Source organism: Croceicoccus mobilis (assembly GCF_001661965.1).
Classification (GTDB): Bacteria; Pseudomonadota; Alphaproteobacteria; order Sphingomonadales; family Sphingomonadaceae; genus Croceicoccus; species Croceicoccus mobilis.
The window spans coordinates 1-57,671 of the sequence record NZ_LYWZ01000004.1; the positions used below are offsets into that span (position 1 = coordinate 1).

At 61.8% G+C, this 57,671-nt stretch carries 44 protein-coding genes, 2 tRNA genes and 1 other annotated feature (1 of these 47 running past the window's edge); of the genes, 22 read left to right on the forward strand and 24 right to left on the reverse strand.

The window, feature by feature from the left end:
• Positions 1-39: 39 nt before the first annotated feature.
• Positions 40-1,268, reverse strand: a protein-coding gene (locus A9D13_RS01595) for an IS3 family transposase (protein ID WP_373288794.1) whose coding sequence is annotated in 2 segments (ribosomal slippage) — positions 40-977 and positions 977-1,268 — 1,230 coding nt in all. Because the reading frame shifts where the segments join, the coding sequence is not laid out codon by codon here.
• Positions 873-987 (reverse strand) — a sequence feature (AL1L pseudoknot). It overlaps the preceding gene by 115 nt.
• 269 nt (positions 1,269-1,537) lie before the next feature.
• Positions 1,538-1,774 carry a hypothetical protein gene (locus A9D13_RS20345; RefSeq protein WP_156521860.1) on the reverse strand — a complete coding sequence of 79 codons (237 nt, stop codon included), beginning with the start codon at positions 1,772-1,774 and terminating at the stop codon, positions 1,538-1,540.
• A 1,830-nt stretch (positions 1,775-3,604) separates the two neighbouring features.
• On the opposite strand from A9D13_RS20345, the gene A9D13_RS01615 reads away from it, so the two are divergent.
• Complete coding sequence (locus A9D13_RS01615) at positions 3,605-4,204, forward strand: hypothetical protein (RefSeq protein ID WP_066769263.1); 600 nt, start codon at positions 3,605-3,607, stop codon at positions 4,202-4,204.
• A gap of 17 nt (positions 4,205-4,221) precedes the next feature.
• Here the strand turns inward: A9D13_RS01615 and A9D13_RS01620 are convergent, their stop codons facing one another.
• The 7 genes from A9D13_RS01620 to thyA all read right to left on the reverse strand — a co-directional run bounded on the left by A9D13_RS01620 (position 4,222) and on the right by thyA (position 10,848).
• Entirely contained in the window at positions 4,222-5,343 is a 1,122-nt protein-coding gene (locus tag A9D13_RS01620) for a tyrosine-type recombinase/integrase (protein ID WP_229665586.1), read from the reverse strand.
• A gap of 514 nt (positions 5,344-5,857) precedes the next feature.
• Positions 5,858-5,934: transfer RNA gene (locus A9D13_RS01625), tRNA-Asp, on the reverse strand.
• A 362-nt stretch (positions 5,935-6,296) separates the two neighbouring features.
• Positions 6,297-7,391, reverse strand: coding sequence for an alkene reductase (locus tag A9D13_RS01630; RefSeq protein ID WP_066769270.1), 1,095 nt, complete (start codon positions 7,389-7,391; stop codon positions 6,297-6,299).
• A gap of 50 nt (positions 7,392-7,441) precedes the next feature.
• A complete protein-coding gene (locus A9D13_RS01635) occupies positions 7,442-8,821 on the reverse strand; it encodes an NAD-dependent succinate-semialdehyde dehydrogenase (RefSeq protein ID WP_066769274.1) in 1,380 nt (459 codons plus the stop codon).
• 279 nt (positions 8,822-9,100) lie between these two features.
• The gene (locus tag A9D13_RS01640; protein WP_066769275.1) at positions 9,101-9,655 is read right to left on the reverse strand and encodes a DUF421 domain-containing protein; all 555 of its coding nucleotides are present in this window, start codon (positions 9,653-9,655) and stop codon (positions 9,101-9,103) included.
• 15 nt (positions 9,656-9,670) lie between these two features.
• Entirely contained in the window at positions 9,671-9,871 is a 201-nt protein-coding gene (locus A9D13_RS01645; protein ID WP_066769281.1) for a hypothetical protein, read from the reverse strand.
• 80 nt (positions 9,872-9,951) lie between these two features.
• The gene (gene thyA / locus A9D13_RS01650; RefSeq protein WP_066769283.1) at positions 9,952-10,848 is read right to left on the reverse strand and encodes a thymidylate synthase; all 897 of its coding nucleotides are present in this window, start codon (positions 10,846-10,848) and stop codon (positions 9,952-9,954) included.
• Between the two features lie 461 nt (positions 10,849-11,309).
• Here thyA and A9D13_RS01655 point away from each other — a divergent pair.
• Together A9D13_RS01655 and A9D13_RS01660 are read left to right on the forward strand one after the other, a co-directional pair.
• Positions 11,310-11,386: transfer RNA gene (locus A9D13_RS01655), tRNA-Pro, on the forward strand.
• A gap of 407 nt (positions 11,387-11,793) precedes the next feature.
• Positions 11,794-12,708 carry a sulfotransferase gene (locus tag A9D13_RS01660; RefSeq protein ID WP_172808072.1) on the forward strand — a complete coding sequence of 305 codons (915 nt, stop codon included), beginning with the start codon at positions 11,794-11,796 and terminating at the stop codon, positions 12,706-12,708.
• Between the two features lie 12 nt (positions 12,709-12,720).
• Here A9D13_RS01660 and A9D13_RS01665 read toward each other — a convergent pair whose 3' ends face one another.
• The 5 genes from A9D13_RS01665 to A9D13_RS01685 form a co-directional block, all read right to left on the reverse strand.
• Positions 12,721-15,051 carry a TonB-dependent receptor gene (locus A9D13_RS01665; RefSeq protein WP_066769292.1) on the reverse strand — a complete coding sequence of 777 codons (2,331 nt, stop codon included), beginning with the start codon at positions 15,049-15,051 and terminating at the stop codon, positions 12,721-12,723.
• A 177-nt stretch (positions 15,052-15,228) separates the two neighbouring features.
• A complete protein-coding gene (locus A9D13_RS01670) occupies positions 15,229-16,344 on the reverse strand; it encodes a pyridoxal phosphate-dependent aminotransferase (RefSeq protein ID WP_229665585.1) in 1,116 nt (371 codons plus the stop codon).
• A 70-nt stretch (positions 16,345-16,414) separates the two neighbouring features.
• Complete coding sequence (locus tag A9D13_RS01675; RefSeq protein ID WP_066769296.1) at positions 16,415-17,245, reverse strand: sulfite exporter TauE/SafE family protein; 831 nt, start codon at positions 17,243-17,245, stop codon at positions 16,415-16,417.
• Between the two features lie 54 nt (positions 17,246-17,299).
• Positions 17,300-17,887 carry a GNAT family N-acetyltransferase gene (locus A9D13_RS01680; protein ID WP_229665584.1) on the reverse strand — a complete coding sequence of 196 codons (588 nt, stop codon included), beginning with the start codon at positions 17,885-17,887 and terminating at the stop codon, positions 17,300-17,302.
• Positions 17,887-20,451, reverse strand: a complete 2,565-nt coding sequence (locus A9D13_RS01685; protein ID WP_066769390.1) for a TonB-dependent receptor plug domain-containing protein — start codon at positions 20,449-20,451, stop codon at positions 17,887-17,889. Before A9D13_RS01685 ends, A9D13_RS01680 begins: the two co-directional genes overlap by 1 nt.
• 433 nt (positions 20,452-20,884) lie before the next feature.
• On the opposite strand from A9D13_RS01685, the gene A9D13_RS01690 reads away from it, so the two are divergent.
• Positions 20,885-22,642, forward strand: coding sequence for a cation:proton antiporter domain-containing protein (locus A9D13_RS01690; RefSeq protein ID WP_066769304.1), 1,758 nt, complete (start codon positions 20,885-20,887; stop codon positions 22,640-22,642).
• Between the two features lie 19 nt (positions 22,643-22,661).
• Here A9D13_RS01690 and alaS read toward each other — a convergent pair whose 3' ends face one another.
• The 5 genes from alaS to smpB form a co-directional block, all read right to left on the reverse strand.
• Positions 22,662-25,331 (reverse strand): alanine--tRNA ligase, encoded by a 2,670-nt coding sequence (gene alaS, locus A9D13_RS01695; RefSeq protein ID WP_066769313.1) that lies wholly within the window; start codon positions 25,329-25,331, stop codon positions 22,662-22,664.
• A 145-nt stretch (positions 25,332-25,476) separates the two neighbouring features.
• The gene (gene recA / locus A9D13_RS01700) at positions 25,477-26,544 is read right to left on the reverse strand and encodes a recombinase RecA (protein WP_066769316.1); all 1,068 of its coding nucleotides are present in this window, start codon (positions 26,542-26,544) and stop codon (positions 25,477-25,479) included.
• Between the two features lie 124 nt (positions 26,545-26,668).
• Positions 26,669-29,050, reverse strand: coding sequence for a response regulator (locus A9D13_RS01705; protein ID WP_066769327.1), 2,382 nt, complete (start codon positions 29,048-29,050; stop codon positions 26,669-26,671).
• A gap of 32 nt (positions 29,051-29,082) precedes the next feature.
• Complete coding sequence (locus A9D13_RS01710; protein ID WP_066769330.1) at positions 29,083-29,619, reverse strand: DUF2062 domain-containing protein; 537 nt, start codon at positions 29,617-29,619, stop codon at positions 29,083-29,085.
• A 242-nt stretch (positions 29,620-29,861) separates the two neighbouring features.
• Complete coding sequence (smpB, locus tag A9D13_RS01715; RefSeq protein ID WP_066769333.1) at positions 29,862-30,344, reverse strand: SsrA-binding protein SmpB; 483 nt, start codon at positions 30,342-30,344, stop codon at positions 29,862-29,864.
• Between the two features lie 200 nt (positions 30,345-30,544).
• Here smpB and A9D13_RS01720 point away from each other — a divergent pair, with 200 nt between their 5' ends.
• Together A9D13_RS01720 and A9D13_RS01725 are read left to right on the forward strand one after the other, a co-directional pair.
• Positions 30,545-32,527, forward strand: coding sequence for an alpha/beta hydrolase family protein (locus tag A9D13_RS01720; protein WP_172808073.1), 1,983 nt, complete (start codon positions 30,545-30,547; stop codon positions 32,525-32,527).
• Positions 32,528-32,672: 145 nt separating this feature from the next.
• Positions 32,673-34,661, forward strand: coding sequence for an alpha/beta hydrolase family protein (locus A9D13_RS01725; protein WP_082922028.1), 1,989 nt, complete (start codon positions 32,673-32,675; stop codon positions 34,659-34,661).
• 57 nt (positions 34,662-34,718) lie between these two features.
• Here the strand turns inward: A9D13_RS01725 and dapA are convergent, their stop codons facing one another.
• Positions 34,719-35,609, reverse strand: coding sequence for a 4-hydroxy-tetrahydrodipicolinate synthase (gene dapA, locus A9D13_RS01730; RefSeq protein WP_066769336.1), 891 nt, complete (start codon positions 35,607-35,609; stop codon positions 34,719-34,721).
• Positions 35,610-35,722: 113 nt separating this feature from the next.
• Between dapA and A9D13_RS01735 the strand changes: the two genes are divergently transcribed.
• Genes A9D13_RS01735 through A9D13_RS01745 form a run of 3 tightly spaced genes read left to right on the forward strand, consistent with a single transcriptional unit; the run spans position 35,723 to position 38,830 of the window.
• Positions 35,723-37,822, forward strand: a complete 2,100-nt coding sequence (locus tag A9D13_RS01735) for a lytic transglycosylase domain-containing protein (protein ID WP_172808074.1) — start codon at positions 35,723-35,725, stop codon at positions 37,820-37,822.
• A 50-nt stretch (positions 37,823-37,872) separates the two neighbouring features.
• Positions 37,873-38,352 carry a GreA/GreB family elongation factor gene (locus A9D13_RS01740; protein ID WP_066769339.1) on the forward strand — a complete coding sequence of 160 codons (480 nt, stop codon included), beginning with the start codon at positions 37,873-37,875 and terminating at the stop codon, positions 38,350-38,352.
• Positions 38,339-38,830, forward strand: a complete 492-nt coding sequence (locus A9D13_RS01745; RefSeq protein WP_156521865.1) for a hypothetical protein — start codon at positions 38,339-38,341, stop codon at positions 38,828-38,830. Before A9D13_RS01740 ends, A9D13_RS01745 begins: the two co-directional genes overlap by 14 nt.
• Before the next feature lie 75 nt (positions 38,831-38,905).
• On the opposite strand, the gene A9D13_RS01750 is transcribed toward A9D13_RS01745, so the two are convergent.
• Complete coding sequence (locus tag A9D13_RS01750; RefSeq protein WP_066769342.1) at positions 38,906-39,574, reverse strand: outer membrane protein; 669 nt, start codon at positions 39,572-39,574, stop codon at positions 38,906-38,908.
• A gap of 281 nt (positions 39,575-39,855) precedes the next feature.
• On the opposite strand from A9D13_RS01750, the gene rlmN reads away from it, so the two are divergent.
• Positions 39,856-41,109 (forward strand): dual-specificity RNA methyltransferase RlmN, encoded by a 1,254-nt coding sequence (rlmN, locus tag A9D13_RS01755; protein WP_066769344.1) that lies wholly within the window; start codon positions 39,856-39,858, stop codon positions 41,107-41,109.
• Positions 41,110-41,130: 21 nt separating this feature from the next.
• On the opposite strand, the gene A9D13_RS01760 is transcribed toward rlmN, so the two are convergent.
• On the reverse strand, positions 41,131-41,607 hold the full coding sequence (locus A9D13_RS01760; RefSeq protein ID WP_244884874.1) for a winged helix-turn-helix transcriptional regulator: 477 nt from the start codon (positions 41,605-41,607) through the stop codon (positions 41,131-41,133).
• Positions 41,608-41,643: 36 nt separating this feature from the next.
• On the opposite strand from A9D13_RS01760, the gene A9D13_RS01765 reads away from it, so the two are divergent.
• The 7 genes from A9D13_RS01765 (at position 41,644) to A9D13_RS21035 (ending at position 49,160) form a co-directional block, all read left to right on the forward strand.
• Entirely contained in the window at positions 41,644-42,237 is a 594-nt protein-coding gene (locus tag A9D13_RS01765) for an FMN-dependent NADH-azoreductase (RefSeq protein WP_066769346.1), read from the forward strand.
• Positions 42,238-42,443: 206 nt separating this feature from the next.
• Positions 42,444-42,812, forward strand: a complete 369-nt coding sequence (locus tag A9D13_RS01770; RefSeq protein ID WP_066769350.1) for a glycine zipper 2TM domain-containing protein — start codon at positions 42,444-42,446, stop codon at positions 42,810-42,812.
• 129 nt (positions 42,813-42,941) lie between these two features.
• Positions 42,942-43,700, forward strand: a complete 759-nt coding sequence (locus A9D13_RS01775) for an SDR family oxidoreductase (protein WP_066769351.1) — start codon at positions 42,942-42,944, stop codon at positions 43,698-43,700.
• Positions 43,701-43,823: 123 nt separating this feature from the next.
• A complete protein-coding gene (locus A9D13_RS01780) occupies positions 43,824-45,083 on the forward strand; it encodes an SAM-dependent methyltransferase (protein ID WP_066769354.1) in 1,260 nt (419 codons plus the stop codon).
• Positions 45,084-45,145: 62 nt separating this feature from the next.
• Positions 45,146-46,504 carry an MATE family efflux transporter gene (locus A9D13_RS01785; RefSeq protein ID WP_229665582.1) on the forward strand — a complete coding sequence of 453 codons (1,359 nt, stop codon included), beginning with the start codon at positions 45,146-45,148 and terminating at the stop codon, positions 46,502-46,504.
• 9 nt (positions 46,505-46,513) lie between these two features.
• Entirely contained in the window at positions 46,514-47,731 is a 1,218-nt protein-coding gene (locus A9D13_RS01790; protein ID WP_066769357.1) for an argininosuccinate synthase, read from the forward strand.
• Positions 47,732-48,608: 877 nt separating this feature from the next.
• On the forward strand, positions 48,609-49,160 hold the full coding sequence (locus A9D13_RS21035; RefSeq protein WP_082922032.1) for a septal ring lytic transglycosylase RlpA family protein: 552 nt from the start codon (positions 48,609-48,611) through the stop codon (positions 49,158-49,160).
• A 16-nt stretch (positions 49,161-49,176) separates the two neighbouring features.
• Here the strand turns inward: A9D13_RS21035 and A9D13_RS01800 are convergent, their stop codons facing one another.
• Complete coding sequence (locus A9D13_RS01800; RefSeq protein ID WP_156521867.1) at positions 49,177-49,575, reverse strand: hypothetical protein; 399 nt, start codon at positions 49,573-49,575, stop codon at positions 49,177-49,179.
• 130 nt (positions 49,576-49,705) lie between these two features.
• Positions 49,706-51,772 carry an ATP-dependent DNA helicase RecG gene (recG, locus tag A9D13_RS01805; protein WP_066769362.1) on the reverse strand — a complete coding sequence of 689 codons (2,067 nt, stop codon included), beginning with the start codon at positions 51,770-51,772 and terminating at the stop codon, positions 49,706-49,708.
• 65 nt (positions 51,773-51,837) lie between these two features.
• On the opposite strand from recG, the gene A9D13_RS01810 reads away from it, so the two are divergent.
• The 5 genes from A9D13_RS01810 to A9D13_RS01830 form a co-directional block, all read left to right on the forward strand.
• Entirely contained in the window at positions 51,838-52,113 is a 276-nt protein-coding gene (locus A9D13_RS01810) for an FAD assembly factor SdhE (protein ID WP_066769369.1), read from the forward strand.
• A gap of 50 nt (positions 52,114-52,163) precedes the next feature.
• On the forward strand, positions 52,164-55,718 hold the full coding sequence (mfd, locus tag A9D13_RS01815; RefSeq protein WP_066769372.1) for a transcription-repair coupling factor: 3,555 nt from the start codon (positions 52,164-52,166) through the stop codon (positions 55,716-55,718).
• Positions 55,719-55,785: 67 nt separating this feature from the next.
• A complete protein-coding gene (locus A9D13_RS01820; RefSeq protein WP_066769374.1) occupies positions 55,786-56,568 on the forward strand; it encodes an NAD kinase in 783 nt (260 codons plus the stop codon).
• A 186-nt stretch (positions 56,569-56,754) separates the two neighbouring features.
• Positions 56,755-57,267 (forward strand): hypothetical protein, encoded by a 513-nt coding sequence (locus A9D13_RS01825; RefSeq protein WP_066769377.1) that lies wholly within the window; start codon positions 56,755-56,757, stop codon positions 57,265-57,267.
• Positions 57,268-57,270: 3 nt separating this feature from the next.
• Positions 57,271-57,671, forward strand: the 5' portion of a protein-coding gene (locus A9D13_RS01830) for a c-type cytochrome (RefSeq protein WP_066769385.1). The gene runs 10 nt beyond the window's last position; 401 of the gene's 411 nt are visible here — the first part of the coding sequence; its start codon is at positions 57,271-57,273; its stop codon lies off the right edge, out of view.

The following is a 57,671-nucleotide window of genomic DNA, read 5'->3' on the forward strand; positions in this document are numbered from 1 at the left end:
TGAAGCGTCCCGGATTTTCCGGAGGCAGTTTCAATTGAGTCATGCGACCATATCGAGGTTCCCTCTAGCTGCATAGTAATTGGCTTCGGCCTCAGCGGGTGGGATGTGCCCGATGGGGCCGAACAGACGCTGGTTGTTGAACCAATCGACCCAGCGTAGCGTTGCCATTTCCACGGCCGACACGCTTGGCCATGATCGCTGCCGCCAGATCACTTCCGCCTTGTAGAGGCCGTTGATCGTCTCGGCCAAAGCGTTGTCGTAACTGTCGCCAACGCTGCCAACGGACGGGACGAGGTTGGCCTCTGCCAAGCGCTGGGTGTAGTTCATGGCCAGATATTGGACGCCCCTGTCGCTGTGATGGATCAGGCCGTCATCAGGGCCAGGCCTGCGCGCATGGATCGCCTGTTCCAGAGCATCGAGCACGAAGCCGGCGGTCGCCGACGTGCTGACCTTCCAGCCCACGATCCGGCGGGCATAGGCATCGATCACAAATGCCACGTAGACGAACCCGGCCCAGGTGTGGACATAGGTAAAGTCGACCACCCACAAAGCGTTCGGCCGGCTGACGCGGAACTCGCGGTTGACCTTGTCGAGCGGGCACGGCGCCTTGGGGTTGCTGACGGTCGTGACCGTCGTCTTGCCTCGTCGCACGCCTGCCAGCGACATGGTGCGCATCAACCGTTCCACGGTGCACTTGGCCACAGCGATGCCCTCGCGGCGTAACTGGTGCCAGACCTTGCGGGAACCGTAGAGGCCAAAGTTGTTGTCATGGACACGCCTGATCTCTTCCTTGATCTCATCATCGCGCCGGGCACGGGCCGGACGCCTGGTAGGATCTGCAAGCCGGGCAGCATGCTCGTGGTAGGAGGACGGGGCGATCGCCAGTTCACGGCAGATCGGCTCGATACCCAGTTCCTCACGGTGCGTGTCGATAAACGACATCACCATTTGCCGTGGCGGTCGAGCTCCGCCTGAGCAAAATATGCGGATGCCTTGCGGAGTATCTCGTTGGCCCGGCGCAACTCCTTCACTTCGCGTTCCAGCGCCTTGACCCGGTCCCGGTCGCTGGCGGCCTGCGCCGCTGGTCCCGCTCGTCGGCTCGCCTCCTCACGGCACCAGCGGCGCAGCGTCTCGGTCGTGCAGCCAACCTTCCCGGCAATCGAAGACAACGCTGCCCATTCCGACGGGTAATCCCCCCGGTGCTCATCCACCATTCGCACCGCGCGGTCACGAAACTCTGGCGAAAACTTGTTCCTTGTAGCGCTCATTCTGGCTCCTTCTCACAAATAGGAGCCTCCGGAAAACCCGGGACGCTTCAGGTCCTTTCCGGGGCGATCTTATGCGGGGGCAAATGTCCCGCGAGAAATGAAATCTGCGTGCGCTTTTCAATCGGGTTTTCTGATTAGAGCCGCGCCAGCGAACGCAAGGCTAAATGCGTGCAAACTCATGCAAATGAGCCGCGCAAGGCTTCGCCGCGCATCACTTTGCCGGAATAACGCGAATAAACCGGCGGCACGTGACCGCCGGTTTATATTGGTCAGGCAATACGCCAGATGCGGAAACCGTCAGAAGTCTTGCGCTGGGTGAAGCGCTTGCCTGCGCCAGCTTTGGTTTTCGTAAAACCGCTGAAGGCGGACGATAGCCGGTTTTTATCCGTCAACCCACCGCAAAGGTGAACGCTGTCGCCAACGTCCATATTTTTGAGCGTAGCTGCTAAACCCGTCCTTGCAGTTCCATAAGGGGGGACGGGCACTTGCTTTTCGATTTCGAACATTCTGTAAAACCTAGAGTAGTTAACACCATCTGCATCTCCATTTGTGTGGGTCGATGGGTCTATCTTTAGGTTGTTTGCCGTGTAGTTCCTCCCCCACCGTTTCCGCTTCCGTTTTGAAATGCGCTCACTTCACGACACTGGCGTGACCAGTACCCCAGATAGGGAATAGCGTGGGGAGCAGCGCGCACGGGGTTAATATCTGTATTGGTCGGCCGCTGGGTTACACATGGATGCAACGCATTGATTTACGAAGATAAATTAGGCGCTCAGGCGGAGATTTGTGCAACCTGTGTGCCCGCTTCACATTCTTTTCCCCCGCGTTCCTCTGTTCACAAGCATTTTCATAAAAGTTTCTAAAAGGCGCATACAAAGTTCCACAAGTTCCACAAATGGCAGATTTCTGCGGGTTCCGGCTTGTGTAACTCGCCCGGCAAGTCACACAGGCACGCGGCAAGTTACACATCGACGCCCGCCCACCTAGACCGCCCGGCAGTCTGGAACGATCAGACCCGCCCCGTGCGGGGTTTTTCGTGCCCGTCGTCCGCGCGGCGTTTAAACGTAGCCAGCCGCCGCTCCGCCGCCCGGCGGAAAGCGCCCGGCGCACGCCAGATAGTGGACGGCGCGTGGAGCGGGGCACGCGGGGCCGAAATAGGGGTGCACCCCGCGACCCTGTTAAGTAGCTGAAACCACCAGATATTCTCCAAGGGGGTGCATGTGGTGATGCCGATTTGCATTCTTTTCCCCGCGCTCCCTCTGCTCACAAGCATTTTCATAAAAGTTCCTAAAGGGGGGGCACCCCCATGCACCCCCGCACCCCAAGGGGCAAAGATCGACGGAAATCTGCGCGTTTCGCAGGGGTGCATGGTCGGGGTGCGCCCCGCACCCCATTTGCGATAGGGTGCACCCCCAAGGCGGGCGCGGGCTGGGTATAGTTGAGCGCCCGCGATGTTTTGCCCGGCGGCACTTGCTGCTAAGTTTCTAAAAACATTGATCTGGGGGCAGCAGTGAATTTTCCAGCAAGCGTGCAAGAAATTATTGAGGTGATTGGGGTGAGTGAAACCGCCCACCTCATCAAAAACCTTCCGACCTATCGCGAGAACATGGGCGGTCGTGCGGTCGAGCGCGTTATCCTATACGTCCCTAAGTCTGTCGGTCCGGGGCATCGACTGGCTAATATACTTGGTCTGGAAACAGCCCAAAAACTTTGCGCCGGGTTCGGCGGGGAGACTTTGAAACCCGCAAACGCAAACTGTATCGAACGTTGGGAACGGAACACCAAAATTTTACGGATGGCGAATGAGGGGGTGCCCTCTCGTATCATCGCTAGATCGTTCGACTTAACCGATAGGCAAATCAGGAATATCGTGCGGCGAAGCGGAAACGGTGGGGGGGAACTACGTGGGGCGAACGACCTATAGCGAAAGCATGTAGGCGCAAAACTGCCACCCTGAGCACCATAACGCCAGCCCGCGCCCACGCACGCGGCGCAACGGGCAGCGCGACGAACACGGACAACACTTTCACATTACACAGCGGCTGGGGCAGAGCGCCGACACTCTAACAAATGCTATGATAAGAAAATTAAACGCTCGTGAGCGAAGGATGCGTGGCGGGCTGCTATATGACGGGGCAAACGGCTAATAATGAACGCCCGCAAATATGCGACAGGCAGCGCGTAAGTTCCCGCCTAGTCCCACCTAATCCTTCTTCGGCGGTGGCGGTGGCGGTGGCGGAACTTGTGTCTTCCGACCAAAGTCACCATCGTCGATCTTGCGATATTCGCGTTCGGGTTCTTTTGCCATTCAATCTCGGTAAGCTAACGATGTTCGCATGATCAATAATTTTAAATCTTTTTCCGCACTGCCAGAGCAGTTGCAGGTTGAAGCACTGCGCGAAGGAGAGGCGCGAATGCAAGCGCAGCTAGCTGTGGCGACAGCCGCAGACCAGCGCGCCTTGACGTGGGGCGGTATGCTAGTTGCGGCTGCGACAGGGGCTATCGGTGGCGGGTTGGCCTTAATTGGCAAATCCACGCCCGATTATGTTCTGGGCCTACTTGCGGTCGGGTTTTCGTTCGCAATGATGATTGCTTCTTGGCATTCCCTTCAAACAGTTCAGCCAGGACAATTTTGCCTCCCCGGCAACCGTCCAGCCAACTGGCTGCCGGAAAATTGGGAATGCATCGGAACCGATGGCCGAATGGTTCAGCAAGCGCGCCGGGAACAAGCCGAACACTTAAGCAACCAAATTGCTGAAAATGCGGAGAACGCGAGTAAACGGGCGGCCAAAATGGCCCGTTCGTTCAAATTGGCAAAGGTCACGCTTTTCGTAAGCGGCGCGATCCTACTGGCGATAATTGCCGCAAGATTTTTTGACCACGGCGCTATGCTGTTAATCGAGCAAGCATTTTCTCGCTGCCTTGGCAGAAATTAAGCTTTTCGATCAGTCGTCTAAGCTGGCACAAGCGGGACAACTGCCGCCGCCGCCAGATCGTCCAGACCGTCCGCAATCCAGCGCCCATAGTGGCGTTCAATCATCGCAATCGACGTGTCATGCAGCGCCGCGACCAAGCGCAGCGGCAGCCCGGCGCGAATGCCCCGCACAATGCTGGAATGCCGCAAGGCGTAGGGCACAACGTCGTCCGCCAGATTGGCGGCCTTGCGGATTTCCGCCCACGGCTCCACGAGCCGGGCAGCCATGCCCCATGGGCGCTGCCCCACCGCCACCCATTTCAATTGCCCCGGCTCTCGCATCATTTTGGGGCGGGTCAACAGCAAGTCACCCCCTGCCCGCCCCCTAATAGCTGGAGCAAGCGCGGCTAGCACGTCCGCACCCACTGGCACGGGTGTCGCTTCTGGCTTGCTGCCCTGCCCCTTGCGGCTTGCTGGGACCATCAGGCGCGAACGATCCGCCTGCACATCGCGGACGGTAAGCCGGGCTACTTGCGAAAATCTCGCGCCGGTCGCAGCCAAAACGATTATCATGCGGTATAAATCGCCACCCCAACTGCCCGCCGCGTCCACATCGCGCGCCGCCGTGATGATTTCGCCAATCTTCGAATCTGGCAAAATTTGATTTTCCCGCGCTGTTGCTTCGCCAGCCTCAGCCGACGCCTTGCGCGAAATGTGCAGCCCTTCCGTTACGGTCATGGGAAATGATGCGGGCAACTTCGTGCGGTGCAAGCGATAGGCCATATTTAGTGCTGCGCGTAGGTCGGCAGAAATGTGTCGGCGTGTGGACGCCTTCAAGGTAGGGGGCAGCGCGTCGCGCCATTCCGAAAGCTGCGCCTCTGTCAAATCATGCAGCGGCACGTCAGCAATTGGCGCAGCTTCTCGCGCTTCCATGTTGCCGCCCGCCACGCGCCCGGTAACGTATCGCTCAAGCGCGGATGATGATGCGGTGCGCAATGCCTCGCTGCCGGTGCGCTCGCGCAGTCTGGCGTCGCGCATTTCTGAATAGGCAAGCACCGCCGACCTGACAGAATGCACCACACCGTCTGCCTTTGCGCGTTCTTCCCGGCGGACAGCCTCCACCCGCTCGCGTGCGGCCCGGACAGCAGCATTGAAATCCAAAGTGCCTTCCGTGATCGCATCATCAGCCGCGCCCAATTTGTCGCGGTGATAGTGCCCCTCTGCAACCCGCCATCGGACCAGCCAGACGCCGCCGCGCTTGCCCTTGCGATAGCCAAGGTGCGTGTCCGCATCTATCCCGCGCCAGTGCAACCCCTCGCCCAGCTTCGCCCGCGCGTTGCGCGTCGTTAGCGTGGCTTCCTTCAATGTGCGCGCCATGCGACGGCCCTTTCATCGGTGAAATATACGTGAAATATATAGCCGCGTATACTGGCATACAAGCGCGGACGTCGAATTGCCAAAACCAAGCAATTTCGCGCACTTGGGTGAACAACGGCGGACAATGAAATCCCGTTCCGTCGTCAATCTGGATGGAAACAGGGCGCTGGGGCTGATCAGGCCCGCGCATTTCCCAAACAGCTGATTCACTGGATTTGTTCGGAGAAAGCGCACGCGTGGGCGCGGTGCCGAAAATCGGCACCGCGTTAAACCCATCGCTGTGATAAAATCCCCAGGGTGGCGCGAGTGACGGGGCTCGAACCCGCGACCTCCGGCGTGACAGGCCGGCGCTCTAACCAACTGAGCTACACCCGCATATCCCTGCAATCAGCAGCTTTTGCAAAGCGTGCGCCCCTTGGGGAGCCGCGCAACTAGGCGAGGAAATTTTTGCTGTCAACGACTTTGCTGCAGGAAAAATGACAGAAGCCAAAATCTTTTTCGTGAGCCGCAGTTTTGCGTCTCGCAGCGGCAAAATTTTTCGCTTGAGAGCCCTTTGCCATGTGGCCGGCGGCAGCGATCTCTCCCTCACGGAATGAAAAGGCGGGTGCAATGATCGCGATTCATGCGAAATGATTCGAACGAAAAGCCGAAAATAATTCTCGGCGTGCAGATGGGGCGGAAGGAACCGGGCTGCCCGGCGCCCTGCCCCTGCCCATGCCCCCTGCCCCTGCGCACTATCAATGATCGGAAGCGAGGAAGGGATAGTCGGTGTAACCCGTCTCGTCTCCGCCATAGAACGTGTCCTGATCGGGCTCATTGAGATCGGCACCGATCCGGAAGCGTTCGGGAAGGTCGGGATTGGCAATGAAGGGGCGGCCAAACGTTACCGCATCGGCACCGCCTTGCGCGATAGCCGTGGCGGCCGCGGCACCGTCATAGCCGCCATTACCCAGATAGACGCCGTCATAGAGCGCGCGCAGGCGCTTTAGCAGGGCGCGATCGTCGTCGCTGGTGTTCTGCCCGTAAAACTCCTCGATCGCGTGGAGATAGGCAAGGCCGCGCCCGGCCAGCATGCGATAGGCCGCACTGAAGGTCTCTTCGGGATCGCTGTCAGACATGTCGTTGGCCTGCCCCAGAGGCGACAGGCGAACGCCAACGCGATCTGCCGGAAAAACATCGCAGACCCGGTCCAGCACTTCGCGCAACAGGCGCTGCCGGTTCTCGACCGAGCCTCCGTAACCGTCGTCGCGCTTGTTCACGCCATCCTGCAGGAACTGGTCGAGCAGATAGCCATTGGCGGCATGCACCTCGACCCCGTCGAAGCCCGCCGCCTTGGCGCAGCGTGCAGCATGGCCGTAGTCGTCGAGCAGACCCGCAATGCCATCGGCGGATAGCGCCACCGGCTCGGACGTAGCCTCGAACCCGTTTTCAGTGAATGTCTGGGCCTTGGCGCGAATGGCGCTGGATGACACCGGCTGCGCGCCATCGGGCAGCAGCGAGACGTGACTGATCCGTCCCACGTGCCAGAGTTGGCAGAAAATGCGTCCGCCTGCGGCATGCACGGCCTCGATGATGGGCTTCCACCCCGCGACATGGGCGTCGGTATGGATGCCAGGCGTATCCTTGTACCCCTTGGCCATTAAAGAGATCTGCGTTGCCTCGGATATGATCAGCCCGGCCGAGGCGCGTTGACGGTAATAGGTTGCCGCCATATCGCGCGGCGTGCCATCGGGCATCGCCCGGTTGCGGGTAAGCGGGGCCATCAATACGCGGTTCGGGAGTTCGATCGCACCCACGCGCAGCGGTTTGAAAAGAATGTCGGTATCGGTCATTTGAAAGATCCTTGGGGGATTGGTCGGAAAGGAACTGTGAGCAACAGGCGTCAGCCTGCGATCTTGATCGCCTTAGCGTTCACGAATTCCTTTAGCCCCTCCGGTCCGTGTTCGCGGCCATAGCCAGAGTTCTTGACCCCGCCGAAAGGCAGGCTGGGCGACGCAACGTCAAAGCTGTTGATGAAGACCATGCCAGTATCGAAATGGATCGCGGCCAGCTTCCTGGCCTTCTCGACGTCCTTGCTGAAGATACCGCCACCAAGGCCATAGCGGCTGCCATTGGCGATGCGCATGGCGTCCTCGTCATCCTTCGCCTTGATGATGGATGCGGCAGGGCCGAACAACTCATCTTCATAAGCCGGTTGGCCCGGCGCGACATCGGCCAGTACGGTGGCGGGATAGAACCAGCCTTTACCATCGGGCATCTCGCCGCCGGTGACGAGGCGCGCGCCTTTTGCCACGCTTTCCTCGACCTGCCGGTGCAGCTTCTCGCGCTGCGACTTGCTGACCATGGGGCCAAGCTGCGTATTTTCATCCCTGGGATCGCCCATCTCGATCGCGGCAAACTGCTCTGCATAGGCTTTCACAAAGGCGTCGTAGTTCGCCTCTGTCACGATGAAGCGTTTCGCATTTACGCAGGTCTGGCCGTTATTATAGATTCGCCCCGCCACACAGGTCTTTACCGCGAGGTCGAGATCGGCATCGTCGAGCACCAGATACGCGTCGTTTGATCCCAGCTCGAGCACGGTCTTCTTGACCACCTCGCCAGCCTTTGCCGCGATATGGCGGCCTGCCTTGTCGCTCCCCGTCATGGTGACACCGCGGATGAGATCGTGTTCGATTATCGCGTCGGACTGGTCATGGGTGATGAACAACACGCCGAACAGGCCTTTGGGCAGACCGGCCTCTTCATACAGGTCGCGCAGGAACGCGCCGCTTCCGGTGCAATTCTCGGCATGTTTGAGCAGGACGCCATTGCCCGCCATCAGGCTGGCGATCGAATAACGCACTGCCTGATAGGCGGGGAAGTTCCACGGTTGGATACCATAGACGATGCCGATCGGCGCATGGGTTACGAAGGCGCTGGCGCCATCGACCTCGCGCTCTTCATCGGCGAGCACTTCCGGGCCATGGCTTGCGGTGTAATCGCAGATCGCCGCACACAGATCGACTTCATCACGGCTGTCCTTGAGCAGCTTGCCGACCTCGCGCGTCATGAGCTGGGCGAACTCCTCTTTCTTCTCCCGCAGTTTCGCCCCGATCGCTGCGATCACCTCGGCGCGGTCATCAAGGCTGCGCAGGCGCCAGTCGCGGAATGCCTTCTGGCTCGCTTCGATGACATTGCCGGCTTCCTCGTCAGACATGTAGGGGTAGGTTGCGATCACCTCTTCGGTGAGTGGATCGATGGTTGTCAGATGTTCCTGAGTCATGATTTTCCTAAAATTTTTGGCAAGTTGGCCACGGCTCGGGAGAGGCGCCTTCTAAAGCAGGACGCAGGGACGGCTCCGCCGTGATCGGCAGGCAAGGCCAGGCACACCCATCAGTCCTGTTCGGGAAGTCTCGTTGCCGTTTGTACAACATTTCAAAGCGCTGCGAGGCGGTCCGTTCCCGCTATTACCGCAGGCTCAAGACAGATGGGCGGGCAGGCGCGGCAGGCCGATTGTGGCCGCGTTTTTCAGGGGGCAATCAACCGCCCGGCCCAGTGTCGCTTACCGCGGCATCACCTTCTTTTCCTGCCGGTCGAAATTATCGATGGCGGCCATCGCACTCATGCCCGGTCCGCGCTCGTCCTTTGAAATGACCGAGAAGGACGCATCATTTTCCAGCGTAACCCAGGCCACCTTGTCGAGATCGGTAATTCCCGCCTTCCTGACTGCCGCCAGCACCTCGCGGCGCGAAATGCGTTCGCGCCGCATGGCCTCGTCGATAAAGCGCCCTTCGTCCATCAGCATGGTCGGGGTCGCCTTGACCGCCGAAGAAACGATATCGGACCGGCGGACAAGCGATGTCAGGACATATTGCATGGCCAGCAGCAGTCCGATGGCAAAGCCGCCTTCGACCAGAGTCGTGTCCTTCAGGATGATCGTCGATGCCGCGATGGAGCCGAGTGCCACCGTCACGATCCAGTCGAAATTGTTCATCTGTGAGGTCGAACGCTTGCCCGATATGCGGATGAACACGATGATCAGGAGATAAAGGACGGGCGCCGTGATCCCGATACGGATCAGCGGCTCCCAGCTTTCCGGCAAAAGGATCGGCTTCATCGCAGGATCGCCGCTTTATTCGGGGTCGGCATCGGATACAGCGGCATTGCCCGCCACGCGATCCTTCTCCGGATAATCCTCGGGCGAGACCGCATCCTGATTGCGCATCTCGTTATAAAGCTGGCTGTTACGCGAAGGATTCTCGCTGGCCGGGATATTCGCGGGGTTCTTGTCGGTCCGCACTTCGGATTCGGCGGCCTGCTTGTCTTTCGTCATGCACAATTCCTTTGAATAAGGGGATATGCAAGACCAACGCAGCGACGCAGCACTTGATCCGGAGAGCTTTTCCGCAGCCGTCAGACGGCAACATCGCCCTTGATCACCGGGTGCGGGTCATAACCCGTGACCTCGAAATCATCGATGGTGTAGCCGTCGATGGAATCGGGCTTTCGCGTCAGCGTCATCGTGGGCAGCGGTCGCGGGGTCCGCTCGATCTGTTCGCGCACCTGGTCGATATGGTTGAGATAGATGTGAACGTCGCCGCCCACCCAAACCAGTTCGCCGGGCGTCAGACCGGCCTGTTGCGCCAGCATGTGCAACAGCGCGGCCCCGCCGCTGAAGTTGAAGAACGACCCCAGAAACAGGTCGCAGGAACGCTGGAATATGAGACAATTGAGTTCATTGCGCGAATTTACATGAAACTGGTAGACCATGTGGCACGGCGGCAGCGCCATGCTGTCCAACTCACCCACGTTCCATGCGTGAAACAGCATGCGCCGGCTTGAAGGATTGTGCTTCAGCGTTTCGATCAGCGTGCCGATCTGGTCGTGCTCGCGGCCATCGGCATCCACCCATCGGCGCCACTGCTTGCCATAGACAGGGCCGAGTTCACCCCATTCCCGCGCGAATTCGTCCTCCGCGAGGATCCTGCCCTCGAATTCGTCTTGCGAGATATCGGTGCCGCTCGCCTTGCGATATTTCTCCAGCGGCCAGTCCGACCAGATCTTCACGTTCTGCTCGAGCAGCTGGCGGATATTGGTCCCGCCGGTCAGGAACCAGAGCATCTCCTTGACTGCGGTTTTCCAATAGACCCGCTTCGTCGTCATGATCGGAACCTGGCCATTGCTAAGATCGAAGCGCAGCAATTCGCCAAACAGGGAGCGCGTGCCGACGCCGGTGCGATCGACGCGCTCGTCACCCTTTTCCAGAACGCGCCTGAGGAGATCGAGAAACTGGTATTCGGGATGTTGCACTTAGGCCCCCTGAGTGACGCAGGCCCCTGTCCGCGGAACCTCAATGCAATTCGACTAACCGAGCCGCCCTGCGGCAACAAGCCGTTCGGTCATCCCGGCCGGATTGTCCACAAAGCTGCTGCACCATGCGGCGGGGATATCGGGCAGTGGTGATGGCAACTTTCGATTCGCGCCGCGGCAGCGATCCGGGCGGATATGCGAACCCGGCTCACTCCCCCATTTTCCTCTTCCGCATGAATGAGGCGGACGGGAGTAATCCATGCTGAAAAAACGGGATTTTTCGGGGAATCCAGGCAGGGATCACAAGCGAACGGCCTGCGGGCAAGCCTGTGACCAGCCTGTGAACATTCTGTGCAAACCCGCCGCAGGTCCATCATTCGCAAATGTCCGCTTGCCAGCCGCGATTCAGCCGCCTATAGGCGCGCCTCTGCCTCGCAGCCCGCTTGTCGGGTGGCATCGGTCGGGGAGTAGCTCAGCCTGGTAGAGCACTGTCTTCGGGAGGCAGGGGCCGGAGGTTCGAATCCTCTCTCCCCGACCAATTATTTCTTTTAAAAACCGGATACCGGCGCGCCGTTCGATATCGAGCGGCGCCCTGTTGCGCTGTGCGCTCGGCGGACCTGTTGCGCTGCGCGCTCGGCAGACAGGTGCCGCTAATGCGCGCATCATCCGCACTGATTGCCTTGGCCCGGCACGTGTGCCCGGCTGACCCAAAATCGACCCGTCATCATTTTGCCACGCGCTGCCTGAAAAGCCGTGCAATCCCATGCACATAATGACCATGACGACTGCCCAAAGAGCCGCACCGATACCCTTTGGACGATAGGCGGGCGAATTCGGGCATCCCCCCAATTAGCTCCTGCAGCAAATTCCGATTTGCGCGCGTCTGTTGTATGCCTCTGTCACGGGATCGGTCAGCGGGGCCATATTTTGCGATTAGGAAGAAGATTGCGACGAAACACTTTTCTTGTCACCGGAACGCCCCGCTCCGGGACCACGGTCGTTGGCGACATACTGGGCCTCGCCCCCAGCACGGTGACCCTGTATGAACCGATGAACGGCGACAGCGGTGACCGGTCGGTCGACCGTTATTTCGAGATCCCCGGCGCGCATGGCTATAGCAAGAAAAGCTTTGCCGATCTCGTCAGCCGTGTCAGCCGCCTCGACCTGAAGCTGCGCCCCGGCAATTTCGCGCATGAAACCGGGCTGAGGAAACTGGCCAAGAAAATCATCGGTGGCCGTTCACGCCATTCCCTGCGCATGGCGAAACTGCAGCCCACGGCACAGAACGTGATCTGGAAAGATCCCATCGCTCCGTTTGCCGCGCGTGCCTTTATCGAATGCACCGGGCAGCCGGTCGTCGCGACATTCCGCCCGCCGCACGCCGTGGTGGCCAGCCTCAAACGCCTGAACTGGACCTATAACATCCAGGAAATCGACGACGGGCTTAAGGGCAAGTACCTGTCCCGCAATCCGATGCGCAGCCCCGACGACGTGGTCGAAGGCGGCGCCGCCCTTTGGGCCATGGTCTATGGCGAGTTGATGGAACTGCACGAAGCGTATCCGGACAAGGTGCATTTCGTGTCGACCGAAGATCTAATCGACGATGCCCTCCCCGTGTTCGAACGGCTGTTCGACGATCTGAGCCTTGAGATGACGGACAAGATCCGTGAGAAGATCGTCGCCCGCTTCACGCCCAAGGACGCGCCCGAAACGCCCAATGGCCATCCGCATTCGCGCAATCGCGACATCCGGCAGGCCAATGAATACTGGCGCAAGATCCTGACCGACAATGAGATCGAGGTCGTGAACGACCGCGTCGGCACCATCCGCGAATTTTACGACACGCGCGCTTTTGCCTGATCGCGCGGTCTTTTAAAGTTCGAGACGCAGACCGATGGTCAGCCTGCGCGGCGAACCCGGGCCATAGGCGCGCGGGTTCGCCGCACCGGGCGCTTCTTCCAGTTCGACCTCGTCCACCTCGCTAAAGGTGCCGAAAGTCGCATAATCGCGGTCGAACACGTTTCGCAGCTCGGTAAAGAGCGACAGCCCGCGCATCATCTCCACCTTGCCGCGAAGGTTCAGGAGAGCATAGCCGGGTGTGAGCGCGTTGTCGTTTCCTTCATCGCCCACCAGCACGAGGCCGGACCGCGCCACGATATCGCCGCCAAGTGCAAAGCGGCGCGTGCCGATCATGCCTTCGTAATCGACGGTAAGCGTGGCGCTGTGGCGCGGAATGCCGGGCAGCCGGTCGCCCGCCATAACTGCGATCGTGCCGTCATCCGCCGCCGCCGGATTTTGCGGGCTCGACAGGGTGAGCGGCGTGCGGAAAGTCGCATCGGTAAAGGCATAGCCTGCCCTCACCTGCCAGCCGCCATGCGTTGCCGACAGATTCAATTCCAGCCCCTGCCTGCGCGTCGAGCCGACATTGAGGAAATAGGCCCGCCCCCTGACGCGCGATGCGATGAACTGGATGTCATCGATATTCGTCGTTCTGAAACCCGAAACGTCCCAGTCGATGTCCCAACCTGCGGCCGTGCCCTCACCCGATGCACCCAGCTCCCAGCTTTTCGCCACGACCTGGCGCAGCGGCGGATCGGCAATGAAGAAATTGGCGAGGCTGCACGGCGCATTCTCATCCGCGCATGACAGCTCGGCAGGTGTGGGCGCGCGATTGGTCTCGGCATAGCCGGCGCGCAGGGACAGCTTATCACCTACCTCATATTCCAGTTCCAAACCGGGGTTCAGGCGGCGGAAGCTATGATCGCCATTGAGCGCGGTGCCGATCCGGTCGATCAGTTCGATCCCGGCCCAGTTCCAGCGCAGCCCGATCTCGGCCGTCAGCCGCGACGTGATCGGCAGGCTGTCGGCAAGGAACACGCCTATATATTCGGTCTTCGCCGTCAATGAGACCGGGGCGATGGCCCCATCTGCCTGCACGATGATCGGCCCAAGCCCATCGACGCTGCGATCATCGGTCAGCGCCCCCAGTTCCGCGCTGGTGGCAAAGCGGCTGGTCGATCCGTCATAGCTGACCCCCAGGGCAAGCCGATTGGTGCCGCCCCAAATTTCCCGCTCATCCACCAGCTGCAGCATGCCGCCCATCGAGCGCGTATGCAGCCGCCCGCGATTGAGGACGCCATAATCCTCACCGCCCAGCATTTCGGCAATGGCATTGCCGTCCGCATCGGTCAGCAGGCTCTGCTCCTCTTCGCCGCCGTCATCCTCGTCCACGGTCTCAAGGCACAGGAAAGCCTCGTCATCTTCGCAGGTCTCGATATCGGCGGCATCGCCGTTTACGGTACGCGCCTTGAGCCGCTGACGGTAGAACGTGCCTTCCAGCCGCGTGCTATCCCCCAGGCCGACCCATGGGTGCAGGCTGATCCGGCCATAGCGGCTGGTGGAATTATCGGGCCAGGTGAACACGGATCTGCGCCGCGCCGCGAGCAGTTCCACCGGGGCGACGCCATTGCCGGTCAGATCCGTGTCAGCCCCGACGAATTTCGCGTGCACCCCTGCCGTTTCACCATCGAAGCCAAGGTCAGCATAGGCATTGAACAATTCCGACGGGCTGTGATCGCGCCAGCCATCCTCCTTACGCCATTGCCCGGCGGCAAATGCGCTGAAGTCACCCTTCGCCATGCCGGCGGCTATGCTCGCATCGCGCTCGCCATAGCTTCCGCCTGCCAGCGATGCTTCCAGTCCGGGGTCGCCTGCCCCGGTCTTCGTTTCCATGACCATCGTGCCGCCCAGCGCGTTGAGGCCATAGGCAGGGCTCGCATCGAGCAGTGACACCGAACGGATCGCAGCGTCGGGTATGAGGTCGAAACCGACCGTATCGCCGAATGGCTGATTGAAGCGCGCACCATCCAGATACACCGCCAGCCCCTGCGCCTGCCCCTGCAATGGCGAAGCGGTAAAGCCGCGATAGACGAGATTGGGCTGCCATGGATTGCCCTGCGCATCCTGAAGCGAAACGCCCGCGATATTGCGGGTCAGCGCGGCCAGCACATCGGGCGAGCCGGTGCGGCCAATGTCGGCGCTGTCCAGGCTTTCGGCCTCTTCGATCTCGATCCCTCCGCCGGGTGCGGTGACGATGATCGTGCGCGGTCCGTCAGACAGGTCGTCTTCGGCAAAGGCCGCGCCGGGCTGGCATGCCAGAGCCGTCAATCCCGCCGAAGCGAGCCATGCAAATCGTGCCGACAACGGCGCGCTCTCCCAAAGCGTATTCTCTTTCGCTTAGGAGTAACGAAATGCTCCGGCCATGCATACTTGTGCCAAGGTATAAGGCGAGACCAAAAGAAACGGGGAGGAGCCAGTCCCCCGGCCCTCCCCGCACGCTGGTGTCCCTTCCCCAAGGGGATGCTGGCTCGATCGAACGGATCAGACCAGCTGTGGCAGCAGTTCGGCGTAGCGTTTCACATCTTCGATATAGCCGCACGATACGCGCGACCAGTTCGTCCACTTGCCATAGGCACCGCGGATCGAGACTCCATTTTCGGCCATCGCCTTTTGCAGCGCATCCGCATCGGGAACCTTTACATAGACGAAGTTCGTTTCCGATGGCAGCGCGGTCAGGCCCGCCCCGGTGACCGCGTCCATGATGATCTTGCGCGCGGCAAGGACCTGGTACTTGGAGTAGGTCTTGAAAGTCTCGTCCTCGAAAGAGGCGATGGCGGCGGAAAGACCGGCGGTATTGCCGCCAAAGCTCATGAGATAGCTGCGAAGCTCCATCGCCGTATCCGGGTGCGACAGTGCATAGCCGACGCGCAGGCCCGCCATGCCGAAGATCTTCGAAAAGGTGCGGCACACGATCAGGTTCGGGTGATCGTTTACCATGTCGGAGACCGAGAAGAACGCCGGATCGCTCGTCAGCTCGTTATAGGCCTCGTCCACGAGGATCGGGATATCAGCGGGCACGTTCTGGATAAAGCTGCGCAGAGCGGCACCGCCCGTGGCCATGCCGGTCGGATTGTTCGGGTTGCAGATCTGGATCATGCCGACATCGGGGCCGATCGCCTTCGCCATGGCGTCAAGGTCGACGCTCATGTCCTCGGCCAGCGGCACGCGCTTCAGCGTCGCCCCCTTGCGCTCGGCATATTTGACCGTGGTATCCCAGAACAGTTCGGGGCACAGGATCGCCTTGCCATCGGGCAATGCCAGCGCAGCAGCGCAAAGCACTTCGGTGGAGCCGGAACTGATAGTGATATTGTCGGGCGACAGGCTGTAATGCGAAGCGATGATGCCGGTCAGCTTTTCGACCCCGCCATTGGCGTAATAGCAGCCGTTCTTCGCCTCGTCATAGATTGCCTGAATTGCGGACGGCGCGGGGCCGAATGGATTTTCGTTACGCGACAATTGCGCGACGCCGGGCGGCGGGCCGAATACCGATGGGTCCTTGGCGGGCGCGGTGGCGGTCTGCGCCATGGCGCTGGAGCCGACGAGCGCGGCTCCTCCGATCGTGGTGCCGGTCAGCATCCGGCGGCGGGAAAGTTCCATTTTCATCCTCCCTTGTCGGGTTTCTGGGAACGGGCGCCGTAAGGGCGGACACCCGATCGAAAGGCCGCCTTCAGGCGGTAAGGCCGTTGCGGATCATGATCGCGCCAATGAACAGGAGATAGACCCCGAAAATGCGCTTCATCCACTCTGGATTAAGGTGATGCGCCGCCGCCGCGCCCCACGGGGCGGAAAACGACGACATGGCGACGATCGAAAGCGCCGCGATCACATTGACATAGCCAAGCGAGCCGACAGGCAGCCCGTGCACGCCAAGGCCGATGATCGCATAGCCGATGGCCGACGGGACCGCGATGATGACGCCAATGCCCGACGCCGTGCCGATCGCCCGGTGGATGGATCGGCCATAGAGGGTCATCACGATGATCGCGACCGTGCCCCCGCCAATGCCGAGCAGCGAGGACGAAGCACCGAGGCCCGTGGCGATCGCCATGCGCCCGCCGCCTGCCGGAATATCTTCACCCAATTTCATCGACTTGAGGATCGGGTAGAGGAAGTGGATCGCCATCAATATGACGCCCACCCCGAATATGATCGCCAGCACCGAGCTGGAGACGAGCGAGGCGAAGAGCACACCTGCAATGGAGCCGACGACGATATAGGGCGCCCATTGCTTCAGCAGTACGAAATCCACTGCCCCGCGCCGCGCATGCGCCTGCATCGACCGGAGCGAGGTGACGACAATGGTCGCAAGCGACGTGCCGATGGCGACATGCGCCAGTTCGGCTTCGGAACCGCCCAGAAGCGGGAGCATGACGAAAAGCGCAGGGACGACGACGAAGCCGCCGCCAATACCGAACAGGCCGGCGGCAAAGCCCGCCAGCACGCCCGCGCCAAGCATGAGGCCGATGATCGGCGCCCATTCGATGATCTGGTCTATCATTTTCGGCCCACCTTGAGGGAAAGGGGGCCGGCATCGGGGGAATGCCGTGTCACTTCATAGGTCCTTCATCATGTGCACGATGGGCACGCCTGATGCCGTTTCATGCGCGATTTCCCTGAAGCCGCAGGCGCGATAAAGCGGCATTCCGCCCATCGTCGCGTGCAGCTGGATTGTGTTGAAACCCTCCGCCCTTGCCGCATCTTCGCCGGCCTTCAGGATCATGCGCCCGATGCCGAGCCGCGTGAAATCGGGGTGAGTGTACATGGCGCGAATACGCGCCGGTTCGGTCGCGGGATTCAGCAGGCGGGGATTGCGCCCTTCCGACTGGTCACCGCCGAAATTCGTGGCCCGCCTGCTCCACCCGCCACAGCCGGCAAGCACGCCATCCACCTCGACTGCGAAATAGGTTCCGTCGGCAAGGAGCTGGGTGTCGAGCGCCATGAAGAGATGGCTGGCGGCAACCTGCTCGGGCGGCAGCACCCGGGCAAGCAGCACGTCGGTGGAGAGGCGAATGAGCGCGCGAACGGCTTCGGCATCGCCGGGAACGGCAAGCCTCAGCACCGGTGTCGCGCGCTCATCCTCCCCAACCGGGGTGCCGGAACGGGACATGGAACAATCCTCATCCGCTCCGGCAGTCGTCATCAGAAGCTCGCCCGGATCTTGGCGTAGTAGTAGCCGCCCATCCAGTCGACGGTCGAACCGGAGTTGTAGACGCGGCCGCAGCAATATTCGAAATCGGCCTTGTCCGGGTAGTTGTCGAACAGGTTACGCGCACCGACCGACAGGGTGAACATGTCGCCGAAGTCGTAGCTGCCTTCCAGATCGAACATCCATTCCGAGCCATAGGTCTGATAGACCAGCGGCGCGTTGCTGCCGTCCGAGTTCGTCGACTTGCCGAAATAGTTGGCGCGCGCGACGATTCCCAGCGGACCTGCGTCATGAGCGATGGTGAACACGCCCTTCCACTTCGGATCGAAGTTTTCGAAGTCGTACTGGTCCTCGTCGTTGAACAGGTCGTCGACCGGCCCATCGAAAGAGGTTTCGTTGTAGTTCATCGCCGCCGTGAAGGTGGTGGTGCCAGCGCTCCATGTCGTCTTGTACGAACCGACGATGTCGACACCCTTGGTGATCGTGTCGAACGCATTGGTGAAGTAGAAGACGCCGCCAATCGATTCTGCGCCCACGACGCCCGCATCGATCAGATTGCCGACATAGCCAAGGCAGTCCGTCTGTGTACCGGCAGTCGCGGTATCGCAGTCCGAAACGACATTGATGGTCGAAATGGCGTTCAGGCGATCCTTGAGCGCGATCCGGTAGAAGTCGACCGACATGGTGAAGTTGCCGAAGTCGCCGGTGACGCCCCATGCCCAGTTGGTCGATTTCTCAGGCTTCAACGGCGTTGCGCCCAAGGCCTGCGCAACCGCGCTGGATGCCGGGAACAGGCCGGTCGCAACCGGAAGACCGTTGGGCAGACGGGTCGACACATTGGTCGTGCCCTGCTGGCCCGGCGTCGGTGCGCGGAAGCCCGTGCCATGCGAAGCGCGCAGCGCGACTTCGGGCGTCAGTTCGAACCGGCCCGCGATCTTGTAGATCAGCTGCGAATCGAAGTCCGAATAATTCTCGTACCGGAGCGCGCCCTGCAGGAAGAAGGTGCTGGTCACGTCGGCCGAAAGATCGCCATAGAACGCATAGCTGTGACGGTTGTAGGTGCCCGAAAATTCGGGCGAATAACCGGGGAAGCCGTTCGAGCCGACGCCGACGACGGTATAGACCGGGTCATCCCCGTCCGCACATTCGGCCGCAGTCAGCGGGCTGCCGGTGGTGGGGACGCCTGCATCGCAGAAACCGTACGGATCGGCACCCGAATAGGGCCCTGCGAAATAGGAGTCGGGATCACCCTCGACCAGTTCGTAACCTTCTTCGAAATAGGTCCCGCCGAACGCGAAATCGAGATCGCCGGCAAGGCCGACGTCAAAGCTCTTCACGAAGTCAGCCTGGAACTGCAGTTCGTCGTTGATCAGGTCGCCGGGTTTGAAGCTGGTCGGCGAATCCGGGCCCATCGACGGGTTGATCGTGTTGACCAGCGTATAGGCGATCTTGGAACGGCCATAGCGGGCCGAGAAATCATAGGTGAACGTATCGGTCAGATCGCCGCGCAGGCCGCCGACCATCGACAAGTCCGTCACGTCGCCGGTGAACTGCGGCGTGAAACCGCCGGGGAAAAATTCCAGCGGGCTCCAGATCGAGCCATCGGCAAGGCGGATATCCTCGATCGTGCCGTTGTTCGGATAGCGATAGAAGAAATTGCCGGTGGAGGTCGACCAGCTGTAGTTGCCAAAGGCGTAAAGCTCGGCCTTGTCCGAAAGTTCATAGCCGGCATTCACGAAGGTGCGGACCGCTTCCATCGAGGGGCGACCCCATGGCTGGACCGTCTTGATGCCATCGACGGCGGCCGCATATTCAGCATTGGCCGGATCGGCGGCATAATCATCGACGCAGAACCAGCTTTCGCAATATTGCTCGGCCCGGTTGGTGTTTTCGGCGTTGTAATATTCCGCCGAGACATTGACGAAACCGCGATCACCAAGACCAAGGCCGATATTGCCGGCGAAGCGATATTCGAAACCGTCGCCTTCATAGAACTGGCCGGCTTCCGCTTCGAGGCTGATGCCGGTGGGGCTGTCCTTCAGCAGGAAGTTGATGACGCCGGCGATGGCGTCCGAACCGTATTGCGCGGCAGCGCCGTCGCGCAGCACCTGCACCGACTTCAGCGCGATCGATGGGATCGTCGCGATATCGGGGCCCTGCGTGCCCGATCCGCCAATGGTGACCAGCGCGGCGCGATGGCGACGCTTGGAGTTTACCAGCACGAGGGTCTTGTCGGTCGGCATGCCGCGCAGCGTTGCCGGGCGAATGAAGCTGGAGCCGTCGGAAATCGGATTACGCGACAGCGTATAGGACGGCACGAGCGTCTTCAGGACGTCATTCGTGTCCGTATAGGAAACGGCGTTGAGATCGTCAGTGCTGAAAACGTCGATCGGAACCGGCGAATCGGCCACCGTGCGGTCATTGCCGCGAAGGCCGGTCACGACGATAGTGCCATCTTCTTCCGACGGATCTTCGTCGGCGGTCTGCGCCATGGCGGCCACAGGAAACAGCAGGCTGCCCGCAAGAGCAAGCGATGACACGAATGAGCGTTTATGCATGGAGATCTCCTGATCCATTGGACGATCTCCTCCCCCAAATTCACTTTCTCCCAAGGCTGCGCCCTTCGGCCTTCTGGCCGGTCTTTTATTCGCAGCTATTATCTTACCTGAAAGTCCCTCGATATTTGTCCCGATGCGCGGCGTCCCATGCTCGCGCAACAAAGTTTCCCTGAATCACTCTGTTACGAATTGCTGACAAAACGACGGGTAAGTTTCAATAGAAATCTCGCACTGCAGCAAATTATGTTCGCAGATGCACACACGGGAAAGAACCCTGATCACGGCACATCATTTCAAAACAGTGACTTGCGCGCAGAACGTGAACCGGCCCTCATATTATGCGAACGGCATGTCCTGCTTTTTCCGACACTATCCCCGGTTCGCATATGCCGCCCATCTTCCAATCCGCGGCTGACACGGCATAATTGCAGCAATGGCCAGCGAACTTCACCTCACGCCCGTTCTATCCGATGCTTTGGTGATCCTCGGGGCTGCCGGGATCGTGATCCCGGTGTTCGCCCGCTTTCGCGTCACGCCGATCATCGGGTTCATCCTTGTCGGCATGGCGGTCGGCCCTTTCGGCCTTGGGCGATTGGTTTTCGATTATCCATGGCTCCAGTATTTTACGATAACTGATCCACAAGGGCTTGATCCCTTTGCGGAATTCGGGATCATCCTGCTGCTGTTCACCATCGGGCTGGAGCTTAGCTTCAATCGCCTGTGGGCCATGCGCCGCCTGGTCTTCGGGCTTGGCGCGATGGAATTGACGATCTCGGCCGCGCTGATCGCCTTCGCCCTGATGATGATGGGGCAATACTGGTCGGGCGCGTTGGGCCTGGGCCTTGCCCTCGCCCTGTCCTCGACTGCGCTGGTGCTGCCGATTTCCGGCACGAAATCGCCGGTGGGCAAGGCTGCGCTCTCGATGCTCCTGTTCGAGGATATCGCCATCGTCCCGATCATCTTCCTGCTTGGCGCCATGGCACCCTATGCCGCGACCGAGGGGATGGAAGGGATGTGGACCACCATCTGGATGGGCGCGGTCACCATCGCGGTGCTGATGATTGGCGGCCGTGTCGTCCTGCCCCGTCTTTTCGCCCAGGCCGCGCGCACGAAAAGCCCGGAGCTGTTCCTTGCCGCCAGCCTGCTGGTCGTCATCATCGCCAGCCTTGCCACGGCAGCTGTGGGCCTGTCGCCGATCGTCGGCGCGCTGATTGCCGGACTGCTGATCGCCGAGACTGAATACCACACGGAAGTCGAGGGAATTACCGCGCCGTTCAAAGGGCTTGCGCTGGGTATTTTCCTGATCACCGTAGGCATGGGCGTCGACCTTACGGTCATCATCGACAACGCCGGGCCGATCTTTCTGGCGGTCGCGGGCGTGCTTGCCGCCAAGGCACTGGTCACGGGCATGCTACTGCGCATGATGGGCGCGCGGCGCGGCACGGCGGTGGAAACCGGCATCACCATGTCGGCCCCGTCGGAAACCACCCTGATCGTGCTGACCGCCGCTGCCAGCGCGCAGCTGATCCAGCCCCAGACCGCGCAGTTCTGGCAGATCGTGACCGCGATCGGTCTTACCATCACGCCGATCCTCGCCCTGATCGGCCGCAATGTCGCACGCCGCGTCGATGCAGCGCCGCCGGTCGCGGTAGAGGACGACGCGCAGGAACGCGCCATTATCATCGGCTATGGCCGCGTCGGCCAGCTGGTCGCCGACATGATGGATAAACACGGCAAGCCCTTCCTCGCCATCGATGCGGATCCGGAACTGGTGCAGCGCGCCCGGCGCAAGAAACATCCGCTGCTGTTTGCAGACGTGCGCGGTCCGGCGCTGGACAGGCTGGACCTGACGCATGCGAATGCCTTCATCATCACGATGGACGAACCCGTTCTGGCTGCGCGAATCGTCAAGAAATTGCGCGCGACGCATCCGGACGTGCCGATCATCTCGCGCGCGCGCGACACCAGCCACGCGGCCGAGCTTTACCGCGCGGGCGCAACCGATGCAGTGCCCGAAACCTTGGAAAGCTCGCTTCAGCTGAGCGAGGCGGTGCTGGTCAATGTTGGTGTCGCGATGGGGCCCGTCATCGCCTCCATCCACGAAAAGCGCGACGAATTCCGCGATCGGCTGATGCTGGAAGGCGAGCTGAGCAAGCGGCCCAAGCTCAAGACCTCTCCCGCCGAAGCCTAAGGGGGCGTTGCGGGGGCGCTCAGGCCCCCACGCTCTCCGACATTACCGCCTTTACCGCGGCCAGCGCATCGGCAGCCTTCGATCCGTCGGGACCGCCGCCCTGCGCCATATCGGCGCGGCCACCGCCACCCTTGCCGCCCAGCGCCTCGACGCCAGCGCGCACAAGCGCGACCGCGTCGAACCGCTCGGTCAGGTCGTCGGTTACGGCAACGGCGAATGCGGCCCGGCCGTCATTGACGGCGCAGATCGCGGCAACGCCCGAACCCATGCGCTTCTTCGCCTCGTCGAGCAGGCCGCGCAATTCCTTGGGGTTCATGCCTTCAAGAACCTGGCCGGAGAACTTCACCCCGGCCACTTCCTCGTCGGCCGGAGCCGTCGCAGCGCCGCCAGAGGCACCGGCGAGAGCCAATGCCTTCTTCGCCTCGGCCAGTTCCTTTTCAAGCTTGCGCCGCTCGTCCATCAGCACGGTGACGCGCTCCAGCGCCTCGTCCGGCGATGCCTTGATGGTGCCCGCAATCGCCTTCAGCGCATCCTCACGGGCCACGAGCCACTGGCGCGCAGCCTCGCCCGTCAATGCCTCGACACGGCGCACGCCGGAACTCACCGCGCTTTCCGAAACAATGCGGAAAATGCCGATGTCGCCCAGCGCGTTGACATGGGTGCCACCGCAAAGCTCGACCGAATAATTGCGCGCATCGCTGCCCGGACGGCCCATCGAGAGGACACGAACTTCCTCGCCATATTTCTCGCCAAAGAGCGCCATCGCGCCTGCCTCGATCGCATCGTCGGGGCTCATCAGGCGCGTCGTGACTGCCTCATTGTGGCGGATCTCGGCATTCACCTCGGCCTCGATCGCGGCGATGTCCTCGTCGCTCAAAGCCTTGGGATGCGAAAAGTCGAAACGCAGGCGGTCTTCGGCGACCAGCGAACCCTTTTGCGTCACATGTCCGCCCAGACGGCCCCGCAGCGCCGCATGCAGCAGATGGGTGGCCGAATGGTTTGCGCGGATAGCATCGCGGCGCTCGGCATCGACGGTCATGTGCACGGTTTCGCCAACGGCGACGGCACCCGATTCGATTCTACCGAGATGGGCATGCAGACGGCCCAGCGGCTTGCCCGTATCGCTGATCGCGATCTTCAGGCCATCGGGACGCCAGATCGTGCCGGCATCGCCCGTCTGGCCGCCGCTCTCGCCATAAAATGGGGTCTGGTTGGTCAGGACGATGACGTCCTGCCCTTCGTCCGCGCTCTGCGTTTCCTTGCCATCGACGATGAGCGCGACGACATTCCCCTCACCTGCGGTGGAGGTGTAGCCGGTGAATTCGGTCGCGCCTTCGCGTTCGGCAATGTCGAACCAGACTTCACCCGAAGCGGCGTCGCCCGAACCCTTCCACGCAGCGCGGGCGGCCGCCTTTTGCTGCGCCATCGCGGCATCGAAACCGGCGCGGTCGACCGAGATCTTGCGCGAACGCAGAGCGTCCTCAGTCAAATCATAAGGGAAGCCATAGGTGTCATAGAGCTTAAAGGCGGTTTCGCCGGGAAGTTCGTCGCCCTCACCCAGATTGCCGGTCGCGTCGTCCAGCAGGCGCAGCCCCTTGTCCAGCGTCTGGCGGAAACGGGTTTCCTCACGCTCCAGCACTTCCTCGACCAGCGCCTGCGCGCGGGTTAGTTCGGGATAGGCCTGCCCCATTTCCGCGACCAGCGCGGGGACGAGGCGATGCATCAACGGATCGCTCGCGCCCAGGAGATGCGCATGACGCATGGCGCGGCGCATGATGCGGCGAAGGACATAGCCGCGCCCTTCGTTCGACGGCAGTACGCCATCGGCCAGCAGGAAGCCGGTCGAGCGCAGATGATCGGCGATCACGCGGTGGCTGGCGCGGGCATTGCCCTCTGCGGCGACGCCGGTCAGGCTTTCAGACGCGGCGATCAGCGCCTTGAACGTGTCGATGTCGTAATTGTCATGCACGCCCTGCATGACGGCGGAAATTCGCTCCAGCCCCATGCCGGTATCGATCGAGGGCTTGGGCAGCGGCTGGCGGGTGCCGTCGGCTTGGCTCTCGAACTGCATGAAGACGAGATTCCAGATCTCGATGAAGCGGTCGCCGTCTTCCTCGGGCGATCCCGGAGGGCCGCCCCAGATGCCTTCGCCGTGATCGTAGAAGACTTCGGAACATGGACCGCAGGGCCCGGTATCGCCCATCGACCAGAAATTATCGCTGGTGGCGATGCGGATGATGCGCTCTTCGGGAAGCCCGGCGATCTTGCGCCACAGGTCGAACGCCTCGTCATCGGTGTGATAGACGGTCGCGGTCAGCTTGTCGGCGGGCAGGCCCCATTCCTTGGTCAGAAGGGTCCAGGCGTGGGTGATCGCCTCTTCCTTGAAATAATCGCCGAAAGAGAAATTGCCGAGCATCTCGAAGAAGGTGTGATGCCGCGCGGTATAGCCGACATTGTCGAGATCATTGTGCTTCCCGCCCGCGCGCACGCATTTCTGCGAAGAGGTCGCGCGCGAATGATCGCGCTTTTCGAGGCCCGTGAAGACGTTCTTGAACGGCACCATGCCGGCGTTCACGAACATCAGCGTGGGATCGTTATAGGGAACGAGCGGCGCGGAATGGACCTTCTCGTGGCCCTGCTCGGCGAAATAGCTCAGGAACGAAGAGCGGATATCATTGGTCGACGTCATGCGGGGCAGTTAAGCCAGCAGACCCCGTTCGACAAGAACCCAAAGCGTCCTAGCCACATTACAGCACATTCTGTCGGCATGTTTCCCACGAAAAAGGGCACGGGATCGCTCCCGTGCCCCTGATCTCGTCATGATGCCGCAGCGATCAATCCTCGGAGTCGTCGTTCCCCGGATTGGTCATCATTTCCTCGGCGACCTCGTCGGTCTTGCCTCGGATCGCCTTTTCCAGCTTCTCGCGAAGCTCGGGGTTTTCCTTGAGGAAGTTCTTCGCGTTTTCACGGCCCTGTCCGATGCGGACGCTGTCATAGCTGAACCATGCGCCCGATTTCTCGACCAGGCCCGCCTTCACGCCAAGGTCGAGGATCTCACCGATCTTGGAGATGCCCTCGCCATACATGATGTCGAATTCGACCTGCTTGAAGGGCGGTGCGACCTTGTTCTTCACAACCTTCACGCGGGTCGCGTTGCCGACAACCTCGTCACGGTCCTTGATCTGGCCGGTGCGGCGGATGTCGAGGCGGACCGAAGCATAGAACTTCAGCGCGTTACCGCCCGTCGTTGTCTCCGGGTTGCCGTACATCACGCCGATCTTCATGCGCAGCTGGTTGATGAAGATCACCATGCACTTCGACTTGTTGATCGAACCGGTGAGCTTACGCAGCGACTGGCTCATCAAACGGGCCTGCAGACCGACATGGCTGTCGCCCATCTCGCCCTCGATCTCGGCGCGGGGCACGAGAGCGGCGACCGAATCGACCACCAGCACGTCGATCGCGTTCGAACGCACCAGCGTATCGGTGATTTCCAGCGCCTGCTCACCCGTATCGGGCTGCGAGACGATCAGCTCGTCGATGTCGACGCCCAGCTTCTTGGCATAGACCGGGTCGAGAGCATGCTCTGCATCGACGAAGGCAGCGGTGCCGCCATTCTTCTGCGCCTCTGCGATGACATGCAGCGCAAGCGTGGTCTTGCCCGAGCTTTCCGGCCCGTAGACTTCGATGATGCGGCCCTTCGGCAGGCCGCCGATTCCCAGTGCAATATCGAGCCCAAGCGATCCGGTGGAGACAGCCTCCACGTTCATGGCCTCGCGGCTGCCCAGCTTCATGGCCGAGCCCTTGCCGAATGCCCGGTCGATCTGGGCGAGTGCTGCGTCAAGCGCCTTTTGACGATCCAAGTCGGATACCCCGTTCACAAGTTTCAGATTTGCTGCCATTTTACGGCTCCCTAGTCGTATCCAGTTGCCCCAACAAATCAACCGTACGAGAGCCATGTACCGCATTTGTTCCACCAGAACAAGCGTAGAACAAATTTATTTCCTACCGCGTCAATACGCGCTTTTACGTGGGTTTTGCGGCATTCGCCCGTTCGCCCAAAATCTCCCCGACTTTCTTTCCGATCTGGGCAACGGAAAAAGGCTTGGGCAGGAAATGCATGCCCTGAAAGTCGATCTCGCGGCGAAGCTGCTCTTCGGCATAGCCCGACATGAAGAGCACCGGCAGGTCGGGCTTCAGCTTCAGGATCTCCTTGGTCATGGCCGGACCGTCCATGGTGGGCATGACGACATCGGAAATGACAAGGTCGAACTCGCCCCCGTCGCGCACGATCTGCAGCCCTTCCTCGCCGTCATTGGCGGTGGTGACCTTATAGCCCTGCCGCGTCAGCGCGCGTTCGGCGACGGCGCGGACGGTGTCCTCGTCCTCGACCAGCAGGATCGCGCCGGTGCCGCCGAATGCCGCGCGCGGTTCGGCTTCCACCTTGGGCCGGACCGGTTCGCTTCCGGGCGCGGCAACATGCACGGGCAGATAGACAGAGAAGCGCGCGCCCTTCCCCGGATCGCTGTCGGCAAAGATAAAGCCGCCCGATTGCTTGACGATGCCATAGACGGTCGAGAGGCCAAGCCCCGTACCCTTGCCCATCTCCTTGGTCGTGTAGAACGGCTCGAAAATCTTCCCCAGCACCTCGGGCGGGATGCCGGTGCCGGTATCTTCTACCACCAGCGCGGTATAATTGCCCGAAGGAAGCACTTCGTTCTTGAGCGCACGCACCTCGCGCGGGCCGATCTTCCTGGTTGAGATGGTCAATACGCCGCCATCCTCGCCCTTGCTCATCATCGCGTCGCGGGCGTTGACGGCAAGGTTGATGATCACCTGTTCCAGCTGCTGCGGATCGGCACGCACCGCGCCCAGCGCGCGGTCATGGCTGACCTTCAGCTGGATCTTTTCACCGATCAGCCGCTTCAGGAGGTTCGAGACCTCGCTCACCACGTCGGGCATCTGCAACACCTGCGGGCGCAAAGTCTGCTGGCGCGAGAACGCCAGCAGCTGGCGCGTCAGGCTGGCCGCGCGGTTGGAGTTCGCCTTGATCTGCTGAATATCGTCATAATCGCTGTCGCCCGGCGCATGCCGCAGCAGCATCAGGTCGCAATAGCCGATGATCGCGGTCAGCACATTGTTGAAGTCATGTGCGACACCGCCGGCGAGCTGGCCCACCGCCTGCATCTTGGTCGCCTGCGCGACCTGGCGTTTCAGGCGCGTTTCTTCCGTCGTGTCCTTGAGGCTGAGAAGGACCGCGGCCTCGCCCAGTCCGCGTACCCCGGCGAGCGAGAGCGTGACCGGTTCGTCGGGGTTTGCCTCCAGCCGGATCGGCATCGCGCCTGACGATGAAGAGCCTGCGGCATGGCGGCGGATCGCATCGGCGAATGCCCCCTTGTCCTCCCGCACCACCAGATCGGATGGGAACGGCGGGATCTCGCCATGGGTTTCAAGCCCGGCAGCGCGGCGGAACGCCTTGTTCGCGAACAGGAAGCGGCCATCGCGATCGGTCATCGACAGGCCCAGCGGCAGCAGTGAGAGCAGCGCCTCGATCTCTGGTAGGGCGGTCGAATCGTTCGCCCGCATTCCGCCGTCGAGGATCAGGAACAAGGAAGGCTGCGTATCGTCGGCCGGCGCATCGGGATCCATGATCGGCAAATGGACGAGCCTCAGGTCCTCGCCGCTCGTTCCCTCACGCGCGTAGAAGATGCGGTCATATTCGTCGGCGGTCAGAAACTCGACGAATTCGCGGCCCGCCAGCTCAGCTTCGGCGTCACCGGCGGCGCGGCGGGCAAAATCGCTGTTCGCGCCCAGGATCTCTCCATCGGCATTGACGGCGGCGGCCTGAATGCCCGCGATGGTCAGGGCGCGGCCCAGCTTGTCGGTGATGAGCCGCGTGACCCGCGCGCCAAGATCGACCATCTCGACAGGCGAAAGCTCCCAGACCAGATAATCCTGCCCTCGCCCGGCGCGGCGCAGATCGGCGTGCCAGCGACCGCTGGTGCCGACCAGCCCTTCGGCGCGCGTAATCCCGCTGCGCCATGCCTCGCTCGCCGCAGCGCGAAGACGATCGACGGAAGCCTCGTCCAGCTCAAGCTGCGGGGGTGAGCTGTCATAGCCGAACCATTCGCCATAGCGCGTATTGGCGCAGACTACCCGGCCCGCACCATCGGTAATGACGATGGCCATGTCGCGGCGTTCGATCGCGGTGACGGTGACCGACCAGTCGGGCGGCGCCAGCTTTTCAGACGCAGGCATCACCATCTTGCGAGCCAGAGCCCGCAGCGAGAGCGCGAAAATCAGCGCCGCGCCCGCATAGGCGGCGGTCAGCACCCAGATCCCGGTAATCAGCTGGATCAGCGCGGCACTGCCCACCAGCGCGAGCATGACCGGAAGCCAGTCCGGCATGGGCAGTCGCCCCGTTCTCGCCCCGATTTCGCTCAGCCTTCCGCTCCCGCTGTCTTTCCGGCAGCCATACGCCGCCTGCGGATTGCGCGCCAGCGTTTGCGCGAAATCCACCAGCGCCATCCCCAGGAAGAAACGACATAGCCGATCGCCGCCGACAGGATCGCCAGCACGACAAAGCCAAAGACGGTCACACCGGCCAGCTCGAACAATTCGCGCAGCCATGCAAGGCGGCCACTGTCGATTTCACGCATGGCGGTGCCGCCGGTGCTGGAATCGAATTTCAGGATAAAGGCGCCAAGACGATTGGCCGCCACGGCCCAGAACGGAAAGGTGAAGGGATTGGTGACGAAGGTCACCAGCGTTGCCACCGGCACATTCGCCCGGGCAGGAAGCGCGAGAAATGCGGCAAGGAATATCTGCCCCAGCGGTACGATGAAGCCCGCGAAAAGGCCCAGCGCCACGCCGCGCGGGACCGATCGGCGGGTAAAACGCCACAGTTCAGGCGACAGGAAGCGATGCGCGATCGGCGCGAGATAGCGGTTGCGCGCCATGCCCTCACGCGTGGGCATGCGCCTTCGCACACCATGGGTAATCCGGTTTATGAACCGAGAGGACATCGAACCTTCCGCACCGCCATTTACCCACTCGACATCGGCGGCGGCACACCGCGTCGTCACCCTGTTACACGCTGCCGATACACAAGAGGTGAACGGCTGCACACATACCCGAAAGTCGATCGGGATTTTTTCGCCCCGAATGTAACACATTCGGACGCAGCGGACGGATTTTCACCGCCCGATCTGGCCTTCCGTCAGCCTTTCTCGCGCATCAATCTTGCCTTGTCGCGCTTCCAGTCGCGGTCCTTGATGGTGGCGCGCTTGTCATGGGTCTGCTTGCCCTTGGCCAGCGCCAGTTCCACCTTTGCCCGGCCCTTGGAATTGAAATAGACCGACAGCGGGACAAGCGTCATGCCCTTACGCTCCACCGCACCCAACAGCTTCTCTATCTCGCGATGATGAAGAAGGAGTTTTCGCGGCCGCTTCGGTTCATGATTGAAGCGGTTGCCGTGGCTGAATTCAGGGATATTGGCATTGACCAGCCACGCCTGCCCATCCCGGATCTCGGCATAGCTTTCCTTGATCGAGCCCTCGCCGAACCGCAGCGACTTCACCTCGGTCCCGGTCAGCGCGATGCCCGCCTCGAACGTGTCCTCGATGAAATAGTCGAACCGCACGCGCCGATTGTCGGCGACGGTCTTGACCTTGTCGAAGGTGGAAGGTTTCGGACGAGCCATGGGGCTGCATCTAGGGACGATGGCACGAATGTGAAAGAGGCGATTGCCCGGTTGTCGCCACAATTCGCCGGATGGCGCCATTATTCGGCAGACTCGATGTAAATCCCAGTGATGCTCTTGAAATTGTTAACCTTCCTGAACTAATGATCGGCAATTCGGACTTTCCTGCTGCGGGGACAGCAGGCCAAGGGGGAATTATTTTGGGTCGTCATGTCATGCGTGCGCTTGATGCGCTGCGCGTTCGGTCTATCGCTTTCATCGCCGTCATTTGCTCGCTCGTCGCATTTCAGGCGCAGGCGCAGGAATTCACGCCGCCGCCACTATCGGCCTATGGCAAGCTTCCCGGTTTCGAGGATGCGGCGCTTTCGCCGTCGGGCGAATTGATCGCCGCTGTCGCGGAGATTCAGGGCAAACGCCTGCTGATCATCAAGCCGCATCAGGGAGATCCGCTGAGAGTAGAGCCGCTCGGCCCGATCAAGCTGCGCGGGCTGGGTTGGGCAGGCGACGACACTGTCCTCCTGATGCTCAGCCAGACGGAGGATCTCGGCTTCAACTGGCGCGTGGACGACATGGAAGTCTACAAGATGCTGGCCATCCCGGCCCATGGCGGCGATTTCAAAGTCATGTTCGCCGACCAGCGGGACATCGCGACCGGCGTCTTTGGCAATTTCGGCACGCGCAAGGTTGATGGGAAATGGCGCATCTTCGCCGGCGGCGTCAGGATGACCGAGACAGGGCGCTCCCGCTACCAACTCATGCATATGCGTCGCGCATTGTTCTCGCTCGATCCGGTTTCGCTGAAACCCTCGCGCATTGAGCGCGAGGCTAGCGAAGGACGTTACCGCGACTGGATCGTGGGCCCTGACGGCAGGACGGCCGCGACCTTCAACCTTGCCTATAATAATGGCGATTGGGATATTCGCGGGCCGGACGGCAAGGTTCTGGCATCGGGAAAGGACCCTGCGGGCCGCACGGGCCTTGTCGGCATGGGACGCAAGGCGGATGAAATCGTCTATTACGAATTCGACGAACAGCTGGGCGAGCGCGTCTGGTACGCGCTTTCGCTGACCGATGGCTCGCGCCGCGAATCCCTGCCCGATATCGAGGTCAGCCGGATCTATCGCGACCGCGCGACCGGTTTGATGATCGGCTATCGCGAAGGCACGACCAGGCGCCGCAACGTATTTTTCGGCGAGCGCCATGCCAAGATTTCGGAAAAGATCGACACGGCGTTCAAGGGTTACAATGTCACCTTCATCGACTGGACGTCGGACATGAGCCATGTGATCCTGCAGGTCGACGGCAATAGCAACGCCGGAACCTGGTTCCACGTCGACATCAACACCTTCCGCGCCGACCCGATCGGGATCGAGCGACCCGATATCCTGCCCGAGGCCGTCGGTCCGTTCTCGATCGTGGACTATACCGCGCAGGACGGGCTGGAGATGGACGGCATCCTGACCCTGCCCCCCGGCCGTGAGGCGAAGAACCTGGCTGTCATCATGCTGCCCCATGGCGGGCCCGCCAGCTATGATACCGCGTCTTTCGACTGGTGGGCGCAGGCCTTTGCCTCGCGCGGGTACGCCGTGTTCCAGCCCAATTTCCGCGGTTCGACCAATCGCGGTGCCGCGTTCAAGGATGCAGGCGATGGCGAATGGGGCGGCAAGATGCAGACCGATATTTCGGATGCCCTTGCCATGCTGGCCGAAAAGGGCATCGCCGATCCCAAGCGCGCATGTATCGTGGGGGCAAGCTATGGCGGCTATGCCGCGCTGGCCGGGGTGACGCTGCAGCAGGGCATCTATCGCTGCGCCGTTTCGGTTGCGGGCGTTTCCGATCTTTCCCTGATGCGCCGCAAGGATCTTTACGAAACCGGCAACAACAAGATGCTCAAGATCTCGTTCGAGAGGCAGCTGGGACCCAAGAGCGATCTCGACAAGCTCTCACCGCGCAGCCACGCCGCTGCGGTCGAGGTGCCGGTCATGCTGATCCATGGCCGCGACGACACGGTGGTCTATTTCGAACAGAGCGAGAAGATGGCCGACGCATTGAAGGATGCGCACAAGCCTTACGAGTTCGTCGAACTGAAGGGCGAGGATCACTGGCTGTCGAAAGCGGAGACGCGCCAGCACATGCTGAACGCAAGTGTCGCCTTCGTGGAAGAGCATAACCCGCCGGGGTAGGCAGCGGAGGCTGGAATTAAAAGGGGCGGGTGAAGCTCAGCCCCGGCCATGCACCGATAGGTTCGGGAACATTCAAAAATCGGCGATATCGCACTTTTGTTTCAATTGATGATAATAGCTTTCACCTGCAGATAAGGGGGTAAAATTGAATAACAAATTGCGCGGGCACCTCGGCGCTCTGCTTCTCGCAGGTCAGGTTTCGAGCCTGGCCATCGCCACGCCCGTCATGGCGCGGCAGGAGAGCACGCAAGCTGCCGCAGCACAGCCGCCCGCACTGAACGAATACGCCAAGCTGCCGACGATCAGCGATGCAGTCATGTCGCCCTATGGGCAGCGCATGGCGGTACTACTTTCACGCGGAAGCGACTGGGACCTGATGATCGTCAACCAGGCCATGCAACCTGAAAAAATCATCTCGCTCGGATCCCAGAAGGTGCGCGCAATCAGCTGGGCTGGACCCGAAACGCTGCTGATCACCTATTCGCTCACGCTTGAGCTGCCCTTCGGCTTCATTGGCGACAAGTCCGAGATCTCACAGGTCGTGGTCTATTCGACAAAAGATGGCGAAGGCGCCTGGGAAATGTTCTCGCGCCAGCGCGATATCCCCGAGTGGATCGCAGGCAACTACGGTGTGCGGCGCCACGGCAACGACCTCAAGGGCTATTACAGCGCCGTGCGCTTCAAGCAGAAGGGCGGTGCGGGTCATGTCTGGGATCACGGCCGCCCCTATCTCTTCGAAGTCGACCTCAAGACCGAGAAGGCGAAGATGATCGGCAATTCGGCCACGGCCGGCCGTTCGCGTAGCTGGGTCGTTGGTTCCGATGGCATTTCCGCGATGATGGAAGTCGATCTCGACACCGGCAATTGGACGCTCGAGAATGGCAATAAGAAGACGATCGCCAGCGGGCGCGAGGAACAGGCCCGCGTGGGGCTGGTTTCGCTGGGCCGGGATGGCAATACGGTCATCTACAGCCAGAAGACCAGTTCGGATGCCGATGCGGACTGGTTCGAGGTCCCGCTTGCAGGCGGCACTCCAAAGCCGTTTCTGGAGAATGTCGACGTCAATCGTATCTATCGCGACAACGAAGGCCGCATGATCGGCTATCGCGGATCGGACCTGAATGATCCGCCTGTTTTCTTTGACGAAAAGCTCAAGACGCTAAGCGACAGCATTGTGGCAAGCTTCCCCGGCAAGATCGCCAGGATCGAAGGATGGAGCGAGGACTACAACCGCTTTATCGTCCACACGTCCGGCAACGGCGACAGTGGCACCTGGCACCTGATCGACGCGTCCACCGGGGGAAGTGCGACCTTCGGGCGGGACTATTCCGCGATCACGGGCGACAAGGTCGGCAAGGTTTCGATGATGCGCTACACCGCACGTGACGGGCTTGAACTCGATGGCGTTCTGACATTGCCGCCGGGCCGCGAACCGAAGAACCTGCCGCTGATCATGATGCCGCATGGCGGCCCCGCATCGCATGACACGATCAAGTTCGACTGGATGGCACAGGCCTTTGCTTCACGCGGCTATGCGGTGTTTCAGCCGAATTTCCGCGGTTCGACCAATCGTGATGCCGCGTTTCAGGCAGCGGGCAACGGCGAGTGGGGCGGAAAGATGCAGACCGACCTTTCCGACGGCATCGACATGCTGGCGGAAAAAGGAATCATCGATCCGTCGCGTGCCTGCATCGTGGGTGCCAGCTATGGCGGCTATGCGGCGCTAGCCGGCGTGACGCTGCAGCAGGGCGAATATAGATGCGCGGTCGCGATCGCACCTCTCAGCGATCTCGATATGGAGATAAAGTCAGATGTGCGTTTGAGCGGTCGTTCGAACATGATGCGCACCTGGCGAACCGAACAGTTTGGCGATCTTTCAAAGCTGCCATCCGTTTCGCCCATCAATTTCGCGGACAAAGCCGACGCCCCGATCCTTCTTCTTCATGGCGAGGACGATACGGTCGTGCCCATCGTGCAGAGCACGAAGATGGCGCAGGCGCTGAACAAGGCCGGCAAGCCCTACAGGCTGGTGCGGCTGGAAGGCGAAGATCACTGGCTTTCGCGAGCGGCCACCCGCGAAGCAACATTGAAAGAAGCCGTCGCTTTTGTGCAGGAAAACAATCCGGCCGACTAAGCGCGCAGACCGGGGAAAGCCGGCCTGGACGGCCGGCTTTCCACTCCCGTCAAGTTATCAGGCGTGCTGCAGAAGCCCGGCATGCACCAGCGCATCGTCAACCGCCTTGCGCGCGGCTTCGCTGCATGGCGTCAGCGGCAGGCGCACGCTGTCGTTCAGCCAGTCGTGTACGCGCGACAGGGCGTATTTGACGGGGCCGGGCGATGAATCCTCGAACATGGCGTAATGCAGCGGATAAAGCTTGTCGTTGATCCGGCGGGCCAGCGCGAAATCATTGCTGGCGCAAGCCTTCTGAAATTCGGCGCACAGCTTCGGCGCGACATTGGCGGTGACCGAAATGCAACCCGATGCGCCCGCGGCATTGGCAGGCAGCGACAATTCATCGTCGCCCGACAGCTGGCAGAAGTCGCGGCCGATGCCCATGCGGTGGTCGACGACCCGTGACAAATCGCCGCTCGCGTCCTTGATGCCGATGATCTTTTCGGGGAACAGATTGACCAGCTCGCACACGGTTTCCGGCTCGATATCGGTTACCGTGCGGCCCGGCACGTTATACAGGACAATCGGCAGGTCCGAATTTTCGGCGAGATGCGAAAAATGGGCGATCAGCCCGGCCTGGCTGGGGCGATTGTAGTAGGGTGCGACGACCAGTGCCGCATCTGCGCCATATTGAGCGGAATGGCGCATGTGCATAAGTGCGCTGGCCGTGTCGTTGGACCCGCAACCGGCTATAACCGGCACACGGCCTGCCGCTTGTTCGACGCAGATCTGGATCACTCGGTGGTGTTCGTCGTTAGTAAGGGTGGAGGCCTCACCCGTCGTGCCGCAGGGCACAAGGGCGGAGGAACCGCTCTCGATCTGCCAGTCGACCAGCCGGCGGAACGCAGATTCGTCAACCGCGCCATCGGCAAAGGGGGTAACCAGTGCCGGAATCGAACCCGAAAACATTTTGGCCAAACTCTCCTGAATGCAGTATATTGCCGGCGATGAAGCCCGCGATTGATCGGTTGCGCCGGGCAATGCCGGTCCGTTCACGCGCTGATAAGGAGGGACGCCTTACAATGTCCAGCATGGACACCCAACGCATTTCTTTCCTTCGTGCCCATTTGCGTCGCGGTGCGGCCCTGCTTGCCATGGCCGGATTTGCCGCCGGGATGGGCTCTTCCGCCGCTTTTGCCTCTGGCAACGGGGCCGATGCAGCAACCAGCACGGCTGCCGCCAGCACGCAGCAGTCGCCCGAACAATTCGGTGACATCGTCTGGAACCCCAGCGATTGGGAAAAGGCCCGCGCCCGCCAGATGGCGGCGACGCCCGGCCCGATGGCCATGGCCGTCGCCCGCTGGCAGACGCTGCAAAAACAGACGCAGCCCGCTTTCAACGACATCGCGAATTTCATCACGCTCTATCCGGGCCTTCCTTCGCAGGACAGGCTGCAGAGCAAGGCCGAGGGCCGCCTTTCCGACGAATATGTCGATCCGGCACGCCTTGTTTCCTTTTTCGAACGCAACCCGCCGCTGACGACACAGGGCCAGGCCAGCTATGCGCTTGCTCTTCGCGCGATGGGCCGCCCCGAAGCGACCACGATGGCGCGCAAGGCATGGCGCGGCGGCGACATGTCGCCCACCTCCGAAGCCACGCTTTCTGCGATGTTCGGCGGCGCGTTTACCCCTGCCGATCACGCATCGCGCATGGATTCACTGTTGTGGGAAGGTGCAACCGACGCCGCATCGCGCCAGTTGCGCTATGTGACCGGCGACAAGCGCACGCTTTTCATGGCGCGTCTTGCCGCGCTGCAGGGCAGCGATCCCGCGATGCTGGGCATTTCGCTGCCGCGCGACGCTGCCGGCGATCCGGGCTGGCTTTATAACCGGGCGCGGCAGATGCGCAGCTCCGGCAACCTGGCCGGTGCACGGGCGCTGATCACCACGGCCCCTGCCCTTACCCATCTGCCCGACAACCCATTCAGTTTCGTGCGCGAAATGCGGTACAACGCTGTCGCCGCCGCCGATGCGGGCGATATCGGCAGCGCGGTAAAGATCGCGCTGAAAGCGAATGAGGCGTTCGCTCCGGGCACCGATGTGTCGACGCTTTCGGGTCCGATCCGCGACGAATATGAAAAGCTGTTCCACACGATCGGCGAAAAGGCGATGGCGCGCGGCGATGCCGCCAATGCATCGCGCATGTTCGCGATCTATGGCGCTTCGCAGCTGACCGCCCCTGCCCGCAGCAAGGGTTTTTATTTTGCCGGTACCACTGCAGCAAAGGCAGGCATGGGCAATGTCGCCAAGGCTGAGCTGGAAAAGGCCGCAGCCTATCCCGACCAATTCTATGGCCAGCTTGCGCTTGAAAAGCTGGGCCGCCCGCTCAAGGTGCCCGCAAGCACGCTGCCGACGCCGAGCAATGACGCCCGCGTCAATTTCAACGCCCGCCCGCTGGTGCAGGCATCGCGCGAAGTCGGCCGCACGGGCGACTGGCGCACCGCCGTGGCATTCTTCAAGGAGCTGGGCCGTCAGGCCGAAACGCCCGAGGAATTCGCCTTGATCGCCGAACTGGCGCGCGAAACCGGCAGGCGCGACCTTGCCGTGATCGCGGGTCGAGAGGCTTCGACCAAGCAGCTCTACCAGTTCTCGCGCTATGCCTTTCCGCGCATCGACGTTCCGATCGGGACGGAAAAGAACTGGGCCATCATCCACGCCATCGCGCGGCAGGAAAGCCAGTTTGCCACCGATGCGCAAAGCCATGTCGGCGCCCGAGGTCTGATGCAGCTGATGCCGGGCACTGCGCGCGAACAGGCGGGCAAGATGATGCTGAGTTATAATTCCAGCGCGCTGATCGACGATCCGCAATATAATATCCGTCTTGGCTCTGCCTATTTCGCGCGGATGCTGGACGTGTTCGGCGGGTCCTATCCGCTGGCCATCGCGGCTTATAACGCGGGGCCGGGCAATGTCGGCAAATGGCTGCGTTCCAATGGCGATCCGCGCACGGGTGCTGTCGATTGGGTCGAATGGATCGAGGATATTCCCTTTAGCGAAACGCGCCGCTATGTCGCGCGCGTGCTGGAGAATGCGGCCTATTACGACGCGCTCTATCCCGATAGCGGCAATGCCAGCGGGGCCTATCCGCTGTTTTATTACATGGGAAAGAAGCCGGGGCAGTAATTGCACCCGGCTGGTGACAGCGCCGCCCCGGCGGCGCTAATCATCCGCTCATGAAGCCTGCCGGTAATCCGATCACCCCAAAGGGGTTCGCCGCCATGCGCGCGCGATATGACACTCTCTTGGGCAAGGACCGCCCGGAGATCGTGGAGATCATCTCTTGGGCAGCGGGCAATGGCGACCGCAGCGAGAACGGCGACTATATCTATGGCCGCAAGAAGCTGCGCGAGATCGACCGTGAACTGGCGCGCCTGTCGCGCCGGATGAAGGCCGCGCGCGTGGTCGATCCATCCGAACAGCCCGACCGCAGCCGCGTATTCTTTGGCGCGGAGGTCACCATCGCGGATGAGGATGACGAGCACCGCACCGTCACCATCGTCGGCGATGACGAGGCGGATGCGGGATCGAGCCGGATCGGCTGGGGATCCCCCCTCGCCCGTGCATTACGCGGCGCATCCATCGGCGATTTGCGCACCGTGCGCCTGCCTGCCGGAAACAAGGAGTGGGAGGTGATCGGGATTGCCTATCCCTAAACGCCTTTTCGCGGTCGCGGTCCTGATCGCGACGCCCGCATTGGCCGCGCCGGCCGCGATTTCCGTGCATGACGGCTGGGGCGCTTTTCGCGACGGGCAGCGTTGCTATGCCATCAGCGAGGCTGTTTCTTCGTCAGGCAAAACGGAACTGGAACCCTTCGCCTCGGTCTCGCTCGCGCCCGGCGCGCCTGCGGTGCAATTGCGGCTGTCGCGCGTGGTAAGAACGGGCAGTGCCGTGACGCTGGATGTGGGCGAACGGCGTTTTCGCCTTTCGGCCGAAGGGGCCACCGCCACAAGCCGCGATGTCACGACCGGGGGAAGCGCCGCGGTAATCGCCGCCATGCGCGCATCGGATACGATGACGGTCGGCGGACGCGACCGGCGTAACCGTTTCTTTCGCGATTCCTATTCGCTGATCGGCGCACCGACCGCGATTGATTCCGCCATCATTGCGTGCGGGCTGTCACCCCGAAAATGATGACAAAGGGCGGAGCCGGTTTCCCGGCCCCGCCCCGCTCTGCCGTCCAGCGGCAGTGTTCGTCAGCTCAGGCGATCAGAAACGATAACCGAAGCCGGCCATGATCTGGTGACGATCGGTGTCGATGTCATAGCGGTCACCATCGGCGAAGGTGTCGGTATCGTTGATCTCCGCCTCGCTGTAGTTCGAATAGTCATATTCGAGCTTGGCGAACGTGTGATCGGTCATCGCATATTCGACGCCCGCGCCCAGGCGATAGCCGTCGGCATCGATATTGTCCTTGAGCTCAGTCTCACCATCGGTCGACAGCACGTTGTAGCGAGCGTTGGTATAGCCGCCCTTCACATAGGCGAGGACATCGGGCTGAACCTTGTAGCCTGCGCGCACGCCGGCGTAGAGATCGCGGCCCGTGTCGACACGGCCAAGGCCAAAGCCTTCGAAATCGCCGCCATCGCTATATTCGGTCTTTGCGGTCGAATCCGTGTACTGGCCTTCGACACCCAGAACGACATTGCCGAAGTCATAGTCGTAACCGATGCCTGCGCCATAGGCGAGGCCGTCGATGGACTGGTCGTTCTGGTCGTTCAGGTCGTCGTCCGAATCCGAACCGGCACGCGAGATGTCGTAACCGACCAGCGCTTCGACGTGAGCACCGGTCCAGTCCGGGGCGCTCTGCGCCATGGCGGGGGTGGCGACGGTCGCGATTGCGGCACCGGCGGCGAGCGTGGAAATCAGCTTTTTCATAAGTACTCCAATTATTTCCCTCATGGGCCGTTGTGGCCATGTGGAGCTACAAATGATCGGAGTGGCGGAGGCGTTTCATGAACATTTGACAACATGTCGGCTTGCCGCATTCGGGGCACAATTTGCCGTCAGGCGATGCCGGATTTGCGACAAACACCTTGGAATACAAACGCATACGGAACCTTACATGGGATTGTCAGTTCGTACGCGCCCGCTGATATTAAACGCGTCGCGTGGCGGGCTGGCGCATTGGGCGCGAAACAACTATATGCGCGCCAATCATGACAACGCAGACATCCTCCATGCCCATCCCGGGCCATATCGACCCCGTGCCCGTCCCGCGTCCGATCACGGAGCGCGAGGATGGCCGCATCGACATCCTTGGCCTGCCGAAAAAGCAGATCGCATCGTTGTTCGAGGATGCGGGTCTGGACAAGAAACAGGCAAAGCTGCGCGCCAAGCAGGTGTATCACTGGATCTATCACCGCGGCGTTTCCGATTTCGAGGCGATGACCGACATCGCCAAGACCATGCGACCGTGGCTGGCCGAACGCTTTGTCATTGCGCGGCCCGAAATCGTCGAGGCCCAGCATTCGTCAGACGGCACCCGCAAATGGCTGCTGCGCACCGCGGACAAGCATGATTACGAGATGGTGTTCATCCCCGACGCCGACCGCGGAACCCTGTGCGTGTCGAGCCAGGTGGGCTGCACGCTGAACTGCCGTTTCTGCCACACCGGCACCATGCGTCTTGTCCGCAATCTGACGCCGGGCGAAATTGTCGGGCAGGTCATGCTGGCCCGCGATGCGCTTGGCGAATGGCCGAAAGGGCGGATGGACGAGCTGGGTGACGAGAGCGAGAGCGATTACACCGCAGACGGGCGCCTGCTCACCAATATCGTCATGATGGGCATGGGCGAACCGCTCTATAATTTCGACAATGTCCGCGATGCATTGGGCATCGTGATGGATGGCGACGGGCTCGCCCTGTCAAAGCGCCGCATCACGCTATCGACCAGCGGCGTCGTGCCGATGATGGAGCGATGCGGACAGGAAATCGGCGTGAACCTCGCCGTGTCGCTTCATGCGGTCAGCAAGGAAGTTCGCGACGAGATCGTGCCGATCAACCGGAAATACGGGCTCGAGGAATTGCTACAAGCTTGCGCCGATTATCCCGGTGCGTCGAATGCGCGGCGCATCACCTTCGAATATGTCATGCTTCGCGAAAAGAACGACAGCGACGAGGACGCGCACGAGCTTGTCCGCCTGCTCAAGAAATACAAGCTGCCGGCCAAGGTGAACCTGATCCCGTTCAACCCGTGGCCCGGCGCTGCCTATGAATGCTCTACGCCCGAGCGCATCCGCGCGTTTTCCGACATCGTGTTCGAAGGCGGCATCAGCGCGCCGGTTCGCACGCCGCGCGGGCGCGATATCGATGCGGCCTGCGGCCAGCTGAAGACGGCTGCCGAAAAGAAGAGCCGCGCCGAACTGGACCGCATCGCGGCGGAAAAGCAGGCCCAGTTGGAAGCGGAGTAAGCCTCAGCCTCCGGCTTCCAATCAGCCCTCGTCCTCGCGCAGGTCATATTCGGTTCGCGCGCCGATGATGGCGTCCTTGTTCGCCACCGCCCAATCGCCCAGCGCAGCGACCGGATTGCGCAATGACCAGCCCAGACCCGTCAGCGCGTAATCGACGCGCGGCGGGACGCTGGGCGTGACCTTGCGGCTGACCAGCCCGTCACGTTCCAGCCCGCGCAGGGTGCGTGTGAGCATGCGCTGGGAAATACCATCGATCTCCCGCTTCAGCTGGTTGAAGCGCATCGAGCCGAAACCCAGTTGCATCACCACCTGCATCGACCATTTGTCGCCCACGCGCGACAGCACATCGGTCACTGCCGGACAGGCCGCAGGCGAATGTCCGGGCGGCATATCACCGAAATCATCGCCAAAAGTCGCCGTGTTTTCCTCATGGGTTACATCGGTGTGCCCTGCGGACGGTTTTGTGCCTTCTTGAAGGGTAGCGGTACGGTTCTCCATATAGCGGTGGTTATCGTTTGATACCGGAGTTGTCACATGAAAATTCTACGCGTTGATTCCAGCACCAATGGAGCGGAATCGGTTACCCGTGAGCTGACCGGCGAGATCGTCGACAAGCTTGTCGCCGACAATCCCGGCGCCGAAGTCATTACCCGCGACCTGGGCGTCGAGCCGCTCGCGCACCTCAATCCCATCACCACCGGCGCGATCCGCCTGCCCGAAGAGGCATGGAGCGAGGACATGAAGGCCGCCGCCCCGTCGGAGCAGGCGATCCTCGACGAATTCCTGTCGGCCGATGTCGTCGTCGTCGGCGCGCCGATGTATAATTTCTCGATTCCCTCCGCGCTGAAAAGCTGGATCGACCGTCTTGGCGTTCCCCGCGTCACCTTCCGCTATAGCGAAAACGGCCCCGAAGGGCTTGCCGGTGGCCGCAAGGTCATCGTCGTGTCGGGCCGCGGCGGCGCCTATGGCGACGATCACGCTATCGACAGCCAGGAACGGCTGATGAGCACCTTTTTCGGTTTCATCGGCATCACCGACCTCACCATGATCCGCGCCGAAGGCGTGGGCATGCCCGAGGGCCGCGAAAAGGCGGTTGCGGCGGCGAAGGAAGAAATCGCCAAGCTTTGATCCGCCAGATTTCGGGTCGGGGATGAATGGGAAAATCAAGGTTTAAAAGCGCTTAACCTCGCTTCGTCGTTCGACGGTAACCGTTCATCCCCGACACCGTTATCTGACTGCATCGTTCAGCCTGTGTTTGACTTTGCTGTCACAGATTCGCCGCAAAGGTCGGAAGATTCGCAATGGAGCCGACCTGCGCAATGAAAGGGACAGTAATGAAAAAGACCATCATTGGATCGATTTTGGCAGCCGCCGTGATGATTCCGGCAGCCCCCGCCGCTGCCGATCCGCCGCCGTGGGCACCCGCACACGGCAAGCGCGCCAAGGAACGCCATTATGAAGGCCGCCATTACGAACCGCGCCGCATGCGCAGCGGCGATCGTTACTGGCGCGGCGACGATGGCCGCTATCACTGCAAGCGCGACGACGGCACGACCGGCCTGATCATCGGTGCCGCCGGCGGCGCACTGCTGGGCCGAGAGCTTGACGGCGGCCGCGATCGCACCACCGGCACCGTGCTTGGCGCGGCTGCTGGCGCATTGATTGGCCGCGCGATCGATCGCGGCGATGCGCGCTGTAACTGATCGCAGGCTTTCAACCTGATCGAAGGGGCCGGGAAGAGCATGTCTTTCCGGCCCTTTTGCTATCGGGCCTGCGCATGACTGCAAGAGGAGGGTTGCAAGCCCCCTCCCCTTGGCGGCAAGGTGATCGCGATGGTCAAACCCGCCGTACTCATCACCGGAGCAGCAAAGCGTCTTGGCGCCACCATGGCGCGCCAATTCGCGAGCAGCGGCTGGCAGGTCGCCATCCATTACCGCAGCTCCGCGACCGAAGCGGCGGAACTGGCTGCAGAGCTTCCCGACGCGATCACCGTGCAGGCGGATCTTTCCGATCCGCAGGCGATCCGTGCCATGGTCGCCGATCTCTCTACCCGCCTGCCGGACTGGCGCGCACTGGTGAATTCCGCCTCGCGGTTTGAACTGGACAGCGCAGAGGCGATTGACCCGGAACTTTTCGACTGCGCCATGCGCACCGATGCGGCAGGCCCGGTCATGCTGGCGCAGCAATTTCTTGCGCTGCATGGGCATGAACCGCGCCGCGTGATCAACGTGCTCGATCAGAAAATCGCCAATCCCAATCCCGACTTCTTCTCCTACTCCATGGCGAAAGCGGCGCTGACCATGGCGACACGCATGCTGGCAATGGCGCATGGTGATGCAGCGCGTGTCTATGGCCTCTCGCCCGGCGCCATGCTGCCCAGCTTCGACCAGCTTGCCGAAGAGCACCAGCGCAGCGGGCGCATGAACCTCCTTCATCGCCTTACGCTTCCCGAAGAGCTGGCCGAGGCCGCCGTATTCCTCGCCGAGGGGCATCTCGCCAGCGGAGAGACGATCCATGTCGATTCCGGCCAGCATCTCATGTCCCAGCCGCGCGACGTCTTGTTCATGGCAAGGCAGGAAGCTTTTGACTGAGCGGAACTTTTTCACCTCTCGCACGTCAGGGTCGGGCATATGCCCATCCCCCACCGCGGCTTCCGTCGCAGAAAACCGAACTAACATGACCACCACCCCCTCCATTTCGTGGAGTAACTGCCGATGAGCGGGTCCCGCCGCCTGTTTGAACATTTCCTGTCCCGCGGCGTGAAGCGCGGTCGACTGGAAGTACGATATGCCGATGGCACCACCAGCAGTTTCGGAACGCCAGATGGCATCATGCCCGAAGTCGCCATCCGCCTGACCGACGAGAAGGTCCCGCGCGACATATTGACCGACCCGCGTCTTGGCGCGGCAGAGGCGCATATGGATGGCCGGCTTCTGGTCGAAGAAGGCGGCATCATGGAGCTGGTGGAGCTGTTGCAGGCAAACCACCCGTGGGATGCGGGCCAGCGCTTGCGCCCGCCTTCGCGGCTGCGGCGGGTGAAGGACAGGATCCACTTCCTCAAGACCAGCTTCAACAAGGCGGCGAGTTCGAAGGCCAATGTCTCCCACCATTACGACATCGGCAATGATCTGTACGAGCTGATGCTCGACCCCGGTTACATGCAGTACAGCTGCGCCTATTGGCCGACCGACGACATGACGCTGGAAGAGGCGCAGGAAGCCAAGCTCGCCCATATCGCGGCCAAGCTGAATCTGAAGCCGGGCAATACCGTGCTCGACATCGGTTGCGGCTGGGGCGGCATGGCGATCTTTCTGGCGCAGCATGCCGATGTGAAGGTGCTGGGCATCACCCTGTCGAAGGAACAGCTGGCGCTCGCCGAAAAGCGGGCCGAGGCGGCGGGCGTTGCCGATCGCGTTTCCTTCCGCCTTGTCGATTACCGCGAGCTGCCGAAAGAGGGCGCGAAATTCGACCGTATTGTGTCTGTCGGCATGTTCGAACATGTCGGCCAGCCCCAGTTCGACACCTATTTCCGCTGCGTCGGCCAATTGCTGGCAGAGGACGGCGCGGCGTTGATCCACACCATCGGCCGCATGGGCAAGCCGGGCATGACCGATGCGTTCACCCGCAAATATATCTTCCCCGGTGGCTATATCCCGGCGATGAGCGAGATGATCGCATCCAGCGAGAAGGTCCGCCTGATCGCCAGCGATGTCGAGGTTCTGCGCCTGCATTACGCCAAGACATTGCGCGAATGGTATGATCGCTGCATGGCGAACCGCGAAAAGATCGTCGCCATGTATGACGAGAAATTCTTCCGCATGTGGACCTTCTACCTTTCGGGCGCGACGGCTGCGTTTGAGAGCGGAGGCATGTGCAATTTCCAGGTGCAATATGTCCGCACCCGCCGCGCCCTGCCGATCACGCGCGATTATATCGCCAAGGCCGAGAAAGAGCTGACGCGGGAAAATAGCTGATCGGGAAAAAGAGCTGATCGGGACTGCTTGATGTTCGCAAGCGGCGGGGCCATGGCGCCGCGGTGACCGAAACCGCCCTCACCCGCCGCGCCATCATGGCGCAGGCATGGCCGATCATGCTGGGGCAGGCTTCCGTACCGCTTGTCGGCATCATCGACACCATCGTCGTCGGCCGCACCGGCGATCCGCTGGCTCTCGCGGGCGTGGCGCTGGGTGCGACGATCATCAATCTCGTGTTCTGGAGCTTCGGCTTCCTGCGCATGGGGCTGACGGGCCTGACGGCGCAAGCGGACGGCGCGGGCGAAGGGCGCGAGGTCGAGGCGCTGCTGCTGCGCGGCGTGGCAATCGGCGCAGCGCTGGGACTGGTTCTACTGGCGCTGCAGGTGCCGATCACCATGCTGGCGCTATCGGTCATGTCGGGCGGTACAGGCATAAGCGCAGAGGCAGACGCCTATGTCTCCGCCCGTTTTTTCGGAGCGCCCGCCGCACTTGCCGTATTCGCGATCACCGGCTGGCTTCTGGGCCTTGGCCGTACGCGTTCGGCGCTGGTGCTGCAGATCGTGATGAACGCGTGCAATGCCGGGCTCGACGTGGCGCTGGTCTGGGGCGCGGGCCTTGGCGCTGGCGGTATCGGCGCTGGCACGGCGGGGGCGGAATGGATCGCGCTTGTCACCGGCATCGCGCTATGCTGGCGGATCAATGGCGCAGGGCCGTTGGCGCTGCTGCGGCGCATTCCCATTCAACATCTTCTGGACGGCGCGGCCCTGCGCAAACTGTTCGCGGTCAATCGCGATCTGATGATCCGCACCATCGCATTGCTGCTTGTCTTCACATGGCTGGCGAGTTCTGGCGCACGGCTGGGTGCCACGACATTGGCGGCGAACCACGTCCTCCTGCAATTCATCTCGGTCGCCGCCTTCGTGCTCGATGCGTTCGCCTTTACGGCAGAGGCGCGGGTGGGCGCGGCCATTGGCGCTGGATCATACAGCCGTTTCATCCGCGCGATCCGGCTGACCAGCGAATTCGCGCTGGCGGGCGGCGCGTTGATCGCATTGGCCTATTGGCTGCTGGGGGCGAGCATCATCGACGCGATGATCACTGACGATGCCACCTATAAAGCCGCCGTCGTCTTCCTGCCGTTTACCGCACTGGTCCCGTTCATCGGCGCGCCCAGCTGGATGCTGGACGGCGTGTTCATCGGGGCAACGCGCGGCAAGGCGCTGCGCAATGCCGCTGTTGTCACCACCGGTGTCTATATCGCACTGGATCTGGCGCTTCGCCCTTATGGCAATTGGGGCGTTTGGATCGCCTTTACCGCCACTTACCTGCTGCGGGCAGTCACGCTGGGGGCCTACCTCCCGTCGCTGATCCGTCAAATTCGCGCGAACGAGCCTCTTGCGAAGCGCGCAACACGGGCCTAACCGGCGCGCATGAGCGATTCCATCAAGAAAGTTGTGCTCGCCTACTCCGGCGGCCTCGACACTTCCGTTATCCTGAAGTGGCTTCAGGTGACCTATAATTGCGAGGTGGTGACCTTCACCGCCGATCTTGGACAGGGTGAGGAGCTGGAACCGGCCCGCGCCAAGGCCAAGCTGATGGGTCTGCCGGATGAAAACATCTATATCGACGACCTGCGCGAGGAATTCGTGCGCGATTTCGTCTTCCCGATGATGCGCGCCAATGCCCGCTATGAAGGCGATTACCTCCTCGGCACCTCGATCGCGCGCCCGCTGATTTCGAAGCGTCTGGTCGAGATCGCGCATGAAACCGGCGCCGACGCCGTTGCCCATGGCGCGACCGGCAAGGGCAATGACCAGGTCCGTTTCGAACTGTCGGCCTATGCGCTCGACCCGTCGATCAAGGTCATCGCCCCGTGGCGCGAATGGGACCTCAATTCCCGCACCGCGCTGATCGCATGGGCCGAATCGCACCAGATCCCTGTGCCCAAGGACAAGCGCGGCGAAAGCCCGTTCTCGACCGATGCGAACCTCCTCCACACCTCGTCCGAGGGCAAGGTGCTGGAAGATCCGTGGGAAGAGACCCCCGATTACGTCTATTCGCGCACGGTGAACCCGGAAGACGCGCCCGACGTGCCCGAATATATCACCATCGACTTCGAAAAGGGCGACGGCGTTGCCCTCAATGGCGAAGCGATGAGCCCGGCCACCCTGCTGACCGCCCTCAACGAACTGGGCCGCAAGCACGGCATCGGCCGCCTCGACCTGGTCGAGAACCGTTTCGTCGGCATGAAGTCGCGCGGCATGTATGAAACGCCGGGCGGCGAGATCTATGCCCGCGCGCATCGCGGCATGGAACAGATCACGCTGGATCGCGGCGCGGCGCATCTGAAGGATGAGCTGATGCCGAAATATGCAGAGCTGATCTACAATGGCTTCTGGTTCAGCCCTGAGCGCGAGATGCTGCAGGCCGCCATCGACCACAGCCAGCAGAAGGTGACCGGCACGGTCCGCCTGAAACTCTACAAGGGCAATGCTGATGTGGTTGGGCGTAAAAGCCCGGTCAGCCTTTATTCCGAAAAGCACGTCACCTTCGAGGACGATGCCGGCGCCTATGATCAGGCCGATGCGGCAGGCTTCATCAAGCTGAATGCGCTGCGCCTGAAGCTGCTCGCCAATCAGGGCGGTTGATCCTTCAGATCTTAGAAAAACTTATCCACTTCCCCGCGTGACACCGCAGCTGCGGTAAAGCGCGGGGAATGGCTCAGCATTCCTTGCCGCAGCGCGGCAACGGTCGTTTCTGCGCGCGGGTTATCCACTCTTGTCCACCGCCGCAGCTGCCCCGGTGTGGATAAGCGAATTGCGCGACTCGCACCCTGCGCCCATTCTGCAGTTGTCGAACGGAAAGGCACTCCAAGCGATTGTTTCCGATAGGAAACGAAAGCAAAAGAGAGGTCGGGAAGTTCGATGCGCTGACCGGAAATCGGCGGCATTGCAGGGCACCCCTTCGCTGCGCTTGAAAGGCCTCGGCCCCAAAAGAGCAGACGAAACGCCAGGCAAGGCAACCGGAACGAAAGACAGCGGCAAGGCCGGACTATCGGTCGACGTGGACGAGCCAGAATGATCTTCGGGTCAGTGGCAAGGATGAAGCGGCGGCAGGAAGATCGGTCTCGGGATCTGTATCGCATTCGCTGGACGGACCGGACAGGCTGCAAGGCCCGAAAGGAAACCGACAGGTGGATCGGCAGGGACCGGATGCCGGCGCGAGCGCCGAGCGACAGAGGTGGAGCGAGCCTAACGGCAGCGCACGCCGAAACCGCCGGGCGCCAAGTCTTTTCTGAAAGGAAAAGCCACACGCCGGTGAGAGTGGGGCCGGTAGCGATACCGGCCCCATTTCTTTTGGTTGAGTCAAGAGCCCCGCTTGCCAGTGAGGCGCGATCCGAATCGCTGGCCGTCAACACGAAAACATCGCTCGACCGCGGCGTTAACCCAAATAGGCCGGTTCGATTGTGGCCGAAAAAAGGTGGGCTGAAACCAAACCTAAATTTTTGCTGGTATAAGGGTGCAGATGAAGAACCGCATCTCCATCCGCCTGCGGCCGGCACGCCGCCTTGCCTTTTTCGGCGTCGCCTCGCTTGTCGCGGTGCCGCTTACAGGGGCGCTTGCCGGGCCTGAGGCTGCCGACAGTGTCGAGATCAGCCAGAACCTGCTGGACGATGGGGAAAACGCCGAAGCGGTCGATCTGATCCCGACTTCGGACGAAAATGCGATGCAGATCACCGCGAAACAGGTGATCCCCGACGCAGAGCCGGAAACACTTGCCGAAATCATCGGTCATGGCGAAGCAAGCTGGTATGGCAAACGCTTCGCAGGCCGCCCGACCGCCAATGGCGAAACCTTCAACCCCGGTGAACTGACCGCAGCGCACAAGACCCTGCCCTTTGGCAGCCGCGTTCGCGTGACGTCGCGTCGCACCGGCAAATCGGTCGTCGTGCGCATCAATGATCGCGGCCCCTATCACGGGAACCGCGTGATTGACCTGTCGGAGGCTGCCGCTCGCGAGATCGGCATCAAGTCGCGCGGCAAAGGCAATGTCGAGCTTGCGCTGCTGACCGATTAATCGCCTGAGCGCAGCCTTATTCGGCTGGCTCGACCGCTTCTTCTTCCGCTTTATCGTCCGGCGCATCAACCTCCGGCTCCGAGACTTTAGCGGGCGTGCCCAATGGCACCGCACCGACCTGTGTCATGCACCAGCGGACCTGTTCCATCGCGCGGTCACGGTTTTCGTTCTCCAGCGCGCCGAGGCTAAAGCCCTGCTGCGCCAGGCGGGCGGTGGTGCAATCGCACAGTTTCGTAAGCTGCTCGTCGGTGCTGGCAAGTCGCTTCAGCTTGACATCGCAGCGGTCCAGCACCGCCTCCCGCTCAGGGTTTTCAAGCCCGGGCTTCGGATCCTCGCACCCAGCCAGCGCCAAGGCGGCAACCAGTGGCGCAACATGTAGCGCCTTTTTCAAATTAGTGATGTGTAACGCGGTCAAAACCCGATGTCTCCGCCCGAAGATTGATACGACCCCAAAGGCGCGTTCGCGCAACCGTTGTGTTCAGCATTAAGGCCCGGCGCGCAAGTATGGGCATCACATAGTTTCCACCGCCCTAACTCGCTTCGATCTAGCCGCCGCGCAGCAATTGCACGCCGTAATCGCGCTCGAAAAGATAAAGCGCGATCCGTGCCGCTTCTCCGCGCGGCCCCTCCAATTCGCTACTGGCCCGGTCCATCAGCAATTGCGCATCGTCATGCGCTGCTTCCAGCAGGTCTGTGATCTGTTCGGGGCTCGCGACATGGAATGCGGTTTCGCCCGATTGGCGCGTGCCGAGAATCTCGCCCCCGCCGCGCAGGCGAAGGTCTTCCTCGGCCAGCCGGAAACCGTCTTGCGTTTCGCGCATCAGCGCCAGCCTCTCGCGGCCCGTTTCGCTCAATGCCTGTCCGCGCAGCAGCAGGCACACCGACTCCGCCGCTCCGCGACCGACACGCCCGCGCAGCTGGTGCAGCTGGGCAAGGCCGAAACGTTCGGCCTGCTCGATCACCATCAATGAAGCATTGGGCACGTTGACCCCCACCTCGATCACCGTGGTCGCGACCAGCACGGCGCATTCTCCGCTGGCGAAGCGGGCCATGTTCTCGTCCTTGATCTCGGGACGGAGCTGCCCGTGGACCAGTGTGACATTATCCGGGCCCAGCACCTGCTTCAGCGTATCGAAACGTTCTTCGGCGGCGGCCAGATCCTCGCGCTCATGCTCATGCACCATGGGGCAGACCCAATAGGCCTGCTTGCCCTGCTCCACATGGCGCAGCAGCCCTGCGACGACATCGTCCATCCGCTCCACCGCGACCACGCGCGTGTCGATGGGCTTCCTTCCCGGCGGCAATTCGTCGAGCTGGCTCACCGACATTTCGCCATGCTGCGCCAATAGCAGCGTGCGCGGGATGGGCGTTGCCGTCATGGCAAGGCAATGCGCCGTGCCCTTCGCCTTTTGCTGCAGCATCAGGCGCTGGCCCACGCCAAAGCGGTGCTGTTCGTCGATCACGACAAGGCCGAGATCGCGGTAACTCACGCTCTCCTGAAAAATCGCATGGGTACCGACGACGATATGGATCGACCCATCGAGCAATCCCATCAGGATCGATTCGCGCGCCCTGCCCTTGTCGCGCCCTGTCAGCAGCGCAATCTCAACGCCCGTGCCGCGCGCCATTTCCTGCAGGGTGGCATGATGCTGCCGCGCCAGAATTTCAGTCGGGGCCAGCAGCGCGGCCTGTTTACCGCATTCGATGGCGTTCAACATGGCGAGCAGCGCCACCACGGTCTTGCCGCTGCCGACATCGCCCTGCAGCAATCGCAGCATCGGGTGCGGCTGGGCCATGTCGCCCTCGATCTCTGCAATTGATCGCCGCTGCGCTCCCGTCAGCGCGAACGGCAGGTCGAGCTTGTCGCGCAAATGCCCGTCGCCCTGGATCGCAGGCCCCTTGCGACGGCGATTGTCGGCGCGCACCAGCATCAGGGCGAGCGCGCTGGCGAATAGCTCGTCATAGGCCAGCCGGTCGCTCGCCGCCTTGTCGCGGGCGCGGTGAACGCGTTGCAGAGCCTCGCGCCATGCCGGCCAGCCGCGCTTGGCCATGACGCTGGGTTCGATCCATTCGGGCAACTCGGGCAGGATCGCCAAGGACTGCTCGATCAAAGGCTGCAATCGCCCAGCGGTCAGCCCGTCCGACAGCGGATAGACCGGCTCGCATGTCTGGCCCAGCGCCGCGCCGCCATCCTCTGCCACATGATCGGGATGCACCATTTGCAGCGTGTCGCCATATTGCTCCAGCTTGCCCGCGACCCAGCGGGGCTCTTCCAGCGGCAGCAGCTTTTTCGCGGAATAGGACGCGCGCCCGAAATAGGTGAGCGCGATCCGCTCACCCGCATCGTCTTCTGCCACCACGCGGAATGGGCCGCGTCCGGTGCTGCTGGCGCGATATTGCTTGGCGGTCAGCCTGACGATGACATGTTCGCCGATGCCGCCTTCGGCCAGCGCGCCGATCTGGCGACGCTCGATAAAACGGTCGGGCAGGTGATAGGCGAAATCCTTGACCCGCGTCAGGCCAAGTTTCCCCAGCGGCTTTTCCAGCTTCGCGCCCACGCCTTTCAGGCTGTCGGCTGCGGCGAACAGGGGATTGAGGATATCGGGACGCATGAAAGTGCCTATAGCGCCGCTTGTCGAAGCTTGCACCGCGCCGCGCATAAGTTTACCCGGCCAACATGAGCGACAAGCCCGATCAAGCGCGCCTGAACAAGGCGAAGTTCCGTGCATGGCACCGCGGCACGCGGGAAGCCGATTTCATGATCGGCGGCTATTTCGACAATCGCCACGCCGAATGGGTGGAACAGGAACTAAGCTGGTTCGAAGCCCTGCTGGACGAGGACGATGTTGACATCATGGCGTGGGCACTGGGCGTGCAGCCGCCGCCCGAACGCTTCACCGGGCCAATGATGGATGCGCTGCAGCGGCTGGACTACGTTCATATTCATAAGTGAATCCGCACTTGCGGCGGAACCTGTCCATCGCCAGATAGTCACCCCTAGAGATGACTGACCTTCCCAGAATAACCGCCGCGGATAATCCGCTGGTGCTGTCTTCGCTTGCGCGCGGTGCGTTGCCTCTCGTGCTGTCCGATCTTGCGCGCTCTGCGCGGGGCACCGGAAATGCGGCGCGCGTGGTCTTCGTTGCGCCGGACGAGCAGGCGATGACGGCGATTGCGGATGCCGCGCCCTTCTTTGCACCCGAATTGCAGGTGATCGAATTCCCGGCGTGGGATTGCCTTCCCTATGACCGGTCCAGCCCCGCGCTTTCGGTCAGTGCGCGGCGATTGGCGGCATTGCAGGCGCTCCAGCAGAAAGCGGAAGGGCCGCAGCTGCTGGTCACCACGGTCAATGCGCTGCTGCAGCGCGTGCTCACCCCGTTCCGCATTCGGGAAGCTACGCGGCTGCTGAAAGCCGGGATCGAAATCGGGCACGAAAGCCTGATCGCCCTCCTCCAGCGGCAGGGCTATGCGCGCAGCGACACCGCCATCGACGCAGGCGAATTCGCGGTGCGCGGCTCGATCTTCGACATCGTGCCATCGGGTCTGAAAACGCAGAACGAAGCGGGCGAAACCGTGCAGGCGGGCCTGCGCCTCGATTTCTTCGGCGATGAGCTGGAGAGCATGCGGCTTTACGACCCGACGACCCAGCGTACCACCGGCACGGTGACAGAGCACCTGCTGCTGCCCGCAAGCGAGGCGCTGCTGTCGGACGACACGATCAAGCGCTTCCGCCTGCGCTATCGCGAAATGTTCGGTGCGAATGCGACCGGCGACCCGCTTTATCAGGCGGTCAGCGAAGGGCGGCGGCTAGCAGGCATGGAGCACTGGCTGCCGCTGTTCGAGGACAAGCTTTCCACCCTGTTCGAGCATCTGGGCAAGAACGACACCGTCATCATCGACGGCGGCGCCATGCGCGCAGGCGAAGAGCGGTTGGAAGAGATCGCCGACTATCGCAAATCGCGCGTTGCCGCAGCGGGGCAGAAGGCAGGCAGCTATCGCCCGCTGGCGCGCGATGCGCTTTACCTGTCGGAGGAGGAATATAGCGCGGCGCTGGAAGACTGGCCCGCGCACCGCACCTCCATCTTCGCAGAGCCGGAGAGCGAAAAGGTCATCGACTTCGGCTTTGCCTCGGCTCGCGATTTCACACCGGAGCGTTCACGTAGCGAGAACATCTACGAAGTCGCGGCCAAGCATTTCGAGAAGCAATCCAAGGCGAAGAAAACGATCCTCGCCTGCTTCTCCACTGGTGCGCGCGGACGCATCGTTTCGCAGCTGGGCGAAGCGGGCCAAGGGAAGGCAAAGGGGCGCGCCCCGGCATTGGCCGACAGCTGGCAGGAAGCCTTGGGCATCGCCGCCAAGGGCCGCACCGCCGCCGTCGTGCTGCCGCTGGAATCAGGCTTCGACAGCGACGATATCGAACTGCTGACCGAGCGTGACCTGCTGGGCGACCGCCTCGTCCGCCGCAAAAAGCGCCGCAAGGATGCAGACGCGTTTCTGGCGGAATTGCAGGCGCTCTCGCCGGGCGACCTCATCGTCCACATGGATCACGGCATCGGGCGTTATCTCGGCCTTGAATCCATTCCCGTCGGCAAAAGCCCGCATGACTGTGTGGCGCTGGAATATCACGGCGGGGACAAGCTTTATGTCCCGGTCGAAAATCTCGACGTGCTCTCGCGCTATGGGTCCGAGAATGAGAATGCCGCGCTCGACCGCCTCGGCGGCGAAGCGTGGCAGAAGCGCAAGAGCCGCCTTAAAGAGCGCATCCGCGAGATCGCGCATGAGTTGCTGGCGACAGCGGCCAAGCGTGCTCTGCAAAAGGCCCCCGTCATCGAGCCGGAATCGGGCTATGACGCCTTCGTCGACCGCTTCCCGTGGGAAGAGACCGACGACCAGGAACGCGCCATCGGCGATGTCATCACCGATCTTGGCGATGGCAAGGCGATGGACCGGCTGGTCTGCGGCGATGTCGGTTTCGGCAAGACCGAAGTCGCTCTGCGCGCCGCTTTCCTTGCCGCTATGGCCGGCAAGCAGGTGGTGATGATCGCGCCGACCACCCTGCTGGCGCGGCAGCATTATGCCGGGTTCACCGAACGCTTCGCTGGCTTTCCGATCAGGATCGGCCGCCTCTCCCGCCTCGTTCCCGCCAAGGAAGCGGCAGAGACCCGCGACGGGTTGGAGAACGGCACCATCGACATTGTCGTGGGCACCCATGCGATCCTGTCCAAGAGCGTCAGCTTCAAGAACCTCGGCCTTGTCATCGTCGATGAAGAGCAGCGCTTTGGCGTCACGCATAAGGAAAAGCTGAAGGCGCTGCGGGCAAATGTCCATGTCCTCACCCTGACCGCCACGCCGATCCCGCGCACTTTGCAGATGGCGATGAGCGGGCTGCGCGAACTTTCCGTCATCCAGACCCCGCCGGTCGACCGCCTTGCCGTGCGCACCTATGTCATGGAGTGGGACGACATGGTGGTGCGCGAGGCGTTGCTGCGCGAACACCATCGCGGCGGGCAGAGCTTTATCGTCGTGCCCCGCATCTCCGACATGGCCGAGATCGAGGACTGGCTGCGCGAAAATGTGCCCGAGGTGCGTTACGTCGCCGCCCACGGCCAAATGCCCGCGACCGAGCTGGAAGAGCGCATGAGCGCCTTTTACGAGAAGAAATACGAGGTGCTGCTCTCGACAACTGTAGTTGAAAGCGGGCTCGACATTCCTTCGGCCAATACGATCATCATCCACCGCGCCGACAAGTTCGGCCTTGCCCAGCTTTACCAGCTGCGCGGGCGCGTGGGCCGTGCGAAACTGCGCGCCTATGCGCTGCTGACGCATGAGGCGGGCGTTGCGCTTTCGGAAGTCGCGGAAAAGCGGCTGAAAGTTCTGGGCGACCTCGATTCGCTGGGCGCGGGGTTCCAGCTGGCCAGCCACGATCTCGACATTCGCGGTGCGGGCAATCTGCTTGGCGACGAACAATCGGGCCATATCCGCGAAGTCGGCTTCGAACTTTACCAGTCGATGCTGGGGGATGCGATTATGGCCGCAAAGGCAGGCGATCTTGGCGTGGTGGAGGACCGCACCGGCCTGTCGCCGCAGATCACCGTCGATGCCCCGATCATGATCCCAGAGGATTACGTCCCCGACCTGGCCGTTCGCATGGCGCTTTATCGCCGCCTCAACGATGCGGACGACAAGGATGCGATCGAGGGCATTGCCGCCGAAATGATCGACCGTTTCGGCCCACTCCCCTCGCCCACGGAAAACCTGATCAAGCTGATCGAGATCAAGGCGCAGGCGCTTGTCGCCAATATCGCCAAGATCGACGTCGGCCCGCGCGGCGCGCTGATCCACTTCCACAAGGACGAGTTCCCCGATCCCATCGGCCTGATCGGCTATGTCGAACGGCTGAAGGGCACCGCCCGCCTGAGGCCCGATAACAAGCTGGTGATCGAACGCGTCTGGGGCGATCCCAAATCGCGCCTCAACGGGCTGTTCCAGCTGACCAAGGGCCTTTCCGCCATCGTGCGCCGCGCGAAAAAGGCGGCGAAACAGGACGAACCTGCCTGAAGCGCAGACGATTGCCATCGCGCCGCCCCGGCAATAGGGTCGCGCGCAACACGTATCAGGGGGCCTGATGGCTGAGTTCGAAAAACTGGCGCTTGCCGTCTCTCCGACGGAGCAGGCCCAGCGTGCTGCGCAGCGTATCCGTGCGCAGGCGGAATTCGTGGACATGGAAGAGGCGGACGCCGTCGTTGTTCTCGGCGGTGATGGCTTCATGTTGCAGATCCTGCACCAGATGCTTGAGGCAGGGCGGATCATCCCTGCCTATGGCCTCAACCTCGGCACTGTCGGCTTTTTGATGAACAAGCTGCCTAGCGTGAACGCCCCCATCGCTGAGCGCGTCGCCAACGCCCGCGCCCAGACGGTTTCGCCGCTGGAGATGACGGCAGTGACGCAGGCGGGCGAAACCGTGACGGGCTTCGCCATCAACGAGGTGTCGCTGCTGAGGGAGACCCGCCAGACGGCAAAGCTGCAAATCAGCGTAGGCGGCAAGATCCGCATACCCGAACTCGCCTGCGATGGCATTCTTGCCGCGACGCCTGCCGGTTCGACCGCCTATAATTTCTCCGCCGGCGGTCCGATCCTACCGCTGTCATGCGGGCTGCTGGCCCTCACCCCGATCAGCGCATTTCGTCCGCGGCGCTGGCGCGGGGCGATCCTGCCCGATTTCCTGCCGATCACGATCCGGGCGCTGAACGCCTCGAAACGCCCGGTTTCCGCCGTGGCGGATCAAAAGGAAATCCGCGACATCGCCAGCATCGACATCAAGATCGCGCACGAGCGTGACCTGACGCTGCTCTTCGACAAGGGACACAGCCTGGACGAGCGGATCGTGGGCGAACAGTTCCAGATCTGACGTTCTTGCCCGGACCTTCGGGCGCGCAAGCTGTCGCAGGACCGGCAAAATTCATCCGATCCTGCCAATGAAAGCCATCCATTCGGCATCAAAGCGCGTCAAACGCTGCCACGTTTGCATCACTGCCGGGTTCGCCCGGCCTTGGACGCAGCCCTTCCGGCTGCCGTGAACTGGGGAGCATCAGCAATGAGCAAGTTCAAATTCCTTTCGGCCTGCGCGCTGGCCATCGGCACCATGGGGCTAGCCCCGGCAGCGATCGCAGCCGAAGGCGATGTCATCACCGATGCCCGCGAAATCGCACCCGATGGCCTGATCGGCATCTGGAAGGCCGACATGGAAGCATCGGGCTATGGCCACGCTAAGCCGCAGGCTGCCTATCGCACCTTCTACTACACCGAAGATGGCAAGATCCTGGTCTCGTTCCAGACGCTTGGCGCGACCGGCAACATCAGCTTCGGCCACTGGGCCGCGCAGCTAGATGGCACGCCGGGCATCGAATATCACAGCTCGGCCAAGTCGGTGCCTTATAACGTCGTGTCGTGGAAGCCGGGTGAAGACGGCCGCCTCTATCTCGACGTCAGCCGCCATGGCGAAACCTATATCAAGGCCATTTATGAGCTGTCGGCCGACAAGCAGACCCTCAAGTACAGCTATGGCGACACCACGGTCGTCTATCGTCGCTGGAACCTGAAGGACTAATCAATGAAGCCGGTCGCATATCTGAATAATCCTGCACGGCTTGCCGTAATCCCCGCCCTGCTGGTGCTTTTGCTGGCAGGCGCGGCGGGTTTTGCAAAGCCCGCCACCGACAAGGTAGCCGAAGGCAAGCGCGCTTTCGCCATGTGCGCCACCTGCCATGCGGTCACGGCAGATGCCCCGCGCAAGATGGGGCCGAACCTGTTCGGCGTGGTCGGTCGCAAGGCGGGGAGCATGGCGACGCCCGCTCCCTCGCCAGCACTCAAGAACTCGGGCATCGTCTGGGACGCCAAGACGCTCGACGCATTCATCGCCTCGCCGCGTAAGACGGTCCCGGGCAATCGCATGCCTTATGGCGGCATGTCCGACGCCGAACGCCGCGCCGCAATCGTGGCCTATCTTGAAAC

Excerpts from the sequence above, each read along its gene's own strand:
- A9D13_RS01680 (WP_229665584.1), bottom strand. The coding sequence starts at position 17,887 with ATGACGACTGCCGGAGCGGATGAGGATTGTTCCATGTCCCGTTCCGGC.
- A9D13_RS01770 (WP_066769350.1), top strand. The coding sequence starts at position 42,444 with ATGAAAAAGACCATCATTGGATCGATTTTGGCAGCCGCCGTGATGATT.
- A9D13_RS01735 (WP_172808074.1), top strand. The coding sequence starts at position 35,723 with ATGTCCAGCATGGACACCCAACGCATTTCTTTCCTTCGTGCCCATTTG.
- A9D13_RS01710 (WP_066769330.1), bottom strand. The coding sequence starts at position 29,619 with ATGCCCACGCGTGAGGGCATGGCGCGCAACCGCTATCTCGCGCCGATC.
- A9D13_RS01685 (WP_066769390.1), bottom strand. The coding sequence starts at position 20,451 with ATGCATAAACGCTCATTCGTGTCATCGCTTGCTCTTGCGGGCAGCCTG.
- A9D13_RS21035 (WP_082922032.1), top strand. The coding sequence starts at position 48,609 with ATGAAGAACCGCATCTCCATCCGCCTGCGGCCGGCACGCCGCCTTGCC.
- recA (WP_066769316.1), bottom strand. The coding sequence starts at position 26,544 with ATGGCAGCAAATCTGAAACTTGTGAACGGGGTATCCGACTTGGATCGT.
- A9D13_RS01820 (WP_066769374.1), top strand. The coding sequence starts at position 55,786 with ATGGCTGAGTTCGAAAAACTGGCGCTTGCCGTCTCTCCGACGGAGCAG.
- A9D13_RS01675 (WP_066769296.1), bottom strand. The coding sequence starts at position 17,245 with ATGATAGACCAGATCATCGAATGGGCGCCGATCATCGGCCTCATGCTT.
- rlmN (WP_066769344.1), top strand. The coding sequence starts at position 39,856 with ATGACAACGCAGACATCCTCCATGCCCATCCCGGGCCATATCGACCCC.
- A9D13_RS01790 (WP_066769357.1), top strand. The coding sequence starts at position 46,514 with ATGAGCGATTCCATCAAGAAAGTTGTGCTCGCCTACTCCGGCGGCCTC.
- A9D13_RS20345 (WP_156521860.1), bottom strand. The coding sequence starts at position 1,774 with ATGTTCGAAATCGAAAAGCAAGTGCCCGTCCCCCCTTATGGAACTGCA.
- A9D13_RS01825 (WP_066769377.1), top strand. The coding sequence starts at position 56,755 with ATGAGCAAGTTCAAATTCCTTTCGGCCTGCGCGCTGGCCATCGGCACC.
- A9D13_RS01810 (WP_066769369.1), top strand. The coding sequence starts at position 51,838 with ATGAGCGACAAGCCCGATCAAGCGCGCCTGAACAAGGCGAAGTTCCGT.
- A9D13_RS01630 (WP_066769270.1), bottom strand. The coding sequence starts at position 7,391 with ATGACCGATACCGACATTCTTTTCAAACCGCTGCGCGTGGGTGCGATC.
- A9D13_RS01645 (WP_066769281.1), bottom strand. The coding sequence starts at position 9,871 with ATGACGAAAGACAAGCAGGCCGCCGAATCCGAAGTGCGGACCGACAAG.
- A9D13_RS01765 (WP_066769346.1), top strand. The coding sequence starts at position 41,644 with ATGAAAATTCTACGCGTTGATTCCAGCACCAATGGAGCGGAATCGGTT.
- A9D13_RS01640 (WP_066769275.1), bottom strand. The coding sequence starts at position 9,655 with ATGAAGCCGATCCTTTTGCCGGAAAGCTGGGAGCCGCTGATCCGTATC.
- A9D13_RS01740 (WP_066769339.1), top strand. The coding sequence starts at position 37,873 with ATGAAGCCTGCCGGTAATCCGATCACCCCAAAGGGGTTCGCCGCCATG.
- A9D13_RS01670 (WP_229665585.1), bottom strand. The coding sequence starts at position 16,344 with ATGGAACTTTCCCGCCGCCGGATGCTGACCGGCACCACGATCGGAGGA.
- smpB (WP_066769333.1), bottom strand. The coding sequence starts at position 30,344 with ATGGCTCGTCCGAAACCTTCCACCTTCGACAAGGTCAAGACCGTCGCC.
- mfd (WP_066769372.1), top strand. The coding sequence starts at position 52,164 with ATGACTGACCTTCCCAGAATAACCGCCGCGGATAATCCGCTGGTGCTG.
- A9D13_RS01690 (WP_066769304.1), top strand. The coding sequence starts at position 20,885 with ATGGCCAGCGAACTTCACCTCACGCCCGTTCTATCCGATGCTTTGGTG.
- A9D13_RS01635 (WP_066769274.1), bottom strand. The coding sequence starts at position 8,821 with ATGACTCAGGAACATCTGACAACCATCGATCCACTCACCGAAGAGGTG.
- recG (WP_066769362.1), bottom strand. The coding sequence starts at position 51,772 with ATGCGTCCCGATATCCTCAATCCCCTGTTCGCCGCAGCCGACAGCCTG.
- A9D13_RS01705 (WP_066769327.1), bottom strand. The coding sequence starts at position 29,050 with ATGCCGGACTGGCTTCCGGTCATGCTCGCGCTGGTGGGCAGTGCCGCG.
- A9D13_RS01750 (WP_066769342.1), bottom strand. The coding sequence starts at position 39,574 with ATGAAAAAGCTGATTTCCACGCTCGCCGCCGGTGCCGCAATCGCGACC.
- alaS (WP_066769313.1), bottom strand. The coding sequence starts at position 25,331 with ATGACGTCGACCAATGATATCCGCTCTTCGTTCCTGAGCTATTTCGCC.
- A9D13_RS01760 (WP_244884874.1), bottom strand. The coding sequence starts at position 41,607 with ATGGAGAACCGTACCGCTACCCTTCAAGAAGGCACAAAACCGTCCGCA.
- A9D13_RS01780 (WP_066769354.1), top strand. The coding sequence starts at position 43,824 with ATGAGCGGGTCCCGCCGCCTGTTTGAACATTTCCTGTCCCGCGGCGTG.
- A9D13_RS01775 (WP_066769351.1), top strand. The coding sequence starts at position 42,942 with ATGGTCAAACCCGCCGTACTCATCACCGGAGCAGCAAAGCGTCTTGGC.
- dapA (WP_066769336.1), bottom strand. The coding sequence starts at position 35,609 with ATGTTTTCGGGTTCGATTCCGGCACTGGTTACCCCCTTTGCCGATGGC.
- A9D13_RS01615 (WP_066769263.1), top strand. The coding sequence starts at position 3,605 with ATGATCAATAATTTTAAATCTTTTTCCGCACTGCCAGAGCAGTTGCAG.